General features: G+C 68.5%; 55 protein-coding genes and 1 other RNA gene (2 of these 56 cut by a window edge). 30 read left to right on the top strand and 26 right to left on the bottom strand.

The features are described 5' to 3' along the window. The 5 genes from AC069H_RS33675 to AC069H_RS33655 all read right to left on the bottom strand — a co-directional run. A protein-coding gene (locus AC069H_RS33675) for an acyltransferase family protein (protein WP_478235022.1) crosses the window boundary here: on the bottom strand, positions 1-1,200 show its 5' portion. The gene continues 126 nt to the left of window position 1, outside the view; the window shows 1,200 of its 1,326 coding nt (coding positions 1-1,200); its start codon is at positions 1,198-1,200; the stop codon falls past the left edge of the window. A gap of 93 nt (positions 1,201-1,293) precedes the next feature. Then, the gene (locus tag AC069H_RS33670; protein WP_340684285.1) at positions 1,294-1,527 is read right to left on the bottom strand and encodes a hypothetical protein; all 234 of its coding nucleotides are present in this window, start codon (positions 1,525-1,527) and stop codon (positions 1,294-1,296) included. Positions 1,528-1,608: 81 nt separating this feature from the next. Further along, positions 1,609-2,250: a response regulator transcription factor gene (locus AC069H_RS33665; RefSeq protein WP_219145731.1), complete on the bottom strand. Its 642-nt coding sequence runs from the start codon at positions 2,248-2,250 to the stop codon at positions 1,609-1,611. Between the two features lie 52 nt (positions 2,251-2,302). Further along, positions 2,303-3,442, bottom strand: coding sequence for a sensor histidine kinase (locus tag AC069H_RS33660; protein WP_478226755.1), 1,140 nt, complete (start codon positions 3,440-3,442; stop codon positions 2,303-2,305). Continuing rightward, positions 3,439-4,116, bottom strand: a complete 678-nt coding sequence (locus AC069H_RS33655) for a sensor domain-containing protein (RefSeq protein WP_478235021.1) — start codon at positions 4,114-4,116, stop codon at positions 3,439-3,441. Before AC069H_RS33655 ends, AC069H_RS33660 begins: the two co-directional genes overlap by 4 nt. Before the next feature lie 155 nt (positions 4,117-4,271). Here AC069H_RS33655 and ssrA point away from each other — a divergent pair. The 3 genes from ssrA to AC069H_RS33640 all read left to right on the top strand — a co-directional run bounded on the left by ssrA (position 4,272) and on the right by AC069H_RS33640 (position 5,889). Beyond that, positions 4,272-4,644: a transfer-messenger RNA gene (gene ssrA / locus AC069H_RS33650) on the top strand. Positions 4,645-4,800: 156 nt separating this feature from the next. Then, complete coding sequence (locus AC069H_RS33645; RefSeq protein WP_478235020.1) at positions 4,801-5,538, top strand: alpha/beta fold hydrolase; 738 nt, start codon at positions 4,801-4,803, stop codon at positions 5,536-5,538. A 135-nt stretch (positions 5,539-5,673) separates the two neighbouring features. Further along, complete coding sequence (locus tag AC069H_RS33640) at positions 5,674-5,889, top strand: hypothetical protein (protein WP_125680489.1); 216 nt, start codon at positions 5,674-5,676, stop codon at positions 5,887-5,889. On the opposite strand, the gene AC069H_RS33635 is transcribed toward AC069H_RS33640, so the two are convergent. Continuing rightward, on the bottom strand, positions 5,877-6,662 hold the full coding sequence (locus tag AC069H_RS33635) for an IclR family transcriptional regulator (RefSeq protein ID WP_478226758.1): 786 nt from the start codon (positions 6,660-6,662) through the stop codon (positions 5,877-5,879). The genes AC069H_RS33640 and AC069H_RS33635 overlap by 13 nt on opposite strands. Positions 6,663-7,001: 339 nt before the next feature. Here AC069H_RS33635 and hutH point away from each other — a divergent pair, with 339 nt between their 5' ends. The 5 genes from hutH to hutI are packed head-to-tail and all read left to right on the top strand — an operon-like array spanning position 7,002 to position 13,809. After that, a complete protein-coding gene (hutH, locus tag AC069H_RS33630; RefSeq protein WP_478226759.1) occupies positions 7,002-8,528 on the top strand; it encodes a histidine ammonia-lyase in 1,527 nt (508 codons plus the stop codon). Positions 8,529-8,532: 4 nt separating this feature from the next. Further along, positions 8,533-10,185: a urocanate hydratase gene (gene hutU, locus AC069H_RS33625; RefSeq protein ID WP_478235019.1), complete on the top strand. Its 1,653-nt coding sequence runs from the start codon at positions 8,533-8,535 to the stop codon at positions 10,183-10,185. Further along, positions 10,182-11,378, top strand: coding sequence for an allantoate amidohydrolase (locus AC069H_RS33620; RefSeq protein ID WP_478235018.1), 1,197 nt, complete (start codon positions 10,182-10,184; stop codon positions 11,376-11,378). The genes hutU and AC069H_RS33620 overlap by 4 nt, the downstream gene beginning before the upstream one ends. After that, complete coding sequence (locus AC069H_RS33615) at positions 11,375-12,679, top strand: formimidoylglutamate deiminase (protein WP_478235017.1); 1,305 nt, start codon at positions 11,375-11,377, stop codon at positions 12,677-12,679. The genes AC069H_RS33620 and AC069H_RS33615 overlap by 4 nt, the downstream gene beginning before the upstream one ends. Then, entirely contained in the window at positions 12,667-13,809 is a 1,143-nt protein-coding gene (hutI, locus tag AC069H_RS33610; protein ID WP_478235016.1) for an imidazolonepropionase, read from the top strand. The genes AC069H_RS33615 and hutI overlap by 13 nt, the downstream gene beginning before the upstream one ends. Here hutI and AC069H_RS33605 read toward each other — a convergent pair. The 3 genes from AC069H_RS33605 to AC069H_RS33595 are packed head-to-tail and all read right to left on the bottom strand — an operon-like array spanning position 13,772 to position 15,501. Beyond that, complete coding sequence (locus tag AC069H_RS33605) at positions 13,772-14,539, bottom strand: hypothetical protein (RefSeq protein WP_478226764.1); 768 nt, start codon at positions 14,537-14,539, stop codon at positions 13,772-13,774. The genes hutI and AC069H_RS33605 overlap by 38 nt on opposite strands. A gap of 6 nt (positions 14,540-14,545) precedes the next feature. Further along, entirely contained in the window at positions 14,546-15,295 is a 750-nt protein-coding gene (locus AC069H_RS33600; protein ID WP_478226765.1) for a hypothetical protein, read from the bottom strand. Beyond that, positions 15,292-15,501: a hypothetical protein gene (locus AC069H_RS33595; protein WP_007034335.1), complete on the bottom strand. Its 210-nt coding sequence runs from the start codon at positions 15,499-15,501 to the stop codon at positions 15,292-15,294. The genes AC069H_RS33600 and AC069H_RS33595 overlap by 4 nt, the downstream gene beginning before the upstream one ends. A gap of 115 nt (positions 15,502-15,616) precedes the next feature. Here AC069H_RS33595 and AC069H_RS33590 point away from each other — a divergent pair, with 115 nt between their 5' ends. Together AC069H_RS33590 and AC069H_RS33585 are read left to right on the top strand one after the other, a co-directional pair. After that, positions 15,617-17,221, top strand: a complete 1,605-nt coding sequence (locus AC069H_RS33590; protein ID WP_478235040.1) for a sensor histidine kinase — start codon at positions 15,617-15,619, stop codon at positions 17,219-17,221. Next, positions 17,196-17,870 (top strand): response regulator transcription factor, encoded by a 675-nt coding sequence (locus AC069H_RS33585; RefSeq protein WP_478226766.1) that lies wholly within the window; start codon positions 17,196-17,198, stop codon positions 17,868-17,870. Before AC069H_RS33590 ends, AC069H_RS33585 begins: the two co-directional genes overlap by 26 nt. On the opposite strand, the gene AC069H_RS33580 is transcribed toward AC069H_RS33585, so the two are convergent. Continuing rightward, positions 17,815-18,936: an FAD-dependent monooxygenase gene (locus AC069H_RS33580; RefSeq protein ID WP_478235015.1), complete on the bottom strand. Its 1,122-nt coding sequence runs from the start codon at positions 18,934-18,936 to the stop codon at positions 17,815-17,817. The two genes, AC069H_RS33585 and AC069H_RS33580, sit on opposite strands and share 56 nt — an antisense overlap. 43 nt (positions 18,937-18,979) lie before the next feature. On the opposite strand from AC069H_RS33580, the gene AC069H_RS33575 reads away from it, so the two are divergent. Next, positions 18,980-19,525 carry a TetR/AcrR family transcriptional regulator gene (locus AC069H_RS33575; protein ID WP_478235014.1) on the top strand — a complete coding sequence of 182 codons (546 nt, stop codon included), beginning with the start codon at positions 18,980-18,982 and terminating at the stop codon, positions 19,523-19,525. A 376-nt stretch (positions 19,526-19,901) separates the two neighbouring features. Here AC069H_RS33575 and AC069H_RS33570 read toward each other — a convergent pair whose 3' ends face one another. The 3 genes from AC069H_RS33570 to AC069H_RS33560 are packed head-to-tail and all read right to left on the bottom strand — an operon-like array spanning position 19,902 to position 22,593. Further along, positions 19,902-20,648, bottom strand: a complete 747-nt coding sequence (locus AC069H_RS33570; RefSeq protein ID WP_478235013.1) for an ABC transporter permease — start codon at positions 20,646-20,648, stop codon at positions 19,902-19,904. Continuing rightward, positions 20,645-21,679, bottom strand: a complete 1,035-nt coding sequence (locus AC069H_RS33565; protein ID WP_478235012.1) for an alpha/beta hydrolase family protein — start codon at positions 21,677-21,679, stop codon at positions 20,645-20,647. The genes AC069H_RS33570 and AC069H_RS33565 overlap by 4 nt, the downstream gene beginning before the upstream one ends. Then, positions 21,676-22,593 (bottom strand): ABC transporter ATP-binding protein, encoded by a 918-nt coding sequence (locus tag AC069H_RS33560; RefSeq protein ID WP_478226771.1) that lies wholly within the window; start codon positions 22,591-22,593, stop codon positions 21,676-21,678. The genes AC069H_RS33565 and AC069H_RS33560 overlap by 4 nt, the downstream gene beginning before the upstream one ends. Before the next feature lie 135 nt (positions 22,594-22,728). Here AC069H_RS33560 and AC069H_RS33555 point away from each other — a divergent pair, with 135 nt between their 5' ends. After that, positions 22,729-23,517, top strand: a complete 789-nt coding sequence (locus AC069H_RS33555) for an ion transporter (RefSeq protein ID WP_478235011.1) — start codon at positions 22,729-22,731, stop codon at positions 23,515-23,517. Here AC069H_RS33555 and hrpB read toward each other — a convergent pair. After that, a complete protein-coding gene (hrpB, locus tag AC069H_RS33550) occupies positions 23,502-25,895 on the bottom strand; it encodes an ATP-dependent helicase HrpB (protein WP_478235010.1) in 2,394 nt (797 codons plus the stop codon). The genes AC069H_RS33555 and hrpB overlap by 16 nt on opposite strands. Continuing rightward, entirely contained in the window at positions 25,892-26,719 is an 828-nt protein-coding gene (locus AC069H_RS33545) for a glutamate ABC transporter substrate-binding protein (RefSeq protein ID WP_478226774.1), read from the bottom strand. Before AC069H_RS33545 ends, hrpB begins: the two co-directional genes overlap by 4 nt. Before the next feature lie 91 nt (positions 26,720-26,810). Here AC069H_RS33545 and AC069H_RS33540 point away from each other — a divergent pair, with 91 nt between their 5' ends. Both AC069H_RS33540 and AC069H_RS33535 read left to right on the top strand, forming a co-directional pair. Then, the gene (locus tag AC069H_RS33540; protein WP_396559263.1) at positions 26,811-27,299 is read left to right on the top strand and encodes a MauE/DoxX family redox-associated membrane protein; all 489 of its coding nucleotides are present in this window, start codon (positions 26,811-26,813) and stop codon (positions 27,297-27,299) included. A 2-nt stretch (positions 27,300-27,301) separates the two neighbouring features. After that, positions 27,302-28,096: a DsbA family protein gene (locus AC069H_RS33535; RefSeq protein WP_478226775.1), complete on the top strand. Its 795-nt coding sequence runs from the start codon at positions 27,302-27,304 to the stop codon at positions 28,094-28,096. Positions 28,097-28,369: 273 nt separating this feature from the next. Here AC069H_RS33535 and AC069H_RS33530 read toward each other — a convergent pair whose 3' ends face one another. Beyond that, on the bottom strand, positions 28,370-29,254 hold the full coding sequence (locus AC069H_RS33530; RefSeq protein WP_478226776.1) for a LysR family transcriptional regulator: 885 nt from the start codon (positions 29,252-29,254) through the stop codon (positions 28,370-28,372). Between the two features lie 125 nt (positions 29,255-29,379). Here AC069H_RS33530 and AC069H_RS33525 point away from each other — a divergent pair, with 125 nt between their 5' ends. Then, the gene (locus AC069H_RS33525) at positions 29,380-30,195 is read left to right on the top strand and encodes a ThuA domain-containing protein (RefSeq protein ID WP_478235009.1); all 816 of its coding nucleotides are present in this window, start codon (positions 29,380-29,382) and stop codon (positions 30,193-30,195) included. A gap of 176 nt (positions 30,196-30,371) precedes the next feature. Here AC069H_RS33525 and AC069H_RS33520 read toward each other — a convergent pair whose 3' ends face one another. Both AC069H_RS33520 and AC069H_RS33515 read right to left on the bottom strand, forming a co-directional pair. Continuing rightward, the gene (locus AC069H_RS33520) at positions 30,372-31,079 is read right to left on the bottom strand and encodes an RraA family protein (RefSeq protein ID WP_478226778.1); all 708 of its coding nucleotides are present in this window, start codon (positions 31,077-31,079) and stop codon (positions 30,372-30,374) included. A 229-nt stretch (positions 31,080-31,308) separates the two neighbouring features. Next, entirely contained in the window at positions 31,309-31,695 is a 387-nt protein-coding gene (locus AC069H_RS33515) for a hypothetical protein (protein WP_478235008.1), read from the bottom strand. 518 nt (positions 31,696-32,213) lie between these two features. On the opposite strand from AC069H_RS33515, the gene AC069H_RS33510 reads away from it, so the two are divergent. The 5 genes from AC069H_RS33510 to AC069H_RS33490 are packed head-to-tail and all read left to right on the top strand — an operon-like array spanning position 32,214 to position 36,792. Next, positions 32,214-33,407 (top strand): lipid-transfer protein, encoded by a 1,194-nt coding sequence (locus AC069H_RS33510; RefSeq protein ID WP_478235007.1) that lies wholly within the window; start codon positions 32,214-32,216, stop codon positions 33,405-33,407. Positions 33,408-33,426: 19 nt separating this feature from the next. After that, entirely contained in the window at positions 33,427-33,858 is a 432-nt protein-coding gene (locus AC069H_RS33505; protein WP_478235006.1) for a type II toxin-antitoxin system Rv0910 family toxin, read from the top strand. Next, positions 33,855-34,700, top strand: a complete 846-nt coding sequence (locus AC069H_RS33500) for a MaoC/PaaZ C-terminal domain-containing protein (protein WP_478226782.1) — start codon at positions 33,855-33,857, stop codon at positions 34,698-34,700. Before AC069H_RS33505 ends, AC069H_RS33500 begins: the two co-directional genes overlap by 4 nt. Before the next feature lie 11 nt (positions 34,701-34,711). Then, positions 34,712-35,581: an SDR family oxidoreductase gene (locus AC069H_RS33495; protein WP_478235005.1), complete on the top strand. Its 870-nt coding sequence runs from the start codon at positions 34,712-34,714 to the stop codon at positions 35,579-35,581. Next, on the top strand, positions 35,578-36,792 hold the full coding sequence (locus AC069H_RS33490) for an acyl-CoA dehydrogenase family protein (protein WP_478226784.1): 1,215 nt from the start codon (positions 35,578-35,580) through the stop codon (positions 36,790-36,792). The genes AC069H_RS33495 and AC069H_RS33490 overlap by 4 nt, the downstream gene beginning before the upstream one ends. A gap of 288 nt (positions 36,793-37,080) precedes the next feature. Here AC069H_RS33490 and AC069H_RS33485 read toward each other — a convergent pair whose 3' ends face one another. Together AC069H_RS33485 and AC069H_RS33480 are read right to left on the bottom strand one after the other, a co-directional pair. Continuing rightward, positions 37,081-39,567 (bottom strand): DNA gyrase/topoisomerase IV subunit A, encoded by a 2,487-nt coding sequence (locus AC069H_RS33485; protein ID WP_478235004.1) that lies wholly within the window; start codon positions 39,565-39,567, stop codon positions 37,081-37,083. 29 nt (positions 39,568-39,596) lie between these two features. Continuing rightward, positions 39,597-41,648, bottom strand: a complete 2,052-nt coding sequence (locus AC069H_RS33480) for a DNA gyrase/topoisomerase IV subunit B (protein WP_478226786.1) — start codon at positions 41,646-41,648, stop codon at positions 39,597-39,599. A gap of 315 nt (positions 41,649-41,963) precedes the next feature. Here AC069H_RS33480 and AC069H_RS33475 point away from each other — a divergent pair, with 315 nt between their 5' ends. Continuing rightward, entirely contained in the window at positions 41,964-42,593 is a 630-nt protein-coding gene (locus AC069H_RS33475) for a hypothetical protein (RefSeq protein WP_478235003.1), read from the top strand. Here the strand turns inward: AC069H_RS33475 and AC069H_RS33470 are convergent. Further along, positions 42,577-44,001 (bottom strand): glycoside hydrolase family 76 protein, encoded by a 1,425-nt coding sequence (locus tag AC069H_RS33470; RefSeq protein WP_478235002.1) that lies wholly within the window; start codon positions 43,999-44,001, stop codon positions 42,577-42,579. The genes AC069H_RS33475 and AC069H_RS33470 overlap by 17 nt on opposite strands. A 135-nt stretch (positions 44,002-44,136) precedes the next feature. Here AC069H_RS33470 and AC069H_RS33465 point away from each other — a divergent pair, with 135 nt between their 5' ends. Beyond that, a complete protein-coding gene (locus AC069H_RS33465) occupies positions 44,137-45,213 on the top strand; it encodes an LLM class flavin-dependent oxidoreductase (RefSeq protein ID WP_340684248.1) in 1,077 nt (358 codons plus the stop codon). Then, complete coding sequence (locus AC069H_RS33460; RefSeq protein WP_478235001.1) at positions 45,210-45,794, top strand: FMN reductase; 585 nt, start codon at positions 45,210-45,212, stop codon at positions 45,792-45,794. The genes AC069H_RS33465 and AC069H_RS33460 overlap by 4 nt, the downstream gene beginning before the upstream one ends. Before the next feature lie 132 nt (positions 45,795-45,926). Here the strand turns inward: AC069H_RS33460 and AC069H_RS33455 are convergent, their stop codons facing one another. Continuing rightward, on the bottom strand, positions 45,927-46,268 hold the full coding sequence (locus AC069H_RS33455) for a YciI family protein (RefSeq protein WP_478235000.1): 342 nt from the start codon (positions 46,266-46,268) through the stop codon (positions 45,927-45,929). Between the two features lie 139 nt (positions 46,269-46,407). On the opposite strand from AC069H_RS33455, the gene AC069H_RS33450 reads away from it, so the two are divergent. From AC069H_RS33450 to AC069H_RS33440, 3 genes are all read left to right on the top strand, one after another. Further along, entirely contained in the window at positions 46,408-46,821 is a 414-nt protein-coding gene (locus AC069H_RS33450; protein WP_340684245.1) for a PGPGW domain-containing protein, read from the top strand. A gap of 29 nt (positions 46,822-46,850) precedes the next feature. Continuing rightward, positions 46,851-47,525, top strand: coding sequence for a TetR/AcrR family transcriptional regulator (locus AC069H_RS33445; RefSeq protein ID WP_478234999.1), 675 nt, complete (start codon positions 46,851-46,853; stop codon positions 47,523-47,525). 86 nt (positions 47,526-47,611) lie between these two features. Further along, positions 47,612-48,472, top strand: a complete 861-nt coding sequence (locus tag AC069H_RS33440; protein WP_478234998.1) for an oxidoreductase — start codon at positions 47,612-47,614, stop codon at positions 48,470-48,472. 56 nt (positions 48,473-48,528) lie between these two features. Here AC069H_RS33440 and AC069H_RS33435 read toward each other — a convergent pair whose 3' ends face one another. Both AC069H_RS33435 and AC069H_RS33430 read right to left on the bottom strand, forming a co-directional pair. After that, a complete protein-coding gene (locus AC069H_RS33435; RefSeq protein WP_478234997.1) occupies positions 48,529-49,353 on the bottom strand; it encodes an ABC transporter permease in 825 nt (274 codons plus the stop codon). Continuing rightward, positions 49,343-50,239 (bottom strand): ABC transporter ATP-binding protein, encoded by an 897-nt coding sequence (locus AC069H_RS33430; RefSeq protein WP_478234996.1) that lies wholly within the window; start codon positions 50,237-50,239, stop codon positions 49,343-49,345. Before AC069H_RS33430 ends, AC069H_RS33435 begins: the two co-directional genes overlap by 11 nt. A 155-nt stretch (positions 50,240-50,394) precedes the next feature. Between AC069H_RS33430 and AC069H_RS33425 the strand changes: the two genes are divergently transcribed. Continuing rightward, positions 50,395-50,853, top strand: a complete 459-nt coding sequence (locus AC069H_RS33425) for a hypothetical protein (protein WP_478234995.1) — start codon at positions 50,395-50,397, stop codon at positions 50,851-50,853. A gap of 58 nt (positions 50,854-50,911) precedes the next feature. On the opposite strand, the gene AC069H_RS33420 is transcribed toward AC069H_RS33425, so the two are convergent. Both AC069H_RS33420 and AC069H_RS33415 read right to left on the bottom strand, forming a co-directional pair. Then, on the bottom strand, positions 50,912-51,232 hold the full coding sequence (locus AC069H_RS33420; protein ID WP_478234994.1) for a hypothetical protein: 321 nt from the start codon (positions 51,230-51,232) through the stop codon (positions 50,912-50,914). A gap of 10 nt (positions 51,233-51,242) precedes the next feature. After that, the gene (locus tag AC069H_RS33415; protein ID WP_478234993.1) at positions 51,243-51,875 is read right to left on the bottom strand and encodes a hypothetical protein; all 633 of its coding nucleotides are present in this window, start codon (positions 51,873-51,875) and stop codon (positions 51,243-51,245) included. Between the two features lie 368 nt (positions 51,876-52,243). Here AC069H_RS33415 and AC069H_RS33410 point away from each other — a divergent pair, with 368 nt between their 5' ends. The 3 genes from AC069H_RS33410 to AC069H_RS33400 all read left to right on the top strand — a co-directional run. Beyond that, positions 52,244-52,417: a hypothetical protein gene (locus tag AC069H_RS33410; RefSeq protein ID WP_478234992.1), complete on the top strand. Its 174-nt coding sequence runs from the start codon at positions 52,244-52,246 to the stop codon at positions 52,415-52,417. A gap of 89 nt (positions 52,418-52,506) precedes the next feature. Beyond that, positions 52,507-55,119, top strand: a complete 2,613-nt coding sequence (locus AC069H_RS33405) for a CHAT domain-containing protein (protein ID WP_478234991.1) — start codon at positions 52,507-52,509, stop codon at positions 55,117-55,119. A 211-nt stretch (positions 55,120-55,330) separates the two neighbouring features. Further along, positions 55,331-55,454, top strand: the start of a protein-coding gene (locus tag AC069H_RS33400) for a lytic polysaccharide monooxygenase auxiliary activity family 9 protein (protein WP_340684235.1). It continues 392 nt past the right edge of the window; 124 of the gene's 516 nt are visible here — the first part of the coding sequence; its start codon is at positions 55,331-55,333; its stop codon lies off the right edge, out of view.

Genomic DNA, 55,454 nt, shown 5'->3' with positions numbered 1-55,454 from the left:
CGCCGGACCCTGGGCGAGACCGTCGCTCAGCGGGGCGAAACCGTGCGCGGCGAGGCCGAGCAGGCCGCCCGCGATCGCCAGTCCGGCCACCACGAGCTGAGGCGTGTGGGCGGTCGACGCGGGGCCGGAACCCTGCGTTTCGAAGCGGGCGAACATCCGCAGCAGACCGAGGAGCACCAGCCCGCAGGCGCCGAGCCACGCGGGGAGCATCGTCAGCCACAGGACGGAACCCGGTTCGGGGGTTTCGTAACCGAGACCGTAGACCGCGACACCGGAGACGACGATCAGCGCCGGCATGTGCCACAGGTAGACGCTCATGAACCGCGGGCCGATCCACTTCAGCGCGGCGTCGAGACCCGGCCGGGTGGCCATGGCGTTCAGCTGCGGTTTGAAGGCCAGCAGGAGCCCGATCTGGCCGATCGCGAGGAAGGCCAGCAGCACGGTCGGCGGGCTCATGTTCGACACCGGGGCGCCCGGCATGCCGATCATGCTCGCGGGATACGGGCCGAAGGCGACCATCAGCGCGGTGATACCGAAGCCGGTGCCCGCCATGCCCAGCGCGGCGTTGCGGCTCAGCGAACCGAGACGGCCTTGCGTGTAGTGGAAACCGAGCTGGTGCACGGCCATCCAGACGAAGATCGCGTTCGCGAAACCGATCAGGCCGAGGTCGTTGAAGCGGGCGACGTCGACGAGAACGGCGGCGGCGAGCATCACGAGCGGGACCTTGAGACCCCAGCGCCGGTGCGCGGCGGCCATCAGCGGGGTGAGCAGCACGGTGAGCACGTACACGGCCAGGAACCACAGCAGCTGCGCGGCGATCGCTCCGCCGACCTGCAGCGGCTGCTCCGGTATGCCCATCCCGCGCAGAATGTCCGGGACGAACAGCCAGACGGCCACCAGCGGCAGCACCGGGATCATCAGGCGCTTGAGGCGGGCCGCGAGCCAGGAACGGGAACTTTCCGCGCGGTTCAACGAGATCAGGTTCGCCGCGCCGCCGGCGAAGAAGACGAGCGGCATGACCTGGCTGAGCCAGGTGATGACCCACCAGCCGGGCGTCGCGAGGGCGTTCCCGGTGGAGAGGTGGCCGTCGGCGTACGAGAGCACCGGCATACCCCAGTGCTGGACGACGACCGCGAGGATCGCGACCGCTCGGACGATGTCCAGGAACCTGTCCCGGCCCTGCTTCTGGCTCGTGTGCATGGAAAAGAGCCTGGTGCTTCGGGGTCGCGAAAACAGCGGTGCGGGCCGCCGTATCGCTCTTCTTGTTTTCGCCCTCGGGAGGTGGAGTTTTCCCTACCCCACGCCGTCGGTCTCGGGCTCCGGGAGCGGGGCGGAGCACAGCCGGAATTCCCAGCAGTCGTCCTCGGCGAGGCCGAGTTCGTAGCGGGTCTCGATCTTCGGCCCGTCGTGCAGATGGACGTGTTTGAGGACGGTGCCCGCGACCGGCTCGGTGTCACCGAGTTCCTGGACGCGGCCGTCGAGAGGGCCGCCGAAGAAACGGGCGCTGTGGGAGGGCCTGTCGGTCATGGGTCCTCCTCGGTTCGGCGCGTCACCCACCTACAGTCTGCTCATGTTAGGTGAGTGACGGCTTCGCCACCAAGAGCTACTTCAGCGTCCTAAGTAGGTGAGCACCGCGCGGACCCGGCGGTGTTCCACCGAACTCGCTTCGAGGCCGAGCTTCGCGAAAATGTTGCCGATGTGCTTCTCGACCGCGCCGTGCGAAACGACGAGAGAGTTCGCGATCGCGGTGTTCGACAGGCCCTGCGCCATCAGCCCCAGCACCTCGGACTCGCGGGCGGTGAGCGCGTCGAGTGGGTTCTTGCGGCCCCGGGCCATCAGCTGCGCGATGACATCCGGGTCGATGGCCGTGCCGCCGCCGGCGACCCGCTTGACCGCGTCGAGGAAATCCCCGACGTCGGCGACGCGTTCCTTGAGCAGGTAGCCGACTCCGCCCGCGCCGCCGGACAGGAGCTCGACGGCGTAGCTCTCCTCGACGTACTGGGAGAGCACGAGAACGGGCAGGCCCGGGATGACCTCGCGGGCCCCCAGGGCGGCGCGCAGGCCCTCGTCGGTGAAGGTGGGCGGCATCCGCACGTCGACGATCGCGAGGTCCGGCCGGTGCTCCTTGACCGCGACCAGCAGATCGTCGCCGTTGTCCACGGCGGCGACGGTTTCGATGTCCTCGTCGGCGAGCAGGCGGATCACCCCCGCGCGCAACAGAACCGCGTCTTCGGCGATGACAACCCGCATGCTGCCCCCAGCGTCGTGAGTGAATGGCAGAGCCTATTCACTCACGAGCGGGTCACCATTGGCACGGCAGGTCCGCGCGAATCACCGTCGGGCCACCGGGCGGGCTGACGACGGTGATCACGCCGTCGATCGTGGCCGCCCGGTCGGCGAGCCCGGCGAGGCCGCCACCTGGCCGGACTTCGGCGCCACCGTGCCCGTTGTCGGTGATCTCGACGATGACCATCGACTCGGTGCGCCACACCTTCACGCCCGCTTCGGTCGCTCCCGAGTGCTTCGCGATGTTCGTCAGCGTCTCGCCGACGATGAAGTAGGCCGTCGTCTCGACCGCGGCGGGCGGCCGCGGTTCGACGTCCACTTCGACGTCGACGTGGATGGGCGATTTCGCGGCCTGCGCGGACAAGGCGGCGTCGAGACCGCGGTCGCCGAGCACGGCCGGGTAGATCCCGCGGGCGAGATCACGCAGTTCCGACACCGCGAGCTTGGCGTCGAGGTGTGCTTCGTCGATCAGTTCGCGCACCGCGTCCGGGTCCTGGTCGAACTTCGACTTCGCGCGGCCGAGGCTCATCGCGACGGCGACCAGGCGCTGCTGGGCACCGTCGTGCAGGTCCCGCTCGATGCGGCGGCGTTCGGCCTCGGCGGCGTCGACACCGCGAGCCCGCGACGCCTGCAGTCGCTCGGCCTTCTGCTCCAGCTTCGCGGCGCGGTTCGGTCCGAGCAGCGAGTACGCCAGGTTGCCGTGCAGCCACCCGACCCACGGGGTCACCCAGATCGCCATCGGCAGCAACACGATCGACGCGATCGCGATCGGCAGTTCCAGACATGCCAGCGGGAACGCCGCCATCAGGTAGGCGAGGTCGCGCCACGTCGTCGCGTCGGTCAAGCGGGTCAGCCAGCGCTTGACCAGCGAAAGCCCCTCGACCGGCAGGCGCTCGACCGGCTCCAGCGGAGTCTCGAGCATCGTGCGCGCCCAGCCCCGCTCGCGGTCGGCGGACCAACGGATGAAGCTGGTCGTGGCCATGAGGATCGGGAAGCCGATCCACACCACCGCCGTCGCGATGCCGACCGCCAGGCCGACGACGATGAGAACGAACTGGAGGAGCCGGAACACGAAGCTGACGATCATGTAGACGATCGACCGCAACGGGCGCGGTCGCGGAATCCCCACCTGCTGAACTTGCTGGTCGATCGTCATCCGTGAACCTCGCCCCATGAATCCTCCAGACGGCGGCGCTGGGCGTGGGTCGGCCCGAGCAGCGCCGTCGCCAGCCGGGCGTGCATCCCGGCCAGCGCCTTCGTCAACGCTACCGACAGCGCGATGCAGAGCACTCCGAGCGCCGCCCAAGGCAGTGCCGAGACCGTCGAATCGACGGTGAACCACGCGTTTTCCCAGGTCGGGAAGCGGTACTCGCCGCCGGGCAGGAAGCGGTAGTGGATCGGCAGGCCGGCGAGGCCGAGGCTGGTCGACCAGAACGCCGTGACCAGGACGAACTCGACGATGCCGAGCGGGAAGAGCAAGAAGAAGTAGGCGAGGTCGCGCCAGGTCGAGCCGTCCTTCAGCCGGGCCTTCCAGCGCACGGACTGACCGGCGACGGGCAGCGGGAGATACGGCAGGTCGATGTAGCGGTCGAGCAGCGCGTACACCCTGGCGCGTTCCATCCGGGCCGCGCCGCGGACCGACAGGATCACCAGCGCGAGGATAGGCAGCCCGATCCAGACGACCGCCGTGCCGATGCCCGCCGAGATGAAGGACATCAGGAGCGCGAAGGTGAGGACACCCATCGGCAGGTTCATCAGCAGGTAGACCAGCGAGCCGCCGAACGACGGATCGGACCTGCTCAGCTCCCGCTCGGCCGCTAGCGAGCTCATGGTCGTGCTCCTCTCTGGTGCGAGGAGACCAGCATCGCGCTCGCGCGCGCTCGCCGACATGGTGCTCACGGGCATCTCCCAGGTGGGGCTAGCCCCACCTGCGGGAATAACCCGGTTGCCGATCGAGTTATGATGTACAGGTTGTGTCCCACCAAGGGGGTGAACGGTTTCGACTTTGGACGTTGAATCAGGAGAAGCGTGCCGGTGCAGGCGAGAGACCACCGTAAGCGTCATCGCAAACCAATAAGCGCCGAGCCTAAGAGCCAGCGCGAGTTCGCTCTTGCTGCCTAAGCAGTAGAGCAACTCTGTCGGTCCGGGGTCGCCTCCGACCCGGTCACCGGCATCAGCTAGGAGGCTTACCGCTACACCCGGCTACGGGGTGTGGTCGGGAAACAAACAGTGGCTGGGCCCGTCACTTCAGCTTGTTCGCGTGACTGAAGGGGCCAAGTAGAGACATAGCGGACTGCGCACGGAGAAGCCCTGGTGATGCGCCAGAGGACCCGGGTTCAATTCCCGGCACCTCCACCGTTTCGCCGAAGCGGCCCTGCCCCTGAGGGGTGGGGCCGCTTCTTTGCGTGTCGGTCGGCTCGGCAGTGCGGGTTGCGTCCGCCGACGCCAAGTGATCCTCGCGGAGTGGGCCCGATGGGGCGGGCTCTACTCCTGAGAACCCCATAGGCTCGGGAAATGCGGCTTCATGTCCATCGGTGGGGATCCGGTCCGCGAGTCGTTCTCGTGCACGGCGTGTTGCTCGGGGGCCGGGAGGCGTGGCGGGCTCAGCGCCCGTTGACCGAGCGGTGGACGTTGCTCGCGCCGGACCGTCCGGGCCACGGCAAATCGCCGGACGGCGTACAGGATTTCGCAGTCGACGCCGAGTTGATCGCGGAGCAGGTGCTCGACGAGCCCGCGCATCTGGTCGGGCTGTCGTATGGCGCGGTCGTCGCGATGCTCGCCGCCGCGCGGCGGCCGGAGATGGTCCGGACCCTCACCGTGGTCGAGCCGCCCGCGGCTGGGGTCGTTCGTGGTCACGAGGTCGTCGATGCGTGGGACGCCGAACTGCGGAGATTTCTCGAAGGGCCGCTCGACGATCCTCGCGAAGTGTTCAAGGCTTTCTTTCCGCTAGCCGGTGTGCCGTTGCCGATTCCCGATCCGGTGCCGGAGACTCTGCGGCGTGGCGCCCGCGCGCTGGTCGGGATGCGGCCGCCGGGAGATGCGGAGCTGCCGCTCGACGCGCTGGCCTCCGCGGATTTCCCGATGCTCGCGATCACCGGCGACCACCGGCCGGAGTACGAGATCATCGCCGACGCGATCGCGGACGGGACCGGTGCGCGCCGCGAGATCGTGCGGGGGATGGGGCATTTGGTGCCGGACACGGGTGCGCCGTTCAACACCCGGCTCGAGTCTTTTCTGAATCACGCAGAGTAGCGAAATCTAGATCTTTTTTGTCTCAATTCACCCGCGCCGGGAACTGTCGCGGAGTGGGATGTCATGCTGAGTGTCCGACCATGGCCCTCTTTCGAAACGACCCCGTGTCGCCGGAGGGCCGGAAGAAGGTGGCAGATGACCTGGGCTAGGCATTCCAGTCGTCCCGACCCCGCTGAAGACCAGAGCCGGATGGCCGGTGTGCGAGCGGAGGAAGAAGTCCGCCTCACGCTGCAGAACGGCAGAGCCGCACGAACCGTCGCAGGGCACGCTTCGGATGCCCTCGACTGTGCTGAACTGCTGGCGATGCTCGGGCTCGAGGGAGTCCAGAAGAAGCACGCTCAGCGCATCTGACCCCCGATCCGGGTGGTCAGTTCGGCCGCGGTCAGCCGGACCTCTTCGGCGAGGTCCGGCCAAGTCTCCTCGCACCCCTCGGCTCCCGGGCAGAGGTGGCGGAGGGTCACGCTGATCGCGGCCATCGGCCGGCCGCCGTGGTCGAAGACCGGGCAGGCCACCGAGGCGAATCCTTCGGTGACGTGCCCGTCTTCGACCGCCCAGCCGAGCCTGCCCTCCGCGTTCAGCGTCCGGCGCAGTTCGGCGAGGGTGCGCGGGCCGCGACCGGTGCGCAGCACGAACGCCGCCGCGTTCGGGAAGAGCGCGCGGACGTGCGGTGACGGCAGATGCCGCAGCATCGCCCTGCCCGAAGCCGTGAGCTGGCCAGGCAGCCGGACGCCGACTTCGGTCACCAGGGTTTCCGGGCGGGTGGGACGCTCTTTGACCAGGTAGAGCGACTCGTTGCCGTGAAGCACGCCCAGATGCGCGGTGTGGCCGACGCGGTCGGCGAGTTTGCGCAGGAGCGGGAGCGCGAGCCGCTCCAGCGGGTCGTGCCGCAGGTAGGCCGAGCCGAGCTCGAACGCGGCGATGCCGAGGCCGTACCGGCGCTCGGCCGGCAAGTGCGTCACGAAACCGGCGGCCTCCAGTTCGGCGAGCAGGTGATACGTCGTCGAACGCGGGAGGCCGAGTTCGCGCGCGATCGCGGCCGCCGACACCGGACCCGGCCGCGCGGCGAGGGCGCGAAGGATGCCGAGGCCGCGTCGCAGAGCCGGGACCTCGCTGCTCTCACCCATGCCGACCTCCTGTTTCGCTTCGGCGGGGGAGCAAGGGACCTTTGCTCCCGCTTCTCTCAATGTTGAGACAAGCGGGAGCAAAGGTCCCTTGCTCTCTTTCCGCAGGTGACCGTGTGGGTTTTGGGACATCTGACGTCCCGAAACCCACACGGTCGGTACGCATCGCTACGCGGAGTACGGGGTGTGTGGAAATAGGGACACTCAACGTCTCTATTTCCACACACCCTCCGCTGCCGCGGTAGCAAAGGTCCCTTGCTCCCACCGTGAGTGTCTTGGATACCAGACACAACCACCGGTTGGCGCCGCCCACCAGCGGGCATGGCGTTGTCCAATGGGGCTATGCCGGAAACCGTACTTCTGGGCTCCGAACCGCTTCGGCCCGAACAGGTCGTCGCGGTCGCCCGTGACCACTCGCCCGTCGCGGTCAGCGAAGCGGCCGAGAAGAACCTCGCCACGACGCGTCAGCACATCGACAACCTCGCTCACGCCGAGACGCCGACGTACGGCGTTTCGACGGGCTTCGGGGCGCTCGCCACTAGGCATATCCCGCTCGAGAGCCGCACCGCGCTCCAGCGGTCGCTGATTCGGTCGCATGCGGCGGGCGCGGGCCCGGTCGTGGAGACCGAGGTCGTGCGCGCGCTGATGCTGCTGCGCCTCCGCACTCTCGCCAGCGGGTACACCGGCATCCGGCCGCAGACCGCGCAAGCGCTTGCGGCCCTGCTCAACGCCGGGATCACCCCGCTCGTTCACGAGTACGGCTCCCTCGGCTGCTCCGGTGACCTCGCGCCTCTCGCCGCTGTCGCGCTCGCGCTGATGGGAGAGGGCGAAGTCGAGTACAACGGCGAAGTCGTTCAGGCGGGCGTAGCGCTGAAGCACGCTGGCATCGAGCCGGTCGTTCTCGCGGAGAAGGAGGGCCTCGCCCTCACGAACGGGACCGACGGCATGCTCGGCATGCTCCTGCTGGCCGCGGCCGACCTTCGCAAGCTGCTCGACACCGCCGACATCACCGCGGCGATGAGCGTCGAAGCGCTCCTCGGCACCGATCGCGCCTTCGCGGCCGACCTCCAGGCGCTGCGCCCGCATCCAGGCCAGGCGCTGAGTGCCCAGCGGATGTGGACGGCGCTTCAGGACTCGAAGATCGTCGAGAGCCACCGCGGCCCCGATTGCAACCGCGTCCAGGACGCGTACTCCCTCCGCTGCGCGCCCCAGGTGCACGGCGGAGCCCGCGACAGCCTCACGCACGCCGAACTCGTCGCCGAGCGTGAGCTTCACTCCGCGGTCGACAACCCGGTCGTGCTGTCCGACGGCCGCGTCGAGTCGAACGGCAACTTCCACGGCGCCCCGGTCGCGTACGTGCTCGACTTCCTCGCGATTCCGCTCGCGGACGTCGCCAGCATCGCCGAGCGTCGCACGGACCGCATGCTCGACAAGGCCCGCTCGCACGGCTTGCCGCCGTTCCTCGCGTTCGACCCCGGCGTCGATTCCGGCCACATGATCGCCCAGTACACGCAGGCGGCCGTGGTCAGCGAGCTCAAGCGGCTCGCGGTGCCGGCGTCGGTCGATTCGATCCCGAGCAGCGCCATGCAGGAGGACCACGTCTCCATGGGCTGGTCCGCCGCGCGCAAGCTGCGCAAGGCGGTCGAAGGCCTCAACACCGTCCTTGCCATCGAACTGCTCACCGCCGCGCGCGCACTCGACATGCGCGCGCCCCTGGTCCCGTCGCCGGTCACCGGCCGGGTCCGGGATCTCGTCCGCACCAAGGTCGAGGGCCCCGGCCCCGACCGTCATCTGGCGCCGGAGATCGCCGCCGCCGAAGAACTCGTCGCGTCGGGTGCCGTCCTCGCCGCGGCCCAACTGGAGGTCTGAGCCCATGACCCGCACGGTCCGTGCCGCCCGAGGCACCACGCTCACCGCGAAGAACTGGCAGACCGAAGCCGCGCTGCGGATGTTCCACAACAACCTCGACCCCGAGGTCGCCGAGCGCCCGGAGGACCTGGTCGTCTACGGCGGCACCGGCAAGGCCGCCCGCAACTGGGCCAGCTTCGACGCGATCACCCGCGAACTGACCGGTTTGGAGCAGGACGAGACGCTGCTCGTCCAGTCCGGCAAGCCGGTCGGCGTGTTCCGCACGCACGAATGGGCGCCGCGCGTGCTCATCGCGAACTCCAACCTCGTCGGCGACTGGGCGACGTGGCCCGAGTTCCGCCGCCTGGAGGCGCAGGGCCTGACCATGTACGGCCAGATGACCGCGGGCTCCTGGATCTACATCGGCACGCAGGGAATCCTGCAGGGCACGTACGAGACTTTCGCCGCCGTCGCGAAGAAGCGCTTCGGCGGCAGCCTCAAGGGCACGCTCACTGTCACCGCCGGTCTCGGCGGCATGGGTGGCGCGCAGCCGCTGGCCGTCACGATGAACGACGGTGTCGCGCTCGTCATCGAATGCGACCCGCAGCGCGCCCACCGCCGTGTCGAGACCCGCTACCTCGACGAGGTCGCCGACGACCTCGACGACGCGATCCGCCGGGTGGAGGCCGCGAAGAAGGAGAAGCGCGCGCTGTCCGTCGGCGTGGTCGGCAACGCCGCCGAGGTGCTGCCCGAACTGCTTCGCCGCGGCGTAGAGGTCGACATCGTCACCGACCAGACCTCCGCGCACGACCCGCTTTCCTATCTGCCCAAGGGCGTCAGCGTCGACGAGTGGCAGGACTACGCGGACAAGAAGCCCGACGAGTTCACCGAGCGCGCCCGTGAATCGATGGCAGAGCACGTCGAGGCGATGCTCGGCTTCCTCGACAAGGGCGCCGAGGTCTTCGATTACGGCAACTCCCTGCGCGGCGAGGCGAAACTCGGCGGCTGCGAACGGGCCTTCGACTTCCCGGGGTTCGTGCCCGCCTACATCCGCCCGCTCTTCTGCGAGGGCAACGGCCCGTTCCGCTGGGCGGCGCTGTCCGGTGACCCCGAGGACATCGCGGCGACCGACCGCGCGATGCTGGAACTGTTCCCGGAGAACGAATCCCTCGCGCGCTGGATCCGGCTGGCCGGTGAACGCGTCGCGTTCCAGGGCCTTCCGTCGCGGATCTGCTGGCTCGGCTACGGCGAGCGGCACCTCGCGGGCCTGCGGTTCAACGAGATGGTCGCCAGCGGTGAGCTGAAGGCGCCGGTCGTCATCGGCCGCGATCACCTCGACTCGGGCAGCGTCGCCTCGCCGTACCGCGAGACCGAGGGCATGGCCGACGGTTCCGACGCGATCGCCGACTGGCCGCTGCTGAACGCACTGGTCAACACCTCGTCGGGCGCCAGCTGGGTGTCGATCCACCACGGCGGCGGCGTCGGTATGGGCCGGTCCATCCACGCGGGCCAGGTCAGCGTGGCCGACGGAACCCAGCTGGCCGCGCGGAAACTCGAACGTGTGCTCACCAACGACCCGGGCATGGGCGTCATCCGGCACGTCGACGCCGGGTACGACCGCGCCGCCGAAGTCGCCGACGAGCGCGGCGTGCGCGTGCCGATGCGGGACGCCGAGTGACCGCGTCGTCGCTGCTGGAGGAGATTTCGGACGTCGGCCGCGACCCGAAGCGGGGCGGCTACTCCCGCCACGCCTTCGACGCGGCCGAAACCGAGCTGCGCGCGTGGTTCGTCGAGCGTGCCGGGCGGCTGGGCCTGGGTGTCGAGACCGACCGCAACGGCAACATCTGGGCCTGGTGGGGCACACCCGGCCCGGACGCGGTCGTCACCGGGAGCCATCTCGACTCGGTGCCCGGCGGCGGCGCCTTCGACGGCCCGCTCGGTGTCGCGAGTGCGCTCGACGCGGTGGAGATCTTGCAGGCCCAAGGATTTCGTGCGGCGAAGCCGTTCGCCGTCGTGGTCTTCGCCGAAGAGGAGGGCGGCCGGTTCGGTGTGCCGTGCCTCGGCTCGCGTCTGCTGACCGGGACCATCGACGCGGACAAGGCGCGGAGCCTGCGCGACCCGGACGGTGTCACGTTCGCCGAAGCGGCGGCGAAATCCGGCCTCGATCCCGAGCGGGTCGGCCGGGACCCCGAGCGGCTCGGGTTGATCGGGCGGTTCCTGGAACTGCACGTGGAGCAGGGACGCGGGCTGATCGACCTCGGCTCGCCGGTCGCCGTCGGCAACACGGTGATCGCGCACGGGCGGTGGCGATTCTCCTTCCAGGGGCAGGGAAATCACGCCGGCGCGACATTGATCGGCGATCGTCGCGACCCGATGATCCCGGCGGCCGAGACCGTGCTCGCCGTGCGGAAACTGGCGAAGGCCACCGCCGACGCGAGGGCGACCGTCGGCAGGCTCGTGCCCACTCCCGGCGGGACCAACGTCATCGCGTCCACTGTGGACTTGTGGCTGGACGCGAGGGTGCCGGGTGCGGATACGCCCGAGCTGGTCGCCGAGATCGCGAAGCTGGCCGAAGACGCGGCAGGGCAGGAAGGCTGCCGCGTCGAGGTCAGCAGGGAGTCGTACTCGGACGACGTGATCTTCGACGACGCGTTGCGCCGTGACCTGGGCACCTGGCTGGGCGGGCCGCCGGAACTGCCGACCGGCGCCGGGCATGACGCCGCGATCCTCGCCGGGTTCGTCCCGTCCGGGATGCTCTACGTGCGCAACCCCACCGGCATCAGCCATTCGCCGGAGGAGTTCTCCGAGGCGGAGGACGTCGACCACGGGGCTCGCGCGCTCGCGGACGTCCTGGAGAAACTGTCGACATGACGACATATTGGTGTGAACGTGCCTGGCTGCCGGACGGGATCGCCGATGCCGTCCGGATCGAGATCGACGGCGGCGAGATCACTTCGGTGACGGCGAAAGCGCCTCGCGAAGGAACTGTCCTCAATGGACTCACTTTGCCGGGGTTCGCCAACGGGCATTCGCACGCGTTCCACCGTGCGCTGCGCGGCCGGACGCACCACGATCGCGGAACCTTCTGGACGTGGCGCGAGCGGATGTACTCGCTCGCGTCGCGGCTCGATCCGGATTCGTACTACCGCCTGGCGCGCGGCGTTTACGCGGAGATGGTGCTGGCCGGGTACACAAGCGTCGGCGAGTTCCACTACCTGCACCACGCGCCGGGCGGAAAGCCTTACGTAGAGCCGAACGCGATGGGTGAGGCGCTGCGGCAGGCCGCCAGGGACGCCGGAATCCGGCTGACGTTGCTCGACACGTGCTACCTCGCGGGCGGTATCGGGGTGGAACCCGACGAGGTGCAGCAGCGGTTCTCCGACGGGACAGCCTCGAAGTGGGCGCAACGAGCCGGCGAATTGCGGGAGGATGAGACGTTCCGGGTTGGAGGCGCGATCCATTCCGTGCGTGCCGTTCCCGAAGATCAACTGTCCGAAGTGGACAACGGGACGCCCGCGGATCGGCCGCTGCACATCCATCTTTCGGAGCAGCGAGCCGAGAACGAGCAGTGCGTGGCGGCCTATCACTGGACTCCGACGGGGCTGCTCTGGGACAACGGCGTGCTCGGCGAGCGGCTCACGGCGGTGCACGCGACGCACCTGACGCCGGGCGATATCCAGTGGCTCGGCGAGGCCGGTAGCCGTGCCTGCTTCTGCCCGACGACCGAACGGGATCTCGGTGACGGCATCGGCCCCGCGCGGACGCTGCTGGACGCGGGGGTGCGGCTGTCGCTCGGCAGCGACAGCAACGCGGTCGTCGACGCGTTCGAGGAGACCAGGGCGCTGGAACTGAACGAGCGGCTCGCCAGCGAGAAACGCGGCCGGTTCACCGCGGAGGAACTGCTCGCGGCGGCGACGGATCACGGCGCGGTCGGCTGGGACGAGGTCGGCGAGCTGGCTCCGGGCGCGGGCGCGGACCTGGTGACGGTCGGCCTCGGTTCGGTGCGGACCGCGGGGATCGAGCCGTCCGGGGTGGTCTTCGCCGCCGCCGGCGCGGACGTCCGGGACGTCGTCGTCGCGGGGCGCGAGATCGTCCGCGACGGCGCGCATCAGCTGATCGACCGGCCGGAAACGGTCTTGGCCAAGGAGATCGAGGCATTGTGGCAGTCCTGATCACGGGAATCGGCGAACTCACCACGAACGACGCCGAACTGGGCAAGCTCCGCGACGCGGCCGTCGTCGTCGACGGCGAAACGATCGCCTGGGTCGGCGCGGCCGCGGACGCGCCCGACGCGGACGAGCGGGTCGACGTCGAAGGTCGCGCGGTGCTGCCCGGCTGGGTGGACAGCCACACGCACCTGGTCTTCGCCGGGGACCGGACCGCCGAGTTCGAGGCGCGGATGGCCGGGAAGGCGTACAACGCCGGAGGGATCGCGGTCACCGTCGACGCGACGCGGTCTGCGTCCGACGAGCAGCTGGCGGCGAATCTGCGGCGACACGTCGACGAAGCGGCGAGGCAGGGCACGACCTGTCTGGAAACGAAGACCGGATACGGGCTCAACGTCGAAGACGAGGCGCGTTCCGCGCGGATCGCCGCCGAGGTGGCCGACGAGGTCACGTTCCTCGGCGCGCATCTGGTGCCGCCGGGCGTGGACGCGGAGTCCTATGTGGACTTGGTATGCGGCGACATGCTCGACGCCGTCGCGCCGCTCGTGCGGTGGGCGGACGTGTTCTGCGAGACCGGCGCGTTCGACGAGGCGCAGTCCGGGCGGGTGCTGAAGGCGGCGCGGGAACGCGGGCTCGGGCTCCGGCTCCACGGGAACCAGCTGGGGGAGGGCCCGGGTGTGCGGCTCGCCGTCGAGCTAGGGGCAGCGAGCGTCGACCACTGCACGTACCTGAGCGAAGCGGACGTCGAGGCTCTCGCTGCTTCGGACACCGTGGCGACCTTGCTGCCGGCGTGCGACCTGTCGACCCGGCAGCCGCTGGCGCCGGCGCGGCGGCTCCTGGACGCGGGGGCGACGGTCGCGCTGGCCAGCAACGCGAACCCGGGCAGCTCGTACACGACGTCGATGGCGTTCTGCGTCACGACCGCGGTGCTGCAGATGCGGATGACGATCGACGAGGCGGTGTGGTCGGCGACGGCGGGTGGCGCTCGCGCGTTGCGGCGTGACGACGTGGGTTTCGTGCGGCCGGGGGCGCGTGCCGATCTTCACGTGCTGGAGGCGCCTTCGACGACGCACCTCGCCTACCGGCCGGGAGTTCCGCTCACGTCGTCGGTGTGGCGTCGGGGGATCCGGTTGTGAGCGCATGTTCGAACTTGCGGTTCGGCCCGAGAATCCAGACCTTCTTGGGATCGAGGTAGGTGATCAGGTCGATCAGGGCATTGTGGACGGTGGTGAGCCGCGCGGCGCCTTCCTCGGGGTACTTCAGGATTTTGGTGGTTTCTTCGAGCAACGGGGTGAACCATTCGGCGAATTCGGCGTCGTCCCGGTACTTGCGCCGGAACTGGACGTAGCCGAGACACCGGGGGCGTTCCGGGCTGTCCGGGTCGATCATCAGTTCGCCGATGGCCTGTTGCTCACCGCCCAGGAGCAGGAACACGCGGGCGTCGCTCGGCTCGGTGTGCCCGGACAGTGCCGCCTTGACCGCGCCGAGATGACGCATCAGCCGCCGGTTCCTGCTCCGGCTGCCCATGTCCAGGAAATGGGCCTCCTGCTGCAGGATCTGCACCCAGCCGAGGTAGGCGGAAAGCCGGTAAAGGCTCTCGTAGCGGTTGTACTCGTCCTGGCGATCGGTCCCCGGCGCTGCTTGGTGGACCTCTCTGCCCGACAGCAGGTCGATTCCGTTCCGCAACCGCGAAGCCAGTGACGCCGCCGACTGCAGCAGCGGATCCCGGTACCGGCTGACCAGGTCCCGGCGATGTTGCTCGCGGTCGGTCCGCCGCCTGCGTGCCTCGAACATCCCGCCGAGCACGGCGGTCAGCACCGCGCCGGTCACCGAGACCACCGCGGAGATCACCGAAACGTTGTTCACTTCGCGCTACCGGATGGTCTCTTCGACGCGGACGCGCAGCTTCGGCGGGAGTTCGCCGAGCAGATGAGACCATTGCTCCACCCGCTTCTCGCTCAGATGGGTGAGCAGGTCGAGCACCGGAGCCCACAGGTCCTCGTCGGCGGCCGCGACCTGGAGGAGGCCGCGGAACCGGGCTTCGGGGAGCAGCCCGAGGACGTGATCGATCCGGCTCTTGTCGTCGAGGACGAACGCGATCCGGATCAGCGCGTCGTCGCCGATGACGGCCAGCGCCCGGCGCACCGTCGGATCGGGAAGGTGGCCGACGAACCGGCCGACGGTGATCCAGTCCTCGCGGCTCACCAGTTCGACGGCGACCGCGACGACGGTGTCGAGCGGGATCCTGGCGATGATCGCGCTCGCACGGCGCGGGTCCAGCTCGGCCGCGACGTCGGCCAGGAAGGGCGGCTTCAGCCGCTTCGCGACGTCGACGCCCCGGGAGACGTCCACCAGCCCGGCGATCCGCGCGCACAGAAGCGGGCCGAAGACCTTCTCGGCGATCTTCGCGAGGATCGGGCTCGGAACGAGTTTGCTCGCCATCGCCATCCGCTCGAGGGCGGCGAGGTTGGCGTCGAACAGCGTGTCCGTCACCTGTTCGCGGAACGCCTGGAGTTCGGCGGGGTCCACTTTCTCCAGGTACGAGAGCCGCTCCGGGGTGGTGCCCAGGACGCGGGCGAGTTTGAGGATCTCCGCCTGCGCGGCGAAGTTTTCGGTGGTCACAGGCCCACCACCTTGCGAACTGTGCCGCGCAGCAGCGCGGGTACGTACTTCAGACCCTCTTCGCCCGCTTCGGCCAATGCCTTGGCCTGGCGGTGGCGCGCGTCGCGCAGCGCGTCGGAGAGGTCCTGCTTCTCGTTGTCGGCCAGCGCTTCGATGCCTGCCGGGACAGGACCGCCTAGCTGACCGGTGAGTGTGCGCTCGGCCATGGTCGATCATCATGCCTCATCGGACGCGGGAAGCAGGGGACCTTTACTTTCGTCCATGGCGGACCGCTCGTCACGGCTTGTAGCGTCCTGATCTGTGAAGGAAGCGGAGGAGCCCGTGCGGCGGGGGCGTCGGCTGATCATGGACGTCGCGCTGTGGCTCGGCCTCTGCGGCTGGGTGGTCATCGACGCCGGATCCAGCACGAAGCACTGGGAACTGCTCTTCGGGCTCTCCGCGACCACGGCCGCGATCGCGGTGTCGCGCCGGTACCCGCTGGTCTCCCTCGCCATCGCCATGATCGCGAGCTTCATCGTGCTGGGCAGCTTCGGTGGCCGGGTGCCGATCTGGGAAGGCTTCGTCCTCGTCGCGGTGAGTTACCTCGCCGGCTACCGGCAGCCGGTCGCGAAGCCGATGTTGCGCCTTTTCGCCGTCGTTTCGGTGCTGGCGGTGCCCGTCGCACTGCTGTGGAGCAAGGACGGGTTCGCGTCCTGGGGTGCGCTGCTCGGCGTCCTGGTCTTCGCGGGGGTGACGCCCTGGCTGCTGGGCAGGTACGTCCGGCAGCGCGAGGACATGGCGCGTGACGGCTGGCGCCGCGCCGAGGAGATGGAGAGCCGTCAGCGGCTCATCGCGGACCGCGCGCGGCTTCGCGAACGGACGAGGATCGCCAGCGACATGCACGATTCGCTGGGCCACGAGCTGAGCCTCATCGCGGTGCGCGCGGCGGCGCTGGAAGTCGCGGGCGGCCTCGACGAGCAGCAGCGGCAGGCCGCGGGCGAACTGCGGCAGAGCGCCGCGACGGCGACCGAACGGCTGCGAGAGATCATCGGGGTCCTGCGCGAGGACGACGCGCCGACCGAGCCGGTGCACGAGAGCATCGACGAACTGCTCGACCGGACAAGGGCGTCGGGTGTCCTGATCGAGTCCTCTGTGGACGCCCGGCTCGACGGGGAACCGCAGATGGTCGACCGCGCCGCGTATCGCGTGGTCCAGGAATCGGTCACGAACGTGGTGAAACACGCGCCGGGTGCCGCGGTCACGGTCCGGGTCACGCGGTCCGAGGGCCGGACGGATGTCGTGGTCACCAACGCCGCGCCGCCCGCGGGGCCGTTGCCGGGCCGGGCTTCGGGCAGGCGCGGGCTGATCGGCCTGCGCGAGCGGGTCCGGCTGGTCGGCGGGACCCTGCGCGCGGGACCGCGTGACGGCGGATTCGAGGTCAGCGCGACCCTGCCGCACGACGCCGCACCGTCGGAGGAATCGCCCGAGAGTCAGGCGGCGATGGACGCCGAGGTCGGGCAGTCGATGTCGGCCAGGGAGCTGGAACGCGCCCGCCGTGACGTCCGGCGCAGCCTGATCCAGGCGATCGTCGTGCCGATCGGGCTGTTCGGTTTGGTGGTCGGGATCAGCGGGGTGGTGTTCCTCGTCCAGTGGTACGGCTCGGTCCTCGCCGGTGGCGAGTACGACCGGATCCGGATCGGCCAGACGCGGGCGGAGATCGCGTCCGTCCTGCCCGGCAGCCAGCGGATCGCCCGGCCGCGCGTGGTGGAACCCCCGGTACCGGCGGGGGCGACCTGCGAGTATTACGGCACCGAGCGCACCGTGTTCAACTTGAACTACGAGGCCTACCGGCTGTGCTTCGCCGACGGGAAACTCGTGGCGAAGGACGTGATCAGCGAAGACGAGCAAAGGGGGAACCCGGATGATCCGGGTCGTGCTGGCCGATGACGAGGCGATGATCCGCGCCGGGGTGTCGGCGATCCTGGCCGCGGACGCCGGGATCGAGGTGGTCGCGGAAGCCGAGGACGGGCGCGCCGCCGTCGAGCAGGCCCGCGCGACCAGGCCGGACGTCGTGCTCCTCGACATCCGGATGCCGGTCATGGACGGGCTCAAGGCGGCCGAAGAGATCCGCCGGTTGCTGCCCGAGGTGGGCGTGATCATGCTGACCACGTTCGGCGAGGACGCCTACATCGAACGCGCGCTCGGTCTCGGCGCGAGCGGTTTCCTGCTGAAATCCGGCGATCCTCGTGAACTGCTCGGCGGGATCCACGCGGTCGCGGGTGGCGCGGCGTTCCTTTCGCCGAAGGTCGCGCAGCGGGTCATCGCGCGCTTCTCCGGCAACCAGGTCTCCCGCGCCGAAGAGGCGAAGGCGCTGATCGGCAAACTGACGCCGCGTGAGCAGGAAGTGCTGGCGCTGCTCGGTTCCGGACTGTCCAATGCGGACATCGCCGCGAAGCTGTTCGTGGTCGAGGGCACGGTGAAGGCCTACGTCAGCACCATCCTCAACCGGCTCGGCGCGCGGAACCGGGTGCAGGCGGCGATCACCGCGTACGAGGCGGGGCTGGTCGGCGGGGGACCGGAGGGGTCCAGCCGCTGACGCCGGCGCCGATGCGGGCGGTGAGCGCGCCGGGGAGTAGCCGGAACACGCCGTTGCGGACGGCCACGGCGAGCGGATTGCGCAGCTGCGGGCCGATTCTTCCGGCCTGGACCGAGGCTTTGACCACCGATTGGCTGCGCGGGCGGCGCTGTTCGTCGTAACTCTTCAGTGCCGCGTCGACGTCTTCGTTGCTACTGAGCGCCGCAGCGAGAACGACGGCGTCTTCGATCGCCTGGCAGCCGCCTTGGCCGAGGAACGGCGGCATCGCGTGGGCCGCGTCGCCGAGGAGCGCGACGCGGCCTTTGACGTAGGTGGGCAGGGGAGTGCCGAGCAGGCAGAGATCGTGGTGGAGCAGCGTCTCGGGCGCGGTCGCCTCGATGAGCTCGGGAATCGGTTCGTGCCAGCCGCCGAAGCGGTTTCGCAGATACGACTTCGGGTCCTCGTGACGGACGCCCGCTTCGGCGACGTAGCTCGCCCACCAGTAGACGCGGCCGTCGTGCAGCGGGATGACCCCGATCTCGGCTCCGTCGTCCCAGCTCGTGCTGAGTTCCGTCGGGTGAGGGAGGGTGGTCACCGCGCGGTAGGCCGTGCTGCCGCTGTAGACCGGTTCGGGATGCCGTGGCCAGAGTTGTTCGCGGGCCGTGCTGTGGATTCCGTCCGCGGCGATGATGACGTCGGCGTCGAGATCGTCGAGGTTCGTGACCTCGACGCCGGTGCGGACGCAGCCGTCGGGGAGGGCGTCGCGGAGCGCGCCGATGAGATCCGCGCGGTGGATGGCGGCGAGCGGGCGCCCGTGGTGACGGCGGAACGCCTCGGCGTCCCATCGGGTGATGCGGCGGCCGTCGCGGTCGTGGAGACCGCCGGAGGATTGTTCCTGTTGTCCGGCGAGGCGGACGCCCAGCGTTTCGAGTGACCGCAGGGCGTTCGGCCACAGGGAGATGCCCGCGCCGACGGCGGTGAGCTCCGGCGCCTGTTCGAGGACAGTGACCTCCCAGCCGATGCCGTGCAGTCCGATGGCGGCGCTCAGCCCGCCGATTCCTCCGCCGATCACGATCGCTTTGCGCATGTCGACCTCCTCTACAACTGTAGAGTACTACTACACTTGTAGAGTGCGAAAGGCGACGATCGGGGACGCGGCCATCGAGGTCATCGCGGCCGAGGGGATGCGGGGGCTGACGCATCGCGCCGTCGACCGGTTCGCCGGGCTGCCGCCGGGTTCGACCTCGTACTACGCGCGGACGCGGGCGGCGCTGCTGGAGCTGGCGATCTCGCGGATGATCGAACTCGACGAGGTCACCCTCGACCCGCCACCCGGGCAGCTGGCCGAGTACGTGGCGGGGTTCGCCCACGCGGCGATCACGAACGGGCGGACGCGGATGCTCGCGCGGTACGAGTTCGCGCTGGAGGCGACGCGGCGACCGGAGCTGCGTGAGGCCTACGACCGGGGCGGGCTCGTCATCCGGCGGCGGTGCGCGGAGGTGCTCGCCGCGTGCGGATCGGCGGAGCCGGAGCGGCACGCGCGGGTGCTCGTGGCGTGGCTGGAAGGGACGGTCTTCGACGCGCTGGCCGGGACCGGCTCGTTGCGGCCGCCCGGGCTGGAGGAGTTGACGCGAGGGGCGCGGGAGGTGTTGACGGGGCTCGGGGTGGCGGGGTAGCAGGGGACCTTTGCTACCACTTGAGGCTCTGACCTGCGGAAAGAGAGCAGGGGACCTTTGCTGCCGCCCGGGGTGTGTGGAAATAGGGACGTTGAATGTCTCTATTTCCACACACCCTGTACTCGGCGTAGCGATGCTGACTGTGTGGGTTTTGGGACATCTGACGTCCCAAAACCCACACGGTCACCTCGGGCGTTCCGCTGTGCAGGGAAGCAAGGGACCTTTGCTCCCGCTTCTCTCAATGTCGAGACAAGCGCGTCGACCCGCGGGCTCCGGAACGGGATGTCCCGAAAGCCACAGGGGGACATCAGATGTCCTGTGGCTTTCGCGACGTGACCGGGCGCCCAAGCGGTAGCAAAGGTCCCTTGCTCCCCCGTCAGGCGTCCCGCCGCCTGAGCACCGTGGAACCGGTGACCAGACCAGCAGCGGCCCAAGCCGCACAGAGCGCGACGCCGACCCAGGGCGCGTAGGGCGCGACGCCGCCGAAGATCGGGTTCGGCTGCCCGGGAGTGACCATCGCGTTGACGCCCGCGAAGCCGGGGAAGTAGTTCACGAGGTCTTCCCAGCCGAGCGAACCGGCGAACATCGGGATCATCACCAGCAGCACGAACACCGTCACGATCGTCCCCGCCGTCGAGCGCAGCGCCGTCCCGAGACCGAGGCAGAGCAGGCCCAGCAGCGCGAAGTAGCCGCCCATGCCCGCCGCGGTCGCGAGGACCTCGCCCACCGAGGAGTCGGGCGCGGGGATCATCGGCGCCGAAATCGCCACACCGGCGAGGGTGTTCAGCACGCCGTAGCCGAACAGCACCGGCAGCAGGACGGCCGATTTCGCCGCGAGGACCCGGTTCCGCACCGGGACCCACTGCAGGGTCGAGCGGATGCTGCCACTGGCGTACTCGCTCGTGATGACCAGCGTCGCCAGCGCGACCACGGCGAACTGCGTGAGGAAATACGCCGCTCCGGCCACCACGGCGTGCGGGGCCATCGAGCGTTCGACGCCGGCGTTCGCGGCCAGGCCCAGCGCGCCGGAATAGGCCAGCATCAGGCAGAGCCCGCTGATCAGGCACCACCAGGTCGACCGGACCGACCAGAACTTGGTCCATTCGGAAGAGATCGTGTTCATCGTGCGCTCCACTGCTTGAAGAAACCGGTCAGCTCGTTACGGAAGAACTCCAGCGCCTTCCGTGAGTCGATCGAGCCGTACTGGTTTTCGATCTCGGTCGGCGGGAGCTGCGGTCGCAACCCCAGCTGGTCGATCAGGATCGCGGCGTCGGTCACCGACGAATGGCCGCTGTTCTCGACCAGGTCCTGCTTCTTCGGCCCGGTGAGCCGCGGCCAGGTCTCGTCCCAGGACGCCCGGTAGTACTTCTCGCCGGTCGGGCTGGTCAGCAGCAGGAACGGCCGGTCGAGGGAGACGGTGCCGAAGAACGGGCCGTCGACGTTCACACCCGCCTTGATCCGCCGGTCGGCGACCATCGCGGCGGCGGTCGCCGAACCCCCGGCGGAATGACCGGCCATCCCGATCTTCGTCGCGTCGATCGACCATCGACGGTCCTTCAGCAGGGTGTCGACGACGAAGGTCGTGTCCACAGCGCGGTTCGCGATCGCGGCGGGCCAGGGGTCGTCCGGTCGTCCACAAGCGACACACTGGCGCAGCCCGTCGGGGAACTCCGTCGCCCAGGCTTCGTAGGCGTGGTCGATCCCGGCGACCACGAAGCCTTGCGCGGCAAGGTGTTCGGCCACCGAGGTCAGGGTGATCCGGTTGTTGCCCGCGCCCGGCGAAAGCACCACCAGCGGACGCCGTCCTGGCAGGGAAGACGCGTTCTCCCGCGAGTGGACCCGCACCTTGCTCAGAGCGTCCGGCGGCAGGTCGAGTTTCCGCCCGGCGACCGTCGCCGCGGACTCGGCCTCGGTCATGTACAGCGGCGCGCGTCCGATCGGGACGGCCGGGTACCAGACGTTGACCATCAGTTCGCGCCGCTTCTCCGGCACCCAAGGGTCGGCGCGCCGCTGATCGGTGAGGTGCAGTGTGCGCAGCCCGATCGGGAGCGGGCCGCCCGGCGCGGGCAGCGACAGTTCCGGTGCCGCCGACGCGGCCGCCGGCACCCCCAGCAGGCCGGCGATCACCGCCACCAGGACCATGAGTGACTTCATGCCGCGACTCCCGTTCCGTATTCGACCGACGACGCGGTCAGTTCCATGTACGCCTGTTCCAGTGACGCGGTCCGTTCGGCCAGCCCGTGCACGCGGATCCCGAGTTCGTGCACCGCGTCGCCGACGAGGTGGACGGGCAGGTCGTGCACGAGCAGTTCGTCCTGATCGGATTCTGTGGTCGCGCCGAGTGCGCGAAGGCGCTGTTCGAGGACACGCAGGTCGGCGGGAGCGGGCACCCGCACCGCGACCGACGTCCGCGAATTGCCCGCGATGAACTCGTCGACCGGCGCGTCGGCGAGCAACTTCCCCTTGCCGATGACGACCAGCCGGTCCGCGGTCAGCTGCATCTCGCTCATCAGATGGCTAGACACGAAAACCGTGCGGCCCTCCTCCGCGAGCGACCGCATCAGCTGCCGCACCCAGCGGACGCCGTCGGGGTCGAGGCCGTTCACCGGCTCGTCGAACATCAGCACGCCAGGGTCGCCCAGCAGGGCACCGGCGATCCCGAGACGCTGCCCCATACCGAGCGAGAACGTCCCGGCGCGTTTGCCCGCGACGTCGGTGAGGCCCACCGTGGCGAGCACTTCGTCCACCCGGCTCGCCGGGATGCCGTTGCTGCGCGCCATCGCCAGGAGGTGCTTGCCCGCGCTCCGGCCGGGATGCAGCGCCTTGGCCTCCAGTAGTGCGCCGACCACACGCAGCGGGAATCGCAGGTCCTCGTACCTCTTGCCGCCGATGTGGACCTCACCCGCACTGGGCGCGTCGAGGCCGAGCGTCATCCGCATGGTCGTCGACTTGCCCGCGCCGTTGGGACCGAGGAAACCGGTCACCTTGCCCGGTTCGACGGCGAACGTCAGCCCGTCGACCACCGTCTTCTCGCCATAGCGCTTCGTGAGTCCTCGAAGCGTGATCATCCGCGTCCTCCTTCGTGTCCCTGAATCCTCCGATGCGGGGACACCTGCGGACATCGCCCCGAAGTCATCGGCCATCCCTTACTTTCGTCAGGTGCCGCTCGGCACGAGTCACCGCGGAAAGGCAGAATCGGCGCCATGACCACCCGCGAACAACGGCGCGTGAATCCGCTCGACCTGGTGATGCTCGTACTCGCCGTGTTCTCCGTCGGGCTGCTCGCCTACGTGATGTTCTTCCCGCATTCGGAGGAGACGGCGCACCGCGTCTTCGTCATCGACACGACGGTGTGCGGGATCTTCGCGCTGGAATTTCTCTGGCGGTGGCGGCGCACCGGCTGGGAGAAGCGGTTCCCGCTGCGCAACTGGTACGAGATCCTCGGCATGATCCCCATCGCGCATCCGGCGCTGCGCGGGTTCCGGCTGCTGCGGATCGTCGTGGTGCTGGTCCGGCTCGCCCGCACCGCCGACCGCGCGTTCGGGGAGCGGTTCACGCAGCGACTGGTCGAACGGCTTTCCCGGCCGATCGTGCTCGCGATCAAGAAACCGATCACGATCGCGGTGCTCGACGAGGTCGTCAAAGTGCTGGAAACCGGCAACTATCCGCAGAACCTCGCGCGCTCACTCGGCGAGAACCAGTCGTTGCTGCGGGGGATCATCGCGGAGAAGCTCAAGAACGATCCGCAGGCCGGACGGCTTTCGAAGCTGCCGTTTCACGACGAGGTGGTGCGTTCGGTGATCGACACCGCGATGCGCGTGATCCTCGAAGTGCTGACCGATCCGCGGATCGACGAGTTCTTCGCGCATGTGGTGCGGGAGAACCGGGAGCAGATCCGCAGCGCCGTACAGCTGGGGCTGAACGAGCGTGAGGATGACGAGGAGCTGGCGGCGCAGTTGCCGACCAGACCTCAACATCAACTGATGGACTGACCTCGTGAGGTGCGCCGGGTGGGGGCGGCGTTCAGGGGGTCCTCCGGCCAGGGATGCTTCGGGTAGCGCCCGCGGAGATCGGCGCGCACGGCCGCGTAACCGTTGCGCCAGAACGATTCCAGATCCGCGGTGACCGCCGCGGGCCGCCCGGCGGGGGAGAGCAGGTGCAGCACGACGGGGACGCCAGCCAGTTCCGGCGTCGCGAGCCAGCCGAAGGTCTCCTGCAGTTTGACGGCGAGCACGGGCTGTTCGCCCGAGTAATCGACCCTGATCCGCGAACCCGACGGTACCTCCAGCCGGTCCGGCGCCAGTTCGTCCAAACGCGACGCCTCCGGCCAGGGCAACAGTCCGCGTAGGGCCGCGCCGGCGTCCAGCGCGGCCAGATCGGACCGGCGACGGGCCGAGCCGAGATCGAGCCAGCTATCCAAAGTGGACAGAAGCTCCGTGTCGGAGACCGCGGGCCAAGGCGCTCCCCGCACGCGATGCAGAAAGGCCAGCCGCTCGCGCAGTCTCTTCCCGTCTTCCGGCCATCGCAGCAGGCCGAGCCCTTCGGTGCGCAGCCCGTCCAGCAGTGCGGTGCGGATCGCGTCCGGCGAGGGCGAGCGCAACGGTTTCTCCGACAGCGTGATCACGCCGAGTCGCCACACCGACCGCGCCACGACGTCACCCGAAGACCACCGCACTTCGTCCACTGTGGACACCAGGTTCGGCGCGGCGCGCACGGCGAGATCTTCGTCCGCGGGCGCGGCCAGCCGGATGATCCCTTGCGCGCGGCCGGGATCGCGGGTCGCTTCGGCCACCGCCAGCCACTCGACGTCGGCCAGTCCGCTACCCCGCGGCAGTTCGGCCGCCGTTCCACCGGCCATCAGATACACCGGCGCCCCCGCGGAACGCCGTCGCGCGAGCCGCTCGGGGTGCGCCAGCGCCACGACCAGCGCCGGATCGGAGGCGTTGCCGCCGTCGGGAACCAGCTGGGAAAGCCGTCGTACGTCACGCTTCCAGCGCTCGTCGCTGCGTACTCGCCGCAGTTCGGCTTCGAGGTCGGTCAGTGTGCCGCCGCTGTCCAGCAGCGCGACGACCTCGGCCGCCGAACGCGCGTTGGTCCGCGCCGCGCCGTCCAGCAACGCCCTCGCCAGCCGTGGATGCAGCCCCAGACCGGCCATTTTCCGGCCGCGTTCGGTCACCGTGCCGTCTTCCGCTGTTGCCCCGAGCGTGGTCAGCAACGCGCGCCCGGCGGCCAGCGCACCCTCACCGGGCGGATCCCACCAGGCGAGGCCGGAACCGTCCGGAGTGGACCAGCACGCGAGCTCCAGTGCGAACCGCGCCAGCTCGGCGGTCCTGATCTCCGGTTCGGGATACGCGGGCAGGGAGCCCTGTTCATGTGCCGCCCAGCACCGGTACGCGCGACCCGGCGCCTCGCGTCCGGCACGGCCGGCGCGTTGCTCGGCGACCGCGGCCGACACACGGACCGTCGCCAGCCCTGGCAGGCCGCGCCGGTGATCGACGCGGGGCACGCGCGAAAGTCCGCAGTCCACCACCGCGCGCACCCCCGGCACGGTCAAACTGGACTCGGCGACCGACGTCGAGAGCACCACCCGGCGGCGGGCGCGGGGGCGCAGCGCGTCATCCTGGTGCGCCGCCGACAGCCGCCCGTGCAGGGGCAGCACGTCGGCGTCCAAGCCGCTGAGCAAGCCGCTCACCCTGGCGATCTCTCCCGCGCCGGGGAGGAAGGCGAGCACATCACCGTCCCCTTCGGACAGTGCTTTGTGGATCACACGGGCGACGGTCGCCTCGATCCGTTCGCCGCGCGTGGGCGGGGAGTACGAGACGTCGACCGGATAGGTCCTCGCGTGCGCGGTGATCACCGGCGCGTCACCGAGCAGCGCGGCCAGCCGTCCGGAGGCCACGGTGGCGGACGTCGCGAGCAGGCGCAGGTCGTCCCGCAGTCCTGCGCGCACGTCCAGGAGTAGCGCGAGCAACAGGTCCGCGTCGAGATGGCGTTCGTGGCATTCGTCGAGCAGGACGGTCGACACCCCGCTCAGTTCGGGATCGCCCTGCACCCGCCGGACCAGCAAACCCGACGTCACCACTTCGATCCGTGTCGAAGAAGACACCTTCCGGTCACCGCGAACCGAATAGCCGACCGTCTCGCCGACCCGTTCGCCCAGCAGAGAAGCCATGCGCGCCGCCGCGGCCCGCGCCGCCAGCCGTCTCGGTTCGGCGACGATCACCCGGCCTTCGCCATTGTCCAGCGCGAGCGGCACCAACGTGGTCTTGCCGGTTCCCGGGGGCGCGACGAGTACGGCGGTGCCATGGGCGTCGAGTGCGGCTTCGAGTTCGGGCAGGACAGCGCGAACCGGCAGATCGGGAAGGGTCACTTCTCGGTGACCTGTGGCGGAGGCGGGATCCGGTAGCCGGACGGGCCGATGTTGCGGTTCAGCGATTCGAGCCATTCGCCGGACGAGATCATCTTCTGGATCGCCTTGGCCACCGCAGCCCGCCCCTCGGTGTCTTCCTTGCGCAGGCCGACACCGTACTTCTCCTTCGAGAACGGCTTGCCGACGACTCGCAGCAGCTCCGGGTTCTGCGCCACGTAACCGGCGAGGATGACGTCGTCGGTGGTCACCGCGTCCACCTGTCCGGCGAGGAGTGCCGTGACGCAGTCCTGGTAGCGCGGGTATTCGACGAGCTGGACGGCCTGCGCGAACTTGTCGCGCACCTGTTCGGCGGAGGTGGTGCCGCCCACGGCGCACAGCTTGCGGCCGTTGAGGTTCTCGGGGCCGGTGATGTCGGTCGACCGGAGGCGGACGAGCAGATCCTGGCCGGCGTCGAAATAGGGCCCGGCGAAGCCGACCACCTGTTTCCGTTTTTCGGTGATGGAGTAGGTCGCCACCATCAGATCCGTGATCCCCGAGGTGATGTCCGTCTCGCGGGACGACGGCCTGCTGTCGTGCCAGGTGATGTGATCCTCGTCGACACCCAGTTCGCTCGCGACGTACTTCGCCACGTCGACGTCGAAACCGACGTACCGGCCGTCCATCGTCCGTCGGGAGAGTCCCGGCTGGTCGAAGCGGATGCCGATGGTGAGCTTGTTGGACGCGACGGCGCGCGCGACGAGAGAATCCGACGGACCGGCCTCTTCGCCGCAAGCCGCCGCTGTGACCAGCATCAAGCAGGCCACCAGCAGGGCAGGTCCCCTCATCGGGTGCCTCCGTCCGCCGCCTCACGTTGTTCTCAGGGTCGGCGGTTAGCCTATGCCCGTGCGTAGACCGCCCCAAGTCGTACTCGACGCCGTGGGCACACTCGCCCGGCTCGGACTGGCCGCCGTCTGGTTGGTCTCCGGAGCGCTGAAGATCAGCGATCCGGGGCAGACCTACATCGCGGTCCAGGCCTTCGACGTCCTGCCGGACGGGCTCGTCCGCCCGGTCGCGATCGGGATGCCGCTCGTCGAACTGGCGCTCGGCCTGTTCCTGCTCGCCGGGTTCGTGACCCGGTGGGTGTCGGTGCTGTCTGTGCTGATGCTGGCGGTGCTCATCGCCGCGATCGCCCAATCCTGGGCGCGCGGACTGAGCATCGACTGTGGCTGCTTCGGTGGTGGCGGTCAGATCGCCGCGGATCAGACGAGGTATCCGCAGGAGATCGCCAGGGACCTCGGGTTCGCGCTACTGGGTGTCTGGCTGATCGTGCGGCCGCGGACGTGGCTGTCCGTGGACGGCTGGCTCGGGAACTCTCAAGCCCCCGCGGACGACGACTATGTGGGTATCGCTGAAGGGAACGAATAATCGTGGGTGGAGCTGAGCGCAACGCTCGGAAACGCAAGCAGCAGCAGACGGCGTCGCGCTCGGTGGCACAGGCCAGGGGCGTCGCGGGCGGCGACAAGAAGAAGGTCGTCGCGATCACCGTCGCGGTGGTCGTGCTCGCCGCGCTGGTGATCGGTGGCGTGATCTGGACGACGTCCAGCAAGGACAGCACCGCGGGCAAGGTGATCGGGGCGCAGCCGACCACGTCGGCGCCCGGTGTCGTCGAGAAGCGCGAGGGGGCGGCCGTGGTCGTCGGCAAGCCCGAGGCGAAGAAGACCATCGACATCTACGCCGACTTCCTCTGCCCGGTCTGCAAGCAGTTCGAAGAGTCGTTCAAGGGGCAGATCGAGGAGCAGGTGAACAACGGGACCCTGCAGGTCCGGTACCACATGCTGCCGATGCTCAACCAGCGCTCCGACCCGCCGGGCTACTCGCTGGACTCCGCCAACGCCTCGCTCGCCGCGGCAGACGCCGGCAAGTTCGTCGCCTTCCACGACGCGCTGTTCAAGGACCAGCCGGAGGAAGGCGGGCGCGGGTTCGACAAGGCGCAGCTGATCAAGCTCGGCCAGGACGTCGGCATCACCGACCCGAGCTTCATGCTCAAGGTCAACAGCGGCGCTTACGACCAGGAGATCCAGGACGCGTACAAGAAGATCTCCACGGATCCGTCGCTGCAGCAGGACTTCGGCAACGGCCCCGGTTTCGGCACGCCGACCGTCACGGCGAACGGGCAGGTCGTGAAGCTGGAGCAGGACTGGGTGCAGAAGGTCGTCAGCTAGCTTTCCTCGTGAAGGCCCCTTCCCTCGGCTGAGCCGAGGGAAGGGGCCTTCACGCTGTTCGGGGCCGGTGGGGGCGGCCGGGTGGTAGCAAAGGTCCCTTGCTCTTTCCGCAGGTGACCGTGTGGATTTCGGGACATCTGACGTCCCGAAATCCACACGGTCGGTCAGCATCGCTACGCCGAGTGCTGGTGTGTGGAAATAGGGACACTCAACGTCTCTATTTCCACGCACCCCCCTGGCGGTAGCAAAGGTCCCTTGCTCCCTTTTCCCTGGTCAGGGGCGCGAAGCGGACGCGACAGTCGCGAAGGCGTGTACGCGGGCCGTCTCCGCTGAGCACGGCCAGACGAGGCCCCACTCGACGTCGGGAGAGCCTGCGAAGGGAACGAAGCGGATTCGCGGGTGGCTGAAGTACTCCCGAGCGTGTGCGGCGAGCGGGCAGATGCCGGCGCCGGTGGCGATCGCGGCGAGTAGTTCCTGAAAGGTCGCGAGGGGCTTGCCCCGCGTCACAGGGTGTCCGGCCGGCGTCAGCCACTGGCGTGGTTCCTCGACCCAGTACGGCTCTGGCGGATGCGCCGCGCGAAGGACGGTGTCGCGGGCGAGGTCGTCCAGCGTCACGGACTTCCGTCGCGCGAAAGGGTGTTTCGACGACACCGCGAGCACCATCGGTTCGGTGTACACGACCGGTCCGGTCGTGAGATCGGGTTCGTCGGCCGGAAGCAGGGTCACCAGCACGTCGATCTCACCCGAGCGCAGCATCGCCATCGGATCGGCGAAATCGGCTTCGCGGATGAGGAGTTCCGTGTCCGGGTAGCGCTGCCGGAAACGGTCCAGGTGATCTTCGATCAGGTCGGCGACGCCGGGCGCTTCGAAACCCAGCCGTAGCACGCCGCCGATCCCGCGTCCGGCCGCGATCGCGCGGTCGATGCCTTCGTGCAGCGCGCGGTAGGCGGGGCCGAGGTCGTCCCGCAGCCGTTCGCCGATCGGCGTGAGCCGGACCCGCCTGCTGGTGCGGGCGAAGAGCGACGCGCCGATCCGGCGCTCCACCTGCTTGATCGTCTGGCTCACCCGTGCCTGCGAGACGTGCAGGCGTTCCGCGGTGCGGCCGAAATGCAGTTCGTCGGCCAGCGCCAGGAAGATCTCGATGTCCCGCAGTTCCATAATCCCCAGGTTATCGGTCCGGGCCGGTGTCGGTCAGCGGGAACCGGCTTTTCCGCAGGTCTAGCGCTTTGTCATGTATTAATTCAAGATGTGAACTTACGCACTCTCGGCATGGGTGGTGAGGTATGAGGAAATTCGCGGTCCAACTAGCTCTGCTGTTCGTTTCGTGTCTCGCACTGGCGTTGGCGCCGGTGAAGGCACAGGCGGCACCCGCGTTCAACGTGCTGGCCTTCTACAACGGCACCTACGACGCGGCGCATATCAGCTTCGTCAAGGAAGCCAACCAGTGGTTCCCGAAAACCGCTTCACAGCACAACTTCGGCTACACCGCGACCAACGACTGGAACCGGCTGAACTCGCTACAACCTTCGCAGTACCAGGTCGTGCTGTTCCTCGACGATCTGCCGCAGACCTCGGCGCAGCGTGCGGGCTTCGAGCGTTACATGAACGCGGGTGGGGCGTTCTTCGGCTTCCACGTGGCGGCGTTCACCACGAATCCGTCCACTTGGGACTGGTACCACAACGGGTTCCTCGGCACGGGCGCGTTCAAGTCCAACACCTGGGGGCCGACGACGGCGACGCTGAAGGTGGAGAACCGGCCGCATCCGTCGACCGCACGGCTGCCCGCGACCTTCACCTCGTCGGTGAGCGAGTGGTACGCCTGGAACAGGGACTTGCGCAAGAATCCGGACATCCGGATCCTCGCGTCGGTGGATCCGGTGAGCTTTCCGCTCGGGACCGATCCGAACCAGTCCTGGTACAGCGGGTATTACCCGATCCTCTGGACCAACGCCAAGTACAAGATGCTGTACGCCAACTTCGGCCACGACAAGATGAACTACGAGACGAACCAGCCGCTTTCGTCGACCTTCGCCAGTGAGGTGCAGAACCGTTTCGTCATCGACGGTCTGCTGTGGCTGGGCGGCTCGAAGACGTCGTAAGCCAGGGGCCTGGCTGGCGTGTTTTCCCTGGTCAGGCCCTCCGGTGGTAGCAAAGGTCCCTTGCTCTCCCGCGGGTGTCGTGAAGGCCTCCTTGCCTACCCTGAAGGTAGTGAAGGGGCCCTTCACGGACGGCCTTCGCGGCGCGCCCGGAGTCAGGCGGTAGCAAAGGTCCCTTGCTACTCCTCGATGGCGCCGCCGACCGCCCGCAGGTGCTGCCGGAACGTCAGCGAAGGCGACTTCGCGCGCTCCGCGAGGAAGTCGGCGAAGCGCACTTGCTCGCGAAGGGACTCTCCGGCGCGGATCCGGTCGGCCTGGAGCCGCTCGGTGTCGCGGATTCCCTCGGCGCGGTCCAGGACCTCGTCCGCCCGGTCTGCCGGGACGAACAGGACGCCGTCTTCGTCGCCGAACACGAGATCGTCCCGTGTCACCGTCCACTCGCCGACGACGGCCGATTCGAGCGCGCCGTCCGGGCGGGCGGCGACCGAGAGCGGACCGGTCGGGATCGAGCCGAGGCTGAACACCGGCAGTCCGATCTTCTTGATGTCGGCGGTGTCGCGATGCAGTCCCCAGATGACCACGCCGCTCAGCCCGGCCGCCTCGGCTTCGAGCACCGCGAGGTCCCCGACGCAGCTCTCGTCGAGCCTGCCGCCGTTGTCGACGACGAGGACGTCGCCGGGGTTCGCGGTTTCGTACGCCTCCAGGAAGACGTCGACACTGCCGACGTGCCGGGCGGGGGTGACCCGCCCGGCCACGCGGCCGCCGGGCACGACCGCGTGCGTACCGGCGGGCGCGCACCGGACCGGGACGCCGGCGCGGACGCAGCCGTCGGTCAGATGCGCGGTGGTCAGCAGGGAGAACCGCTGCCGAAGCTCCTCGAGATCCATATCCCGACTTTAGCCACGGCGCCACACCACGGGCTTGACCTGATTCCAGTCGTCCCGCACGCCTCCCATGACCTCACCGTTCTCGCCCATGATGGCGCCGCAACCGTCTCCGAAGGGCGTCGGAAGCGTCTCGACCGGGCCGCCCGCGACCACACCGCGGGAATCGTGGCGGTACCCATGGTCCGCAAACAGCCCGTGAGGACGCCCGACCCGTTGAGCGCGGTCACCGTCACGGTCTCCGGCACCGGGTTGGAGGTGTCGTAGGCCGGCCAAAGCCGTTGGCCCCCTTGGACGTCGGCCAGCACCTTGCCGTCCCGGATCGCGATGGCGCGTGCTTCGTCGACGCCTTCGGGAAGGACGAGTCGTCGCGCACGCCGTCCTTCCAGAGCCAGGTGCCGCCGTACTGCTTCTGCATCAGGATCGTGCCGTCGTGGTCGATGTCCACCGGACCGAGCAGTGGCGGGGAGTCCAGGAGCACCGGGTGCGCGCGGTCGCCGACCGGCCAGAACGCCGCCCACGTGCCGTATCGCGGATCGTTGTACACCTTGCCGACGATGTCACCGCGGTTGTTCATACCGGTGACGGCCGTCTGGGCGTATCCCGGAACCTTCTCCAAGAGCTGGAACCCGCCGTTCTCGAAGACGGAACGAGCGACCGGTCCTCGCCGAGATCGCGTAGCCGTTCGTGAGAACCGCCCCCGACATGTTCTCGTCCACTGCTTCGATCGTGTCGTAGCCCGCCGGGAGGCCGTGGTTCTGACGGTCCCGCCGGCCCAGGTGAGCAAGCCGCCTTCGAAGTGCCCCGCGTAGTTTCCGGCCCCGTCGGTGGCCACCACCTGAACGGTGCCGAACGGCTGTGGCAGGTAGGTCGTCGTCCACCCGTCCGGGTCCGCGGAAGCCAGCCTGCAGCAGACCGGCGGCGACAGTGGCCGCCAGGACCGTACTCGTTCGTTTCATCGTTACCCCCCTGTGTCGTGTTCTCCCTGGTTAGCGCGGGTGGCTCGTCCGTCTGCGTCACCTGACACGGAACGTGCCGTAAGTAACATCCGTGCAGACCTGTATGTAAGGGGTTGATAAATACAGTCCTGCCTGTATCTTCAGATCCAGCAGCGACCCGGCAACGACAAGGAGCGTCGTGGTGGCCAACAAGGTGTACGTCGTCGGCGTGGGCATGACGAAGTTCGAGAAGCCCGGACGTCGCGAAGACTGGGATTACCCGCAGATGGCCAAGGAGTCCGGGACCAAGGCGCTCGAAGACGCCGGGATCTCCTTCGACGAGGTGCGGCAGGCCTACGTCGGCTACGTCTACGGCGAGTCGACCTCGGGGCAGCGGGCGGTCTACGAACTGGGCATGACCGGGATCCCGGTCGTCAACGTCAACAACAACTGCTCGACCGGGTCGACCGCGCTGTACCTGGCCGCGGAGGCGATCCGGGGCGGCCGCGCGGACTGCGCGCTCGCACTGGGTTTCGAGAAGATGCAGCCTGGATCACTCGGCTCGACCTACGACGACCGCGAGCAGCCGATGGGCAGGCACATCCAGGCGCTCGCGGAGATCTCCGAGGTGCTCTTCCCGCCCGCACCGTGGATGTTCGGCGCGGCGGGCCGCGAGCATATGAAGACCTACGGCACCACCGCCGAGCACTTCGCCAAGATCGGCGAGAAGAACCACCGGCATTCGGTGAACAACCCGTACGCGCAGTTCCAGGAAAGCCATTCGCTGCAGGACATCCTGGACTCGCGGATGATCTATGACCCGCTCACCAAACTCCAGTGCTCGCCGACCTCGGATGGATCCGGCGCGGCGATCCTCGCCAGCGAGTCCTTTGTGGACTCGCACGGGCTGGCGGGGCAGGCCGTGGAGATCGTCGGGCAGGCGATGACCACCGACTTCGCCAGCACCTTCGACGGCACCGCGAAGAACATCATCGGCTACGACATGAACGTCCAGGCCGCACGCCAGGTGTACGACCAGGCCGGGCTCGGCGCGGAGGACTTCCAGGTCATCGAACTGCACGACTGCTTCTCCGCCAACGAACTCCTGCTCTACGAGGCGCTCGGACTCTGCGCCGAAGGGGAAGCCGGGACGCTCGTCGACTCCGGGGACACCACCTACGGCGGCAAGTGGGTCGTCAACCCGTCCGGCGGGCTGATCTCCAAGGGACACCCGCTCGGCGCCACCGGCCTCGCGCAATGCGCCGAACTCACCTGGCAGCTGCGCGGAACCGCGGACAAACGCCAGGTCGACGGCGTCCAGGCCGCGCTGCAGCACAACATCGGACTCGGCGGCGCCGCCGTCGTCACCGCCTACCAGCGCGCCGAGCGCTGATCCACCGAAAGGAACCATCATGGGCAAGATCAGTGCCTCCGTCGAACTCCCCGCCGCTCCCGAAAAGGTGTGGGCGGAGTTCTCCAACCCCAACAACTTCGAAAAGTGGCTGACCATCCACACCAAGTGGAAGGGCGAGGTCCCGGCCGAATTCTCCAAGGGGGCGCAGGCTTCCGAGGTCGTCACGATGCTCGGGATGCCGAACACGATCACCTGGACCGTCGACGAGTTCGAGGCGCCGTCGAAGCTGGCGATCTCCGGGACCGGGATGGCCGGGGTGAAGGTCAAGTTCGAGCTGTCTGTGGAGGCGTCCGGCGAAGGTTCGCTCGCCAGTATCGACGCGGAGTTCGCCGGCCAGATGATCGTCGGCGCGCTCGGCAAGGCCGTCGAGAAGGACGGTAAGAAGAACCTCGACGCTTCCCTCGAGAACTTCAAGGCGCTGGTCGCGTGACCGACGAGCGCTTCGACCCTGGCGGGCTCGGGAAGTGGACCGACGAGTCCCGGTTCGAGGTGACCCGCGAGCGGCTGATCGAGTACGCGAAGGCCACCAACGACCCGATCCCGGCGCATCTCGCCGGGGACGTCGCGAGCCCCGTGTTCGCGATCGTGCCGGTGTTCGAGTCGCTGATGGAGCCGGCGCTCGAGGTCGTCCCGGTCGGGTTGTTCGGTCGGATCGTGCACGGAGAACAGGAATTCCGGTTCCACCGGCCGATCCGCCCCGGCGACAAGCTCGTGTCACGAGCTCGGATGACCGGCTACGAAGGGCTGCCGAACGGCACGCGCGGCACCATTCATCTCGAATGCCGGACCGAGGGCGGCGACCTGGTCAACGAGCAGTACGTGACCTTGTTCGTGCGCGGATTCGACACCGGCGAGACACGGGGCGAACTCGGGCCGGAGCACAAGTTCGACGAAGGCCTGCGTTCGCGGGCGCCGGTGGCGAAGGTCAGCCAGCACGTCGACGACGACCAGACGTACCGATACGCGCCCGCCGCCGGCGATCCCATGCCCATCCACCTCGACGAGGAGGTCGCGAAGGATTCGGGACTGCCGGGGATCATCGCGCACGGCCTGTGCACCATGGCGTTCACCTCGTGGGCGCTGCTGACCGAGGTCGCCGGGTCCGATGTGGACAGACTGAAGCGGTTCGCCGTGCGGTTCGCCAAGCCGGTGCTGCCCGGGCAGGACCTGACGACGTCCATCTGGAGCGCGGGTGCCGGGACCTACGCGTTCGAAACCACCGTTGGCGAAACCGTCGTGATCAAGGACGGCCTCGCGGAATTCGCGGAGTAGGAGCAAAAGCCATGGGAGCACTCGACGGGCGGGTCGCCGTCATCACCGGTGCCGGACGCGGGATCGGCCGCGAGCACGCACTGCTGTTCGCGCGGGAGGGCGCGAGCGTCGTCGTCAACGACCTCGGCGGCGCGAACGACGGCAGCGGCAGCGACACCGGGCCCGCACAGGAAGTCGTCGACGAGATCCGCGCGGCGGGCGGGAAGGCCGTGGTGAACACGGCCAACGTCGCCGACTGGGCGGGCGCCGAGGAACTGGTCGCGCAGGCGGTGAGCGAGTTCGGCAGGCTGGACGTCGTCGTGAACAACGCGGGCATTCTGCGCGACGCGTTCATCGCGGGACTGGAAGAGTCCCAATGGGATTCCGTGATCGCGGTGCATCTGAAGGGACACGCAGCGGTGCTGAAGCACGCTGCCGCGTACTGGAAGAGCGCGAGCAAGGCCGGCGAACCGGTGGCGGGTTCGGTGATCAACACCGCCTCGGCGTCCGGGACCACGTTGCCGAACGCGGGGCAGGCGAACTACGGCGCGGCGAAGGCGGGGATCGCCGCGCTGACGCTGGTCGCCGCCGAGGAACTGGAACGCTACGGCGTGCGGGTCAACGCGATCGCGCCGATCGCGCGCACGCGGCTCACCCTGGCGACGCCGGGCATGGGCGCGATCTTCGCCCAGGAGGTCGAGGAAGGCGAGTTCGACGCGTTCTCCCCGGCCAACATCTCGCCGCTGGTGGCCTACCTCGCGACCGAGAAATGCCCGATCACCGGCAAGGTGTTCGCGGTGCAGGGCGGCGCGATCTCCGAACTCGCGGGCTGGCACGACGTCAAGGTGATCGAAACCGAGGCCGCCTGGGAGATCGACGACATCGCCGCGAGGCTGCCGTGATCGAGTGGTCCGAGACCGAACTGCTGATCAGGGACGCCATCCGGGAGTTCGTCGACAAGGAGATCCGGCCGCACCTCGACGCGCTGGAAAGCGGGGAGCTGCCGCCGTACGACATCATCCGGAAGATGTTCGCGTCCTTCGGCATCGACGCGCTCGCGCGGGAATCGGTGTCGAAACTGCTGTCGAAGTCGCCTGGGTCCGGCTCGGGTGGCGGCGGGCTCGCGTTCGGCGGGCAGGAGGCGATGGCGCTCATCGCGGTGAGCGAACTGGCCGGGGTCAGCCTCGGCATCGTCGCCTCGCTCGGCGTGAGCATCGGGCTGACCGCGCAGACGATCCTCACCAAGGGCACGCAAGCGCAGAAGGAGCGCTGGCTGCCCGGACTGGCGACGTTCGAGAAGGTCGGCGCGTGGGCGATCACCGAACCCGACTCCGGTTCGGACGCTTTCGGCGGGATGAAGACGTCGGTGCGGCGCGACGGCGACGAGTATGTCCTCAATGGACAGAAGACGTTCATCACCAACGGTCCGTACGCCGACACGATCATCGTGTACGCGAAGCTCGACGACGGCTCGGACGTCCGCGACCGCAAGGTGCTGACGTTCGTGCTGGACAAGGGCATGCCCGGGCTCACGCAGGGCAAACCGTTCAAGAAGATGGGCATGATGTCCTCGCCGACCGGTGAGCTGTTCTTCAGCGACGTCCGGCTCGGGCGGGACAGGCTGCTCGGCGAATCCGAGACCGGTCGCGACGGCGACAGCAAGGCCGAGGTGAAGTCCGGATTCGCCGTCGAGCGGATCGGCGTCGCGGCGCTGGCGCTCGGGATCATCAACGAATGCCACCGGCTCTGCGTGGACTACGCGAAGAACCGGAAGCTGTGGGGGCAGGAGATCGGGCGGTTCCAGTTGATCCAGCTCAAGCTGGCGAAGATGGAGGTCGCGCGGATCAACGTGCAGAACATGGTGTTCCAGCTGATCGAGACCCTGCGCGCGGGCAAGATGCCGACGCTGGCCGAGGCTTCGGCGATGAAGCTGTACTCGTCGGAGGCGGCCACCGAGGTGGCGATGGAGGCCGTGCAGTTGTTCGGCGGGAACGGGTACATGGCGGAGTACCGGGTGGAGCAGCTCGCGCGGGACGCGAAGTCGCTGATGATCTACGCGGGCAGCAACGAAATCCAGGTGACACACATCGCGAAGGGCCTGCTGGGCCGCTGAGAGACCGCCCGCGAGGGAGCAAGGGACCTTTGCTGCCACGCGGGAGGCGGTTGCCCCGCGGACGACACACGTGACCGACCGGACGGCACGCGTGCTTGGGCGGACGGCACGCGTGCTTGGAGCCGGATCACGTGTGCGTGGGGCCGGAACTCGCGTGACTGAAGGCGGAACTCGCGTGCGTGGGGCCGGAACTCTCGGCGGTTACGGCCGCGGGTGTGTTCCGGCTCCACGCACGCGAGTCTCGTGTTCCAGCACGCGTGATCCGGGTTGGAGCACGTATCGAGCGGGTCAGTCGCGTTCGATCAGGTGGCCGACGACCTCGGGGCCAGGGTGTGCGTGGCCGGAGCCATCGCGCCGGACGTCGACCTCCGGCAACTCCACCGGGTCACCGGTGCGCGAGGCGCCGGCGGGACGCGGGCCGATCCAGCCGACGACCAGCCGCGTCTCGCCCTTGAGGAACCGCTGCGCCCGGACACCGCCGGTCGCCCGGCCCTTGGCCGGGTACTCGCTGAACGGGGTCACCTTCACGCTCGCGCCGGTCGCGGTGACGACCATCGGCTCGCCGTGTTCGGCGTCGTCGGTGCGGATCGCGCCGAAGAAGACCACTTCCGCTTCACCGCGCACGGTGATCCCGGCCATGCCGCCGCCCTTGAGACCCTGCGGCCGCACCAGCGAAGCCGGGTAGCGGAGCAGTGACGCTTCGGACGACAGGAACGCCAGCGTCTCGTTGCCGTCGGTGAGCCAGCTGGCGCCGACGACCTCGTCGCCGTCCTTCAGGCTGATCACGTCGAACTCGTCAGAGCGGACCGGCCACTCCGGCGCGCACACCTTCACGACACCGTGCTTCGTGCCGAGCGCGAGCCCTGGGGAGCCGGCCGCCTGCTCGCCGAGCGGGGCCAGCCCGATGACGCGCTCGCCCTTCTCCAGCGGCACCAGTTCCTTCGCGGCCATCCCGCCGCGCAGGGAGACGGTGCCCGCCTGCTCGGGCAGCACCGGCAGCGGCAGCACGTCGGTCTTGAACGCGCGGCCGCGGTTGGTCACCAGCAGTACCTGACCGCGTGCGGTCGAATGGACCACCGCGGACACCGAGTCGTGTTTGACGCGGCCGTTGCGGCGCCGCACTTCCGACGCCTCCTCCGATTCCGCGGCCGTCCGCGCGACCAGTCCGGTGGCCGACAGGATCACCTGGCACGGATCGTCGGCGACCTCCAGCGGCCCCGACGGCTTCGACGCGGCGAGGACCTCCTTGAGGTCGCCGTCGATCAGCGCGGTGCGGCGTTCGGCGGGGTGGTCCTTGGCGATCTTGGCCAGCTCGGCCGAGACGACCTTCTTCAGCACCGACTCGTCGTCGAGGATCTTCGACAGCTCGGCGATCTCCTCGCGCAGTTTGTCCTGCTCGGCTTCGAGCTCGATCCGGTCGTACTTCGTGAGCCGCCGCAGCGGGGTGTCCAGGATGTAGGTCGCCTGGATCTCCGAGAGCTTGAACCGCTTCATCAGGCCGTCCTTCGCGGCCGCGGCGTTCTCGCTCTCGCGGATCAGCTTGATCACCTTGTCGATGTTGAGCAGGGCGATCAGCAGACCGTCGACCAGGTGCAGCCGCTCTTCGCGCTTGCGGCGCCGGTACCGCGTGCGGCGGGTGACGACCTCGTAGCGGTGGCTGAGGAAGACCTCCAGCAGCGCCTTGAGCCCCAGCGTCTGCGGCTGCCCGTCCACCAGCACGAGGTTGTTGATACCGAACGACTGCTCCAGCGGCGTGAGCCGGTACAGGTCCGCGAGCAACGCCTGCGGGTTCACGCCGACCTTGCATTCGATGACCAGCCGCGTGCCGTTCTCGCGGTCGGTGAGGTCCTTGACGTCGGCGATGCCGGTGAGCCGCTTGGACTTGTTGACCTCGTCGGTGATCTTCTCGATCACCTTCTCCGGGCCGACGCCGTACGGCAGCTCGGTGACGGTGATCGCCTGGCGGCCGCGGCTGCCCTCCAGCGGCCCGGTCTCGGCGCTGGCGCGCATCCGCACGACGCCTCGGCCGGTCTCGTACGCGCGGCGCACCTCGTCGAGGCCCAGCAGCGAACCGCCGGTCGGCAGGTCGGGGCCCGGGACGAACTCCATGAGCTTGTCGAGGGTGGCGTTCGGGTGGTTGATCAGCCATCGCGCCGCGCCGATGACCTCGGTCAGGTTGTGCGGGATCATGTTGGTCGCCATCCCGACCGCGATCCCGGACGTGCCGTTGACCAGCAGGTTCGGGAACGCCGCGGGCAGCACGGACGGCTCTTCGAGCGAGCCGTCGTAGTTCGGCCGGAAGTCGACGGTGTCCTCGCCGAGTTCGCCGACCAGCAGCATGGCCTCCGGGGAGAGCCGCGCTTCGGTGTACCGCGAGGCGGCCGGGCCGTCGTCGGGGGAGCCGAAGTTGCCGTGCCCGTCGACCAGCGGGACGTTGAGCGAGAAGTCCTGTGCGAGCCGGACCATGGCGTCGTAGATCGCGCTGTCGCCGTGCGGGTGGTACCGGCCCATCACGTCACCGATCACGCGAGCCGACTTCACGTACGCGTGTGTCGGCCGGTAACCGTTCTCGTTCATCGAGTACATGATCCGGCGGTGCACCGGCTTCAGCCCGTCCCGCGCGTCCGGGAGCGCTCGCGAGTGGATGACCGAGTAGGCGTACTCCAGGTACGAATCCTCGATCTCCGTCTTCAGCGAGTTGTCGAAGACGTTCGCGCCGGGGCGGTCGAACGCGGTGGGGTCGACCTTGGTGGTGGGGCCCTTACGGCGTGCCATTGCTCAAAGCTCCTTGAATAGCAGCGAAATCAGGCGTCGATGGCTTCGCGGTCGACCCGGTCGGAGGAGGCGACGAGCCAGTTGCGGCGCGGTTCGACCTTCTCGCCCATCAACAATTCGAGCGCGTCTTCCGCGGCTTCGGCGTCGTCGATGGTGATGCGGCGGACCGCGCGGGTGGCCGGGTTCATCGTGGTCTCCCACAGTTCCTCGGCGTCCATCTCGCCGAGACCCTTGAACCGCTGCACCGGAGTGACGATCTGCTTGCCGGCCCGCTCCAGCGCCGCGTACTTGGTCTCCATCTCCTTCTGGGTGAAGGTGAAGTGGGACTCCGGGTTGCGGCCCTTGGTGACCAGTTTGTGCAGCGGCGGCATCGCGGCGTAAAGCCTGCCGTCCTCGATGACCGGCCGCATGTACTTGGCGAACAGCGTGATCAGCAGCGTCCGGATATGCGAACCGTCGACGTCCGCGTCGGCCATCAGGATCACCCGGCCGTAGCGCATGGTCGACAGGTCGAACGTGCGCCCGCTGCCCGCGCCGAGCACCTGCACGATCGAGGCGATCTCGGCGTTCTTCAAGGTGTCGCCGAGCGACGCCTTCTGGACGTTGAGGATCTTGCCGCGCAGGGGAAGCAGAGCCTGGTACTCCGATACGCGCGCCATCCGCGCCGAACCGAGCGCGCTGTCACCCTCGACGAGGAACAGCTCGCTGCGGGAGACGCCGGTGGTGCGGCAGTCGACCAGCTTCGGCGGCATGGCCGCGCCTTCGAGCGCGGTCTTGCGCCGGGCGGCGTCCTTCTGCTGCTTCTGGGTGAGCCGGACGCGTGCCGCGTCGACCACCTTCTGCAGCACGATCTTCGCCTCGGACTTGGTCTTGCGCTCTTCGGTCCAGGACCGGATGTGCTTGTCGACGATGCCCTGGATGACGCGGGTGATGCCGGCGGTGGACAGCTCGTCCTTGGTCTGCGAGGTGAACTGCGGCTCGGGCAGCCGGACGTGGACGACCGCCGTCATCCCTTCGAGCACGTCTTCGACGGTCGGCATGTCCTCCTTGGGCTTGAGCAGCCCGCGGGTTTTGGAAATGGCGTCCTGCAAGGCTTTCAGTACCGCGCGGTCGAAACCACGGCGGTGCGTGCCGCCGTGCACATTGCGGATGGTGTTGGTGAAGCACTCCACCGTGCGCTCGTAGCCGGTGCCCCAGCGCAGCGCGACCTCGATCTCCGCGTGACGCACCACATTGGACTGCATGACACCGCTGGCGTCGGCCGCGTTCTCCTTGTACGTGCCCTCGCCGTTGATGATCAGCGTGCCGCAGACGGGTTTTTCGTCGGACGGGGCGAGGAAGTCGACCATGTCGGCGAGGCCGTTGGGGTAGTGGAAGGTCTCTTCGCTGATCGAGTCGTCGACGGCGGTGCGCAGCACATACGTGACGCCGGGGACGAGGAACGCGGTGTTGCGCATCTTCGCGCGGACACCCTCGACGTCGAGCGCGGCGCCACTCTCGAAGTAACGCGAGTCGTACCAGTACCGGATCGACGTGCCGGAACGTTCGCCGCGCTTCATCTTGCCGGTGATGTTCAGCCCGGACTTGCGGGTGAACTTCGCCTTCGGGCCGGGCCCGTCGAACACGCCGGGGACGCCGTGCGCGAACGACATCTGGTGGACCTTGCCGCTCTGTTTCACCGTGACGTCGAAGCGGTGCGACAGCGCGTTCACCGCCGAGGCGCCGACACCGTGGAGGCCACCGGAGGTCTTGTAGCCGGAGCCGCCGAACTTGCCGCCCGCGTGCAGCCTCGTCAGCACCAGCTCGACGCCCGACAAACCGGATTTGGCGTGCGTGCCGGTGGGGATGCCGCGGCCGTCGTCGTCGACCTGGACGCTGCCGTCGGCGTGCAGGGTGACCACGATCTTCGTGGCGTGACCCGCCACGCCCTCGTCGGTCGAGTTGTCCACGACCTCGGAGAACAGGTGGTTGATGCCGCGGCTGTCGGTGGAGCCGATGTACATGCCGGGGCGCTTGCGGACCGCTTCCAGACCCTCGAGATGCGTCAGGTCGTCGGCCCCGTACAGGGTCTCAGCAGTCACTGGGTACTTCTCCTGGAGTCATGGCTCGCGAACTAGCTCGTGGAGGTGGTGTTCAACGCGACACCGTACTGGAGGATATCCGTCCCCTCCGACAGCTTCGTCTTCCCGAGCCCCGGGTGTGGCGGATCACGCCGTCCCGATGGCCGGGTCCCGGCTGGGAAAGTGGCTTCCTCCGGGCTTGGATGAGGCGTTATCGTTCCCGGTGTCACAGGGTGACGGGGGGAAGAAGGTGGCCGTCGGGTCGTTCGGCATGCTCGCGCTGTTACCGGTCGCGCACGCCGCGATCCGCCTGCGGCGGAAGGCGAGTCGGAGGCGATGCTCTCGTTCGCCTGGCTCTTCGGCACGATCCTCTTGGTCACCGTGGCCAGTGTCCACCTCGCGCTGTTGCGGAAGAAGATCCTTCACCCGCCGCCGACGGCGTGGGTCGAGTCCGGCACGCACTGCGGGCTGTTCTCGATCGACATCGCCGGATTCGGCCAGGTCGGGCGCAGCAGCGAGATCTTCGTCCAGGTCCGGCGGATGCTCTTCGGCCTGCTCGCCGACGCCTTCGAGGCCAGCGGGATCGCCTGGGACGCCTGCCTGAAACGCGACACCGGCGACGGCATGATCGTCGTGGTCCCGCCGCATTTCCCGAAGTTCCGCCTGGTGTATCCGCTGGTTTCCCGGCTGACCGCGGAACTCGCCAGGTACAACGTCGTCACCGAGCCCGGCCTGCGGATCCGCGTGCGGGTGGCGATCCACGCCGGCGAGATCGCGCTCGCCGAAGCGCCGGACGAGTCGCCCGTGGTGGTGCTCGTCTCCGACTGGTTCCACGAGGACGTCCAGGACCAGGGCGGCCCCGGTCTCGACACGATGAGCTACCGGCAGGTGCTCGTGCACGAGAAGGAGACCGAGGTCCGCGCCTGGCTGCACGTCCCGGATCCGGTGCTCAAAGAGCTGCCGTGAGGACCTCCAGCGCGCTGTGCTGACGGGCGGCGTCGATCTTGTCGACCGGCCCGGCCCAGCGCAGGCCGTGCTGATCGAGCGAGGTGCGGTTGTTCGCGATGGTCGAGTTCGCCTGTCGCGTCAGGTAAGCACGGTACGGCCTGCCGGCCAGCGCCCGGTCCAGCTCGCCGAGCCCTCTGGCGTACGCGCCCTTGAACGAGGGCCCGTCAGCGCCGCAGTCACCGGACTCGCACGGGTCTCGCAGGATCCCGTTCGAGTGAAGCAGCGCCGTCGTGGTGGAGGCGTCCGCGAGTCGCCGGGCCGTGGTGAGCAGGGCGGCGTCACCGGTCGCGCGGTTCAGTTCGACGAGTGCGCCGAGGACGATGCCCTGGTTGTAACTCCAGACGGCCTGCCCGTTGTTGGCGCAGGAGGAGTTCAGGCCGTCGTTGACCAGACCGCTCCCGTTGATCATGCCGCTCGCGCGGAACCAGTCCCAGACCTCGCGTGCCCGCGCGAGCTGGAGCGTGTCGCCGGGGAGCCGGTTGTGCAGTGACGCGGCCACCTTGACGTACAGCTCGTTGGTGACGGCGTTCTTGTACGTCTTCGCCGTCGACCACCAGAGTCCGCCGCCGCAGGTCCCGTCGCGGTAGGAGTACATGTAGTCCGCCGCGATGACGGCGGTGTCGAGGTAGCGGCGGTCCTTGGTCAGGTCGTAGGCGCGGATCCAGGCGAGCGCCCACCAGCCGGTGTCGTCGATGTATTCGTTCGTGAAGTTGTCGCCGCGGTTGCGGTCGAAGGTGTTGGCGATGGCGTAGCGGTAGTTCTGCGAACCGCTTCTGATGCTGTAGTCGAGGATCGCGGTGAGCGCGTTCGCCGAGTTCCACCAGCCCGTGGTCTGCCAGAGCCCGGTGCCGTTGTCGTAGAACTGCATGAGGGCGGTGGCGGCGGCTTCGGTGCGGTCGTTCGCGGCGACCGTGGTGCGGAACCACGGCGTGCAGGCGATTTCCGGCCGGTTGCTCGCCTTCCCGCAGGCGCGCAGGGCGCCGAAACGGTGGGTGGCGGGGTCGTCGACGTTGAACATCAGGGTCCGCCAGCCGCGTTGACCGGACGGGATCTTCGTGTCGCCGATCCGGCTGTCGCCCGCCCAGGTGCGGCCGCCGTCGAAGGAACGGTCGAGCCAGACCTCGTCGCCGGGGTCGCCGTTGGCGACGCTGCCCCAGCCCATGTCGTCGCCGTCGGAGAGATGCAGCGTGATGCCGCGGCCCCAGACGGTCGCCGTGCCGGGTCTTCTTTCGCCGGCGGCCAGCGCGGGGTCGCGGCTGTCGCAGTACTTGGCGCAGATCGCCGCCGCGACGGTGGGTTCGGGAGTGGTGGTGGCCGGCGTGAGGGTGAATGTCAACGTTGTCACAAGCAGGGAGGTGAGCCACATGGTTTCGAGTGTGGGGGCGGTCACTTTTCCGGCCGATCAAGTCACCCTTTCAGCTCGCGCCGATGGTCTGGAATACTTCTTGCGCGCGTGAGGTTGAACGCTCAAGCAACGTAACCCCGGCCCAGGGAGCAGGTCATGCAGTTCGGAATCTTCACGGTGGGCGATGTGACGACCGACCCGACCACCGGGGAGGCGCCCAGCGAGTACGAGCGGATCAAGGCGATGGTGCGGATCGCGCTCAAGGCCGAAGAAGTCGGCCTCGACGTCTTCGCGACCGGCGAGCACCACAACCCGCCCTTCGTGCCTTCTTCGCCTACGACGATGCTCGGCTACATCGCCGCGCAGACGTCGAAGATCATCCTCTCCACCTCGACCACGCTGATCACCACGAACGACCCGGTGAAGATCGCCGAGGACTTCGCGATGCTGCAGCATCTCGCCGACGGCCGCGTCGACCTGATGATGGGGCGCGGCAACACCGGCCCGGTGTACCCGTGGTTCGGACAGGACATCCGCCAGGGCATTCCGCTGGCCATCGAGAACTACCATCTGCTGCACCGGTTGTGGCGCGAGGACGTGGTCAGCTGGTCCGGCAAGTTCCGGACGCCGCTGCAGGAGTTCACCTCGACCCCGCGGCCGCTCGACGGTGTCCCGCCGTTCGTGTGGCACGGTTCGATCCGCAGCCCGGAGATCGCGGAACAGGCCGCTTACTACGGCGACGGGTTCTTCGCGAACCACATCTTCTGGCCGAAGGAGCACTTCCAGGCGCTGATCAACCTCTACCGCGAGCGGTACGAGCACTACGGGCACGGCAAGGCGGACCAGGCCATCGTCGGACTCGGCGGCCAGGTGTTCCTGCGGCCGAAGTCGCAGGACGCGGTGCGGGAGTTCCGGCCGTACTTCGACAACGCGCCGGTGTACGGGCACGGCCCGTCGCTGGAGGAGTTCACCGAGCAGACGCCGCTGACCGTCGGGAGCCCGCAAGAGGTGATCGACAAGACGCTGACCTTCCGCGAGCACTTCGGCGACTACCAGCGTCAGCTGTTCCTGATGGACCACGCCGGACTGCCGCTGAAGACCGTGCTGGAACAGCTCGACCTGCTGGGCGAGCACGTGATTCCGGTGCTGCGCAAGGAACTCGACTCGCTTCGTCCGGCGCACGTGCCCGAGGCTCCTACTCATGCTTCGCTTCGTTCGGAGGTGACGGTATGACGACGATCGCTGTCGTGACCGCGGGTTTGAGCCAGCCGTCCTCGACGCGGCTGCTCGCGGACAAGCTCGCTTTGTCGACTCGGTCGGTGCTGCCGGACGTGAAGATCGAGGTGATCGAACTCCGCGACCTGGCCGTCGACGTCACGAAGAACATGCTGACCGGATTCCCTTCCCCGGCCCTGCGCGCGGCCATCGACAAGGTGACCGCCGCAGACGGTTTGATCGCCGTGACGCCCGTGTTCACCGCGTCGTACAGCGGGCTGTTCAAGTCGTTCTTCGATGTGCTGGACCAGAAGGCGCTCGACGGGAAACCGGTGCTGATCGGGGCCACCGGCGGAACCGAACGGCACTCGCTGGTGCTCGACTTCGCGCTGCGTCCGCTCTTCGCCTACCTTCGCGCCGAGCCTGTCGCGACGGCGGTGTACGCGGCTTCGTCGGACTGGGCGTCTCCGGGTGACCTCGACACGCGGGCTTCGCGGGCGGGGCGGGAGTTCGCCGCGCGGCTGTCGTCGGAGGGGACGGCCGCGGCTCCGGACAGCGGGTTCGTGCCGTTCGAGCAGCTGCTGCGCGCGGGGGAGTGAGCAAGGGACCTTTGCTACCACCTTGTGGCGAGGTCCGTGAACGTGAGAATCGCGGGCATGTGGGGTGTCGATGAAGGATTTGGGACACTCAACGTCCCAAATCCTTCATCGACACGCCACTTACAGGCGCGTTCAGGGGGTCGGCCAGAGCGGCCGGATCTCGATGGTCGCGAACTTCGCGACCGGATGCTTCGACACGATCTCGATCGCCTCGTCGAGATCGGCGCACTCGATCAGGTCATAGCCGAGGATCTGTTCCTTCGTCTCCGCGAACGGTCCGTCCGAGACGAGCAGTTCGCCGTCGCGGTGGCGCACGGTGGTCGCGGTGGCCGCCGACCGGAGCCTGCTGCCGGACAGCCGGACCCCGCGAGCGGTCATCTCGTCGACCCACGCCTGCGTCTTTTCGTCCAGTGGGTCTTCACTGTCGTCCGCGCCGGGGTACGGGCTTCCGCAGATCAGCAACATGTAGCGCATCGGTCCTCCTGTCTGAGCCTGTTCACCATCCCCGACGAACGGGCTCGTCCGATACAGACAGGTCGCGGACGATTCGGACCAGCGCGTTCGCGGCGCGACCGGCACAATCGACGAAAGGGACGACGGCGAGGAGAAGACGGTGGGCATCGGAAAACCCGTGAAGCAGGTCTTGATCCTGATCGCGGGCGGCGTTCTCCTGCTGGTCGGCATCGCGCTCCTCGTGCTGCCCGGGCCGGGCCTGCTGCTCGTGCTCGCGGGTCTGCTCGTGCTGGCCTCGGAGTTCCCCGTGGTGGAGAAGTACGTCGATCCGATCCGCGACAGGGCGATGAAGGCGGCCGAGGACAGTGTTTCGTCGCCGCTGCGCATCGCGGGTTCGGTCCTGGCCGGGCTGGGCCTGCTGGCCGCGGGGATCGTGTGGGGGCTCGTGCCGGGGCTGCCGCTCGGGGGCTGGAGCACCGGGTCGAGCCTGATCCTGTCCGGGCTCATCCTGTTCGCGTTGCTGATCTGGAGTTACAAGCGGGTGCAGGCCAGGAGGGCCGCGAACGCCGAATAACAGCCGGGTGGTCTGGTACCGTGCGGCGCGTGGCCCCCGACTTCCAGCGCGCACGGCGGCCGGAACAGGTCGAGGCCCGGCGCGCGGCTATCCTCGGTGCGGCGCGCGACCTCCTGTCCGAGCGGCCCGTCTCCCGGATCAGCCTGCGAGAACTGAGCGACCGGGTGGGCTTGGCGAAATCGAACGTGCTGCGCTACTTCGACAGCCGCGAGGCGGTCTTCCTGGAAGTCCTCGACTCGGTCTGGGTCGCGTGGCTCGACGAACTCGAAGGCGAGCTAAGCGTCCCTGACGGCGCGAAGCCGGGGTACGAGCGTGTCGCGGCCGTCATCGCGACGTCGATCTCGCGGCAGCGCCTGCTGTGCGAGCTGATCAGCACGATGGCCGCCGTGCTCGAACGCAACATCTCCGTGGAGACCGCCCGGACGTTCAAGACCCGGGCGGGTGAACGGACCGAGCGGCTCGCCGGCCTCGTCCGCGCCCATGCCCCGCTGGACGCCGAAGCCGCCGGGCACTTCGCGAAGGCCGTCTTCATCCTCGTCGCGGGGCTGTGGCCCTACGCGAACCCAGGGGAGGCCGTGGCGACGGTCCTGGCCGAACGCGGAGCGCCCGCCGGCCACGCGATGTTCGTCGACGGGCTGACCGAAGGGCTGGCGAACCAGCTGGTGGGTCTGCTCGTTCGTGCAGGTCAGAGCCCCGAGTGGTAGCAAAGGTCCCTTGCTCCCTTCCCGCACGCGCCAGGACGGGCGGGCCTGCATAAGGTGAGCCGAACCCACTCGCACAAGGAGCGATCATGAGCCCAGGCGGCACCCTCACCCTCGGCGATCTCACCGTGAGCCGGATGGGCTACGGCGCCATGCGGCTGTCCGGCCCCGGCATCTGGGGGCCGCCGAGCGACCGCGAAACCGCGATCGCCGTCCTCCGCGAGGCTGTCGAGCTGGGGGTGACCCACATCGACACCAGCGACTTCTACGGTCCGCACACGGTCAACGAACTGATCTGCGAGGCGCTGCACCCGTACCCGGACAGCCTGCACATCGTCACGAAGGTCGGCGCGAAGCGGACTCCGGACAAGGGCTGGCCTTCGGCGCTCTCGCGCGAGGAGCTGACCTCCGCGGTCCACGACAACCTGCGCAACCTCGGCGTCGACGTGCTCGACGTCGTCAACCTGCGGCTCGCGGGGGAGCACGGTGTCTTCCCGATCCCGGTCTCGATCACGGAGCCGTTCGAGGTTCTCGCCGAACTTCAGCAGCAGGGTCTCATCCGGCACCTCGGACTGAGCCACGTCTCGGCGGAACAGGTCAAGGAAGCGCGTGCCATCGCGCCAGTCGTCTGCGTGCAGAACGAGTACAACGTCGCGAACCGCGCCAACGACGGGCTCCTCGACGCCCTCGCGGCCATCAACATCCCGTTCGTGCCGTACTTCCCGCTCGGCGGGTTCACGCCGCTCCAGTCCGGTGTCCTCGACGACTGCGCCCGCCGGGTCGACGCGACGCCGATGCAGGTCGCGCTCGCGTGGCTGCTCCAGCGGTCGCCGAACATCCTGCTGATCCCGGGCACGTCGTCGCTGCTGCACCTGCACGAGAACATCGCCGCCGCGAAACTCGAGCTGCCCGCGGACGTCGTCGCGGATCTCGACGCCCTGGCCCAGTGATCCGTGAAGGCCTCCTTCCCTACGCTCAAGGTAGGGAAGGAGGCCTTCACGGACCTTCAGAGGACATCCCGGCGCCGCAGCAGCCAGCCACCCAGACCGGCGAAGACCACCAGATAGCCTGCCACGATCAGCGTCGCCTGGGAGACATCGACGAGTTCCCCGATCCCCGGCGTCGCGCCCGAAGCTCCCAGCGACGCGGCCAGCGAACCGGCGTTGGCTCCCGGCAGCGCCAGCTGGAGCGTGCCGACCCAGTCCACCAGCGGGGCCGCGACCCCGAACAGCAGATTCTGGACCACCAGCAGCCACACCAGGCCGAGCCCGATCGGCAGCGCCACCCCGCGCATCGCGATGGCGAGAGCCGCGCCGAGTGCCGCCCAGGTCATCGCGATCAGCCAGCCGGCACCGATCCCCGTCAGCAGCGAGCCGAACGACGGCCAGTTCATCGGCTCGCCCTCCGAAGACGCGATGAGCGCGCTCGTGACCGCGCCGGTCGCGAAGCTCGTCAGCACGACGGTCAGTGACGCGACGGCCAGCGCGAACAACTTTCCACTGTAGACGGTCAGTCGCGAAGGTCCTTGTGTCAGCACGGTCTTCCACGTGCTCCAGCCGTACTCGGTGCCGACTGCCAGCACGCCGAGCACGAGCAGGATCGCCCCGAGGAACACCGGCAGCCCGCCGATCGAGTTGCCGACCAGATTCGCCGGAAGAGTCGCGGCCAGCCCGCGATCCGTCCCGGGCGCCCCGCTCGACGAACCCGCCGCGCCCGCGAGCGGCAGCAGGTAGGTGAAGGTCAGGCCGAGCGCGACCGCGATCCCCAGCATGAACCAGTTCGCCGGACGCCGGACGAGTTTCGCCAGCTCGGCGGTACAGCTACCCCACATGATCCGCCACCTCTCCGGTGAGCTCGAAGAAGACCTGTTCCAGATCCCGTTCTCGGACGTGCAGTTCGCGGACCGGGATCCCTTCCGTGACGAGTTCGCGGTTCAGCCACGACGCGCGTTCCGGGGCGACCGTCAGGTCGAGACCGGTCCCGCTCGCGCGCACGTTTTCCGCACCGATCCGGTGCCGCACCAGGTCCGCGGCGCGCACGATGTCATCGGCCTCGATGTGCAGGACCGTGCCGCCGCGCAGCTCGGCCACCGTGTTCTCCGCGACCAGCCGCCCGTGCGAGACGACGCCGACCCGGTCGCAGATCTGCTGGACCTCGCCCAGCAGGTGGCTCGACAGCAGCACGGTGCAGCCCTCCGCGCCGAGCCTGCGGATCAGCACCCGCATGTCGGCCATGCCGGCCGGGTCGAGCCCGTTGGTCGGCTCGTCGAGGATCAGCAACCGCGGATCCTTCAGCAGCGCCGCGGCGACACCGAGCCGCTGCTTCATGCCGAGGGAGTAGGTCGAGTACCGGTCCTTGCCGCGATCGGCGAGGCCGACCATCGCGAGCACCTCGCCGACGCGGAGCGGATCCGTTCCGCTGTACCGGGCCAGCACCTTGAGATTGTCCGAACCGGACAGATACGGGTAGAACCCCGGTGATTCGATCAGCGCGCCGACGCCGTCGAGATCGCCGGGCGGCCTGCCGAACAGCCGGACGCTGCCGGAAGTCGGCCGGACGAGCCCCAGCAGCATCCGCAAAGTCGTCGTCTTGCCCGCGCCGTTCGGGCCGAGGAAGCCGTAGATCTCGCCGGGCAGCACGGTCAGCTTCATCCGGTCGACGGCGAGTTGCTCGCCGTACCGTTTCGTGAGTTCGTCTGTGTCCACGGGAAGGTTCATGGTGACGAATGGTGTCCGGGTGAGGCCGTCGCCACATCCGTTCACAGGCGGCACTCCGCGTACGTCGCCGGACGTAGCCCGATGGCCGGAATCCTGCGACATCTGTCGAAAACACCGGTACCGGAGGCCCGGGTGACGATCATAGGCTGGGTGGCGTGTCGAAAGTCCTTTTGATTCTCCATGTGCTCGCCGCCGTCATCGCGGTCGGTCCGGTCACCGTCGCGGCGAGCATGTTCCCCGCCGCGGCGCGCAAGGCCTTCGCCGAGCCGGGTTCCGGACTGTCCGTGCTTCGCGCGCTCAACCGGATCTGCCGCGTCTACGCGATCTTCGGTATCGCGGTGCCGTTCTTCGGACTGGCGACGGCGGGCAGCATGCGGGTCTTCGGTGACCTGTGGGTGATCGTGTCGATCGTGCTCACCGCGGCCGCCGCCGGTGTGCTGGCGTTGCTGGTCCTGCCGGGGCAGAACGAGATCCTCGCCGCGCTGGGTGCGGAGCCGCCGTCGGAACCGGTCACGGCCGGGCGGGTGGCGATGTACACGGGGATGTTCAATCTGCTCTGGGCCGTGGTGACGGTGCTGATGATCGTGCGGCCCGGATCGACCACCGGTGCCTGATCCGCCTCGTGAGTGGTAAGGACGGTTCTAACCGTCCTTACCACTCACGAGGCTTTGCCTACGCGCTCAGCAACTGGTTGAAGAACGACCGGTAGCGGCGCAGCGCGATCCGGAGGTCTTCGGTCGCCGGTTCCCCCTGGCTCCACGCGGATTCCAGTTCCTTCTTGTGGTCCGCGAACGTCGTGGCCAGGTTCTGGATCACGACCGCGACGAGTTCGTCGGCCTCCTTGACCGCCCGCCGCGGATCGTCCACAAAGGCCGATTGGATGCCTTGCCAGCTTTCGCGGAACCTGTCGACATCGGCGTCGGCGAACAATGCCTGCGCTTCGTCTTCTTCGGTGCGCTCGGAATCGGCGGCCACCAAGTCCTCGGTGCTCAAGGCCTGTCCGTCAGCGGTCGGTTCCTCGCCGGGCCGATCCGTCGTCCCCACGACGCGTTCCGTTCCCTCGGTTTCCGGGGGCCTGCTTTCCATGGGCTTCCGCTCCTTCGCCGGCATCGGTCAACAGATCTTCGAACACTTCGCGGTAGTGCTTCATCGCTTCGCGCATGTCCTCTGTGGACATTTCGGATTCCCGATGGCGCAACAGTGTGTCGTGTCCGGCGCGGTAGTGCCGCAACGCGTTCGCGTGCCGGACGGACAGATCCGCGAGCTGCTGGTCGTATCCCTCGGTCGGGTAGCCGCGCTCGGCCATCAAGGAGACCAGCACCCGCTCCGCCTCGACGACGGCGCCGGACGGACGGTCGACGAACTGTTCCTGGATCAGCGCCCATTCCTGGGCGTACCGGTCCTTTGTGGTCTCCGGCAGCGGCCGGATGTCGAGATCCGAATGTCGTTTCACCCGCGACGAAAGCTCACGTTCGGCTTCCCTCGGGTTTTCGTGTTCCTCGACCGCCCGGTCGTATTCGGGACCGAATGTCTCTCGCAATCGCCGCCTGCGCTGCTCCACGACGATGAACCAAGCGGCCGCGCCCACCACCAGGATCGCGGCGATGACGATGATGATGACCAACCACGTGGGCATCGTTATCTCCTCCGGATATTTCGCCGGGTCAACCCCCGACAGGTCGTGAGTTCCCCGGCATCCCGGCCGGAAACCCTTGTGTCGCAAGAAGTTTTGGATATTAGGCCGGATGGCGCAGTGGAATGATCTCGATTCCCGTCTTCGCGTGGGGTGGCGCGGCCATTCGGCGGAGATCGTGAGGCTTGCTAACCAGGCGTCCCCCTTTTGGGTGCCGACGATGACTCAGTGTAGGTAATCGCTCCCGATCATTGCTCCGTTGTGGCACTATTGCCCCGTTCGCAGGAAGAGGGCCTGCGAACAGAGGGGGCCGTCGTAATCGAGGCTGCCTGGTACGACAAAGAAAGATCATCAGGGGAGGAGATCGTCAAATGTCGACGCCTGCGGACGTCAAGGACCTCATCGGCGAGGAGGAGCCGGTCGACCCGGCTCAGCCCAAGCCCGGCCTGCCGCAACACGAGCACAGTCCGGACTGTGAGCATTACCGCGACAAGCTGCTGGAATGCTCGGGCGGCTGCATCCAGACCCCGCCTCCGACGCCTTGACCGGATGAGCCGGAAGACTTCGGCCGCTCGTTGGGGTATTCCCTGACGGGCGGCGGTCTTTCGGCTACCGGCTGTGCTGTCATAGATCAGTGGTCGTAACAGAACTCGGGGTGGCCGAGGCCATCGACAAGGCACGTGCCCTGCAGCGGGCGGGGGTCGACGCGGTCTGCTCGGGGCGGCCGCGTGAGGGCTTGAAGCTCCTCCACCGGGGCATGTCGGTGCTCGACTCGGTCGATCCGGACGATGAACCCGCCCGGTGGGAATGGTCGTCCGCTCGTATCCGGCTCACGAATTCGCTCGTCGCGCTCGGCACGGAGACCGGGGGCGAGGTCGCCGCCGGTCTCGTCGAACTCGACGAGGTGCGGGCACTGCTCGACGGGATCGGCGACCCGAAACTGCGTGCGGAACTGAGCGGCGCCATCGATCACAATTACGGGCTCATGCTCATGGCGGTGGGCAGAGACGAAGAAGGTATCGCCTACTTCGACGCCTCGATCGAGCACAAGGAATTCGTGCTCGCTTCGACGCCCGACCCGGTCCCCCTGCTCGGCCCGTTCCTGGGCACGATGATCACCCGCGGGCTCGCGTATACGCGGTTGGGTGATGTGGGCCGGGCTCGCGAGGACCTTGCTCGGGCGATGGACATCGCGGAGACGTACGAACTGCGGCAGCAGGCGGCGGATGCGCGGCGACCTCTCGGTTCGCTCGAGCTGAGGATCGGGAACGTCCCCGTCGCACTTCGGCTCTACGAAGAAAGTGAAAGGATCTACCGGGCGCTCGACGTCGAGATCCATCCGCTCCTGCGTCTCGAGCAAGGAAAGGCGCTGCTCGCCGCGGGACTGGCCGAAGAGGCCGCGGGGCACCTCGACGACGTGCTGTTGGTGATGCACGAGCAGACCAGTATCACCCGTGATCTCGCCGACGTGGAGCTGTATCGCGCGTCGGCGGCGCTGATGAGCGATGATCTCGAACTCGCCCGTTCGTACGCCGCGTCCGCACGCCGCAGGATGCTGCGGTGGGGCTGCCAGACCTGCGTCGCCAACGCGACCATCGTCGGCCTCCGCGCCGACGTGCAGGAAGCCTTGCGCACCAACGTGATCCCGCCGTCCTTGACATCTCGCGCGCTGCGCGCGGCGAACGCGATGCCGATGCCGCGGCTCGCCGATCAGGCGGCGCTGGCACGGATGCTGGCCGTCCGGGTCGAGCTGCGCAAGGGAAAACGCAAGCGTGCGGCCGAGTTGCTCGAACGGATTCCGCGGCCGGGGCGGCTGACTTCCGTCGATTATCGGATGTTGCGCAGGCTTTGCCGTGCGGAACTCGCGGTGGCCGAGGGCGACAAGAGCAGGGCGCTGGCCGAGATCCGGGCCGGGCTCACCGAACTCGACCGCGTCCGTGATCGGATGGGCGGCATCGAGCTGGTGTCCGGGACGGCGCTGCACGGCAGGGAGCTGGCGGATCTGGCCGTCAAGATCGTGCTGGAGCGCGCCGACGCGGCCCGGTTGTTCGGCTGGACGGAGCGGACCCGCGCGCAAAGTTACCGGTACGAACCTGTTGTCGCGGCCGATCCGGAGCTCGCCGAGCGGGTCGGTGAGGTCCGGGGGCTCGATCAGGCGATCCACCAGGCACAGCACGACGGGCATCCGACGGCGGCGTTGCGTTCCAAACACGCCGAGCGGTTGCGCGAGGCGCATCGGCTCGGGTGGCATACGGGCCGCTGGGGCAGGCCGCGGCCGGTCGCGCGGCTCGCCGAGGTGGCCGGCGAGCTGGGCGAACGCGCGCTGGTGAGTTTCGCGTCGTCGGGGGACGACCTGGTGGCGATGGTGGTCGTCGGCGGACGGTGCGAACTGGTGCGGCTCGGTTCGGCCGAGCGGGCGGCGGAGTCCGCGCGGATGCTGAACGTCGATCTCGACGCCCTCGCGCCGGATCGGTTGCTGGCGCCGCTGGTCCGGTCGGTGCTCGCTTCGGCGCGCAAACAGGCCGAACGGCTGGACAGCCAGCTGATCCGGCCGCTCGAAGCGCTGCTCGGGGACCGCGGTCTGGTCGTCGTGCCGACCGGCCCGTTGTTCGCCGTTCCTTGGGGAGTGCTGCCGGCGCTGCGGTCACGGCCGATCGTCGTGGCTCCCTCGGCGACGGCGTGGCTGGGCGCGGGGCGCTCGGCGATGCCCCGCGCGCGGAAGGTCGTCCTCGTCCGCGGGCCCGGCCTCGTCGGGACCAGGGGTGAGCTGGACAAACTCGCCACGCACTACCGGTCCGCGCATACGCTGGCCGGGGCCGAGGCGACCGTGTCCTCCGTCTTGCGTGCGCTGGACGGCGCGAAGCTCGCGCACATCGCCGCGCACGGCGCGCACGAACCCGAGAACGCCTTGTTCTCCCGGCTGGAACTGGCCGACGGCGCGCTCTTCGCGCACGAGATGGCCGGGCTCGCGCAGCCTCCGGCGCAAGTCGTCTTCGCGGCCTGCGAACTGGCGCTGAACCGGATCCGGCCCGGCGACGAGGTTCTCGGTTTCGCCAGCGCGTTGCTCGCGAGCGGTTCGCGGACGGTGATCGCGCCGTTGAGCCGAGTCGGTGACGAGGCCGCGGCGGCCGCGATGGACGATTACCACCGCGGACTCGCCGAAGGGGCCGGACCGGCGACGGCCTTGGCGGACACCATCGCCGTTGATCCGTTCCGGCGACCGTTCGTCTGTTTGGGTGCGGGCTGAAGGTCCGGCTTGACAACCCCTGTTCGATCTTCACGACTCCAAGTGCCCGGTTGGTTACTCTTGACCGAGTCGTCTGAACCAATTATGGTCTAGACCACATTCGCCTGTTCGGCGCTTCGGCGGATGTGTCCCGACCTTCATTGGTATTTCGCTCGCTGTGACCCAGGAATCTCGAGTCCGCGGTGGGTGTAGAGATGGGAAAGGGGTAGGCATGAGCTTCAAACGACGGCTTTTGACCCTGGCGGCAGGTGCGGCGATGGTGCCGGCGGCTCTGGTCGCGATCCCGGCGGGCACCGCCAACGCGCACGGTTACGTTTCCTCGCCTGCGAGCAGGC

Source organism: Amycolatopsis sp. NPDC043887 (assembly GCF_056435665.1).
Note: the sequence above shows the minus strand (reverse complement) of the source record. Positions and strands in the feature narration are given on the sequence as shown.

What these genes read in the sequence shown, in the direction of transcription:
- AC069H_RS33670 (WP_340684285.1), bottom strand. Translation starts at nt 1,527, where the DNA reads ATGACCGACAGGCCCTCCCACAGCGCCCGTTTCTTCGGCGGCCCTCTC.
- AC069H_RS33665 (WP_219145731.1), bottom strand. Translation starts at nt 2,250, where the DNA reads ATGCGGGTTGTCATCGCCGAAGACGCGGTTCTGTTGCGCGCGGGGGTG.
- AC069H_RS33660 (WP_478226755.1), bottom strand. Translation starts at nt 3,442, where the DNA reads ATGACGATCGACCAGCAAGTTCAGCAGGTGGGGATTCCGCGACCGCGC.
- AC069H_RS33655 (WP_478235021.1), bottom strand. Translation starts at nt 4,116, where the DNA reads ATGAGCTCGCTAGCGGCCGAGCGGGAGCTGAGCAGGTCCGATCCGTCG.
- AC069H_RS33645 (WP_478235020.1), top strand. Translation starts at nt 4,801, where the DNA reads ATGCGGCTTCATGTCCATCGGTGGGGATCCGGTCCGCGAGTCGTTCTC.
- AC069H_RS33640 (WP_125680489.1), top strand. Translation starts at nt 5,674, where the DNA reads ATGACCTGGGCTAGGCATTCCAGTCGTCCCGACCCCGCTGAAGACCAG.
- AC069H_RS33635 (WP_478226758.1), bottom strand. Translation starts at nt 6,662, where the DNA reads ATGGGTGAGAGCAGCGAGGTCCCGGCTCTGCGACGCGGCCTCGGCATC.
- hutH (WP_478226759.1), top strand. Translation starts at nt 7,002, where the DNA reads ATGCCGGAAACCGTACTTCTGGGCTCCGAACCGCTTCGGCCCGAACAG.
- hutU (WP_478235019.1), top strand. Translation starts at nt 8,533, where the DNA reads ATGACCCGCACGGTCCGTGCCGCCCGAGGCACCACGCTCACCGCGAAG.
- AC069H_RS33615 (WP_478235017.1), top strand. Translation starts at nt 11,375, where the DNA reads ATGACGACATATTGGTGTGAACGTGCCTGGCTGCCGGACGGGATCGCC.
- AC069H_RS33595 (WP_007034335.1), bottom strand. Translation starts at nt 15,501, where the DNA reads ATGGCCGAGCGCACACTCACCGGTCAGCTAGGCGGTCCTGTCCCGGCA.
- AC069H_RS33585 (WP_478226766.1), top strand. Translation starts at nt 17,196, where the DNA reads ATGATCCGGGTCGTGCTGGCCGATGACGAGGCGATGATCCGCGCCGGG.
- AC069H_RS33580 (WP_478235015.1), bottom strand. Translation starts at nt 18,936, where the DNA reads ATGCGCAAAGCGATCGTGATCGGCGGAGGAATCGGCGGGCTGAGCGCC.
- AC069H_RS33570 (WP_478235013.1), bottom strand. Translation starts at nt 20,648, where the DNA reads ATGAACACGATCTCTTCCGAATGGACCAAGTTCTGGTCGGTCCGGTCG.
- AC069H_RS33565 (WP_478235012.1), bottom strand. Translation starts at nt 21,679, where the DNA reads ATGAAGTCACTCATGGTCCTGGTGGCGGTGATCGCCGGCCTGCTGGGG.
- AC069H_RS33560 (WP_478226771.1), bottom strand. Translation starts at nt 22,593, where the DNA reads ATGATCACGCTTCGAGGACTCACGAAGCGCTATGGCGAGAAGACGGTG.
- AC069H_RS33555 (WP_478235011.1), top strand. Translation starts at nt 22,729, where the DNA reads ATGACCACCCGCGAACAACGGCGCGTGAATCCGCTCGACCTGGTGATG.
- AC069H_RS33545 (WP_478226774.1), bottom strand. Translation starts at nt 26,719, where the DNA reads ATGAGGGGACCTGCCCTGCTGGTGGCCTGCTTGATGCTGGTCACAGCG.
- AC069H_RS33530 (WP_478226776.1), bottom strand. Translation starts at nt 29,254, where the DNA reads ATGGAACTGCGGGACATCGAGATCTTCCTGGCGCTGGCCGACGAACTG.
- AC069H_RS33525 (WP_478235009.1), top strand. Translation starts at nt 29,380, where the DNA reads ATGAGGAAATTCGCGGTCCAACTAGCTCTGCTGTTCGTTTCGTGTCTC.
- AC069H_RS33520 (WP_478226778.1), bottom strand. Translation starts at nt 31,079, where the DNA reads ATGGATCTCGAGGAGCTTCGGCAGCGGTTCTCCCTGCTGACCACCGCG.
- AC069H_RS33505 (WP_478235006.1), top strand. Translation starts at nt 33,427, where the DNA reads ATGGGCAAGATCAGTGCCTCCGTCGAACTCCCCGCCGCTCCCGAAAAG.
- AC069H_RS33495 (WP_478235005.1), top strand. Translation starts at nt 34,712, where the DNA reads ATGGGAGCACTCGACGGGCGGGTCGCCGTCATCACCGGTGCCGGACGC.
- AC069H_RS33485 (WP_478235004.1), bottom strand. Translation starts at nt 39,567, where the DNA reads ATGGCACGCCGTAAGGGCCCCACCACCAAGGTCGACCCCACCGCGTTC.
- AC069H_RS33475 (WP_478235003.1), top strand. Translation starts at nt 41,964, where the DNA reads ATGCTCTCGTTCGCCTGGCTCTTCGGCACGATCCTCTTGGTCACCGTG.
- AC069H_RS33470 (WP_478235002.1), bottom strand. Translation starts at nt 44,001, where the DNA reads ATGTGGCTCACCTCCCTGCTTGTGACAACGTTGACATTCACCCTCACG.
- AC069H_RS33465 (WP_340684248.1), top strand. Translation starts at nt 44,137, where the DNA reads ATGCAGTTCGGAATCTTCACGGTGGGCGATGTGACGACCGACCCGACC.
- AC069H_RS33460 (WP_478235001.1), top strand. Translation starts at nt 45,210, where the DNA reads ATGACGACGATCGCTGTCGTGACCGCGGGTTTGAGCCAGCCGTCCTCG.
- AC069H_RS33455 (WP_478235000.1), bottom strand. Translation starts at nt 46,268, where the DNA reads ATGCGCTACATGTTGCTGATCTGCGGAAGCCCGTACCCCGGCGCGGAC.
- AC069H_RS33440 (WP_478234998.1), top strand. Translation starts at nt 47,612, where the DNA reads ATGAGCCCAGGCGGCACCCTCACCCTCGGCGATCTCACCGTGAGCCGG.
- AC069H_RS33435 (WP_478234997.1), bottom strand. Translation starts at nt 49,353, where the DNA reads ATGTGGGGTAGCTGTACCGCCGAGCTGGCGAAACTCGTCCGGCGTCCG.
- AC069H_RS33430 (WP_478234996.1), bottom strand. Translation starts at nt 50,239, where the DNA reads ATGAACCTTCCCGTGGACACAGACGAACTCACGAAACGGTACGGCGAG.
- AC069H_RS33415 (WP_478234993.1), bottom strand. Translation starts at nt 51,875, where the DNA reads ATGCCCACGTGGTTGGTCATCATCATCGTCATCGCCGCGATCCTGGTG.
- AC069H_RS33410 (WP_478234992.1), top strand. Translation starts at nt 52,244, where the DNA reads ATGTCGACGCCTGCGGACGTCAAGGACCTCATCGGCGAGGAGGAGCCG.